Origin of the sequence: Streptomyces sp. NPDC007896, from assembly GCF_042959425.1 — a bacterium.
Taxonomy (GTDB): Bacteria; Actinomycetota; Actinomycetes; order Streptomycetales; family Streptomycetaceae; genus Streptomyces.
The window spans coordinates 112,446-168,184 of sequence record NZ_JBIBKX010000008.1 but is presented as its reverse complement, the minus strand read 5'-3'; the positions used below and the strand labels follow the sequence as shown (position 1 = coordinate 168,184).

Sequence of the window (55,739 nt, the reverse complement as noted above, 5' to 3'; positions counted from 1 at the left end):
GTCGTCCGTGCCCTCCGCGGTCCCGCGGAGGGCGAAAGGCACGTCGCCGATCGCCACCTCGTACAACGTGATGCCGATCCCCCACACGTCGGCGGCGGCTGTCAGCGGGCCACCGCGCGCCTGCTCCGGCGCGCGGTAGTGGAACGTGCCCAACCCGGCCGGGGCGCGCCCGGGCGGCCGCGCCACGCTGAGGTCGAGCACCTTCGCATGGCCGCAGTCCACCACCACGTTGGACGGTTTGAGGTCCAGGTGCAGCAGGCCCCGGCCATGCAGGTAGTGGACCGCGGAGCACAATTGCACGCCGAGGAGGGCCACGTCGGCGGCCGCCGGTCGCCGCCGCAGGCGGTGGACGAGAGGGGACAGCGTCTCCCCGGTCAGCGTCTCCAGGACGACCAGCGTCTCCGGCCACTCCAGGGTCTCGTACGCGCGGACCAGGTGCGGGTGGCTGAAGGCGCACAGCCACCGGCCCTCCCGCAGCAGCCGGGCCCGCGGCCGGGCCTCGTCGCGGCGGTCCGGACGTACGACCTTGACGACACACCGGCAGGCCCGCTCCTCGCTCCACGCGTCGTACAGGTCCAGCCAGCCCGTGCGCATGAGGTGCCGGAGGATCTCGTAGCCCGGTGCGGGACGGGTGCCCGGGGCCAGGGGCGGGGGAGCGGGTTCCCCCGCCGCGGGCGCCCGCACCTGAGTGCGCGTCCCGGTCACGACGCCACCGCCCCCGGCGGCGGGCCGCCCGCCCGTTCGGGGCCGGGCACGGCGTGCAATCGGTGGAGACCGGCGTAGGCACCGCCGCGCGCGAGCAGGTCGGCGTGGGTCCCGGTCTCCAGGACCCGCCCGTGGGCGAGCACCACGATCCGCGTGGCGTCGCGGACGGTGAGCAGGTTGTGCGAGATGACAACGGTGGTCCGCCCGGCCATCAGTCGGCGCAGCGGGTCCATGACACGCAGGCCCGACCGGGCGTCGAGGCCGGTGGTCGGTTCGTCCAGCAGCAGCACGGGTGCGTCCCTGATCATCGCGCGGGCGATCGCGAGGCGCTGGCGCTGACCGCCGGACAGCGTCCGGCCGCGCTGGCCGACCATCGTGTCGTAGCCGTCGGGCAGCAGCCGGATGAAGTCGTGGGCGTCGGCGGCGCGGGCCGCCGCGACGATCTCCGCATCCGTCGCGTCGGGTCGGCCGTAGGCGATGTTCTCCCGCACCGTGCCGTGGAAGACCAGCGTCTCCTGCAGGACCACCGCGAGGCTCTCCCGCACGTCGGACAGGGCCAGGTCGCGCAGGTCGGTCCCGTCGAGCCGGACCGTGCCCCGGTCGGGGTCGTAGAACCGCAACAGCAGCTTGGCTGCGGTGGACTTGCCCGCGCCGCTCGCGCCGACCAGCGCCAGGCTCTCGCCGGGGGAGACGTGGAACGACACCTCGGACAGCGCCGAGGCCGGCGTACCGGGGTAGCGGAAGGACACGCCGTCGAACTCGACCTCGCCCCGGGCCCGGCCGATCCGGTGAGCGTCGGCTGCCTCGACGACCTGGGGGCGCTGGTCCAGCAACTCGATGATCCGTTCCGCGGAGGCCGACGCTGCGTAGAAGGTGCTGCCGAGGCGGGACAGGTCGCGGATCGGGCTGTAGAGCTTGCCGATCAGGGCCAGGAAGACCAGCAGTCCGCCCAGTGTGAGCTGGCCCTGCGCCAGCTTCCAGGTGCCGAGGCCCATGACGGCGAGGCCACCGGACACCTCGATGAGCTCGACCACCGGCCGGTAGACGGCACGGATGCGCGCGGTGGTCATCGAGGCCTGGAACTTGCCGACGTTCTCGCGCTCGAAGCGGCGCTCCTCCCAGCCTTGCCGGTTGTACGCCTGGACCAGGGCCACGTTCCCCAGCGACTCCTCGGCGACGGCGCTCAGCGAGCCACTGCGCCGCCTGCGCTCCCGGGACGCCTCCCTCGCCAGCCGGGAGAAGTGCCGGGCGGCGCGCCAGAACAGCGGCACGATGACAAGTGAAAGGAGGGTCAGGTCCCAGCGCAGGTAGAACAGCAGCCCGAGGAAGACGCCCAGCCGGATCACGTTGTAGAGAACGTCCGCCACACCGGAGAGCAGGAACGTCTCGACGGCGTCGACGTCACCCGTGACGCGCGACAGTACGTCCCCGAGCCGCCGCCGCTCGAAGAACCCGAGCGAGAGCTGCTGGACGTGCCGGAACACGTCGGCGCGCAGGGTCAGCAGAAAGCGTTCGCCGACCCACGTGGCCGTCATGTCGTCGGCGAACCCCAGAACGCCGGAGGCGACGACCAGCCCCAGGTAGACCGGTGCGATCCAGAGGAACGGTCGCAGGTCCCGCGGGACGAGCACGTCGTCCACCACGATTTTGAAGAGCCACAGTTCGGCCGCGTCGACCAGGGGACCGGTGAGACTGAACAGCACGAGCGGCACGAGCCAGCGCCGCCGGCCGCGGGTGTAGGGCCAAAAGCGCCGGAAGACCTCGCGCGGCGGCACCGGCGGTGCGGCCGTCACCAGGGGCGCGGACTCCTCGCCCACCGACAGCAGCCGCTCCAGAACATGGCTCGGGACACGCTTCATCGCATGCGTCCGTCATCCGTCTGTCGTCCGTCTGTCGTCCGTCATCCCTTCGTCGACCATCGCTCGGACGACGAAGCGGACCGGCTCCGGTCGGTCCTCCGGAGGCCGGTCCGCTCCGGGTTTCACTCGTCGTGACCGGACCGGTGGTCCTCGAAGTCGGAGTGACGGCCGTGCCTGTTCATCGAGCGGTCGTCGTGACCCGAGTGGTCGTTCCTCCCATGGTCGTGGCCGTGGCCGTGGCCGTGGTCACCGTGTCTGGCAGGAAAGAGATCACTGAAGATAGCCATGGCATTCCTCCCATTGGGATGTGCCTTGTATCAGATACGGTCCCGGACATTGTTCGGATGGCTTTTTTATGTAAATAGTTGGTTTTGTCCTATTGGGCTTTCTGTGTCAGGACGCCGGTTGCGGCGTTGGCGTAGCGGCGGGCCAAGTGCGCGAAGGCGTCCCTGAGTTCGGTCGGCCCGACGACCTCGATGTCGGCGTCGAACCTGCCGAGGGTGGCTGCCAGGCCGGGCCACGACCAAGAGCCCAGGACGAGGCGGCAGCGGTCCGGGCCGAGTTCCTCGACGATCCCCTCACGGGTGTGGCGCAGGACGACGGCGGCGGGGAGGCCGAGGATCACCTCGCCTCGGCAGGGCCAGCCGCCGGAGCCGTCCGAGCCGCCGGAGCCGTCCGAGCCCCGGAACCTGCTGGTCACGAAGGCGGCCACGTTCCCACCGGGCAGTTCACGCGGGGTGAAACGGGGGCCCGTGGGGGTGCGCGGGCTGATCCTGTCGGCACGGAAGGTGCGCCAGTCGTCGCGGTCGAGGTCCCAGGCGACGAGGTACCAGCGCCCGCCCCAGGTGACGAGGTGGTGGGGCTGCACCCGGCGCGGCGGAGTGCCGGCGGGGTCGCCGTCGCCGGTTCCCGCCGGGGACGCGGGGGTGTAGTCGAAGCGCAGCACTTCGCGGGCGTGGACGGCGTCGCCGAGCGTCATGAGCACGCTGCTGTCGACCTGCGGGTTCGGCCGGGCCAGCGGCCGCTCGACGGCGGTGACCTGGAGGGTTTCGATGCGGCGGCGCAGCCGTGCGGGCATGACCTGTCGGACGGTGTTCAGCGCGCGCGCCGCGGCCTCCTCGATCCCGGCACCGGTGGTGGTGGCGATCTGGAGCGCGACGGCGAGGGCGACGGCCTGGTCGTCGTCGAACAGCAACGGGGGCAGTTGTGTGCCTGCGTCGAGCCGGTACCCCCCGTCAGGTCCTTTGGTGGCCACGATGGGGTAGCCGAGCTCGCGCAGGCGGTCGACGTCGCGGCGCACGGTGCGCGGGCTGACGTCCAACCGGCCGGCCAGCAGCGCCCCGGGCCAGTCCCGGCGTGCCTGGAGCAGCGAGAGCAGCGACAGCAGCCGCGCTGAGGTCTTCTGCATGACTCCCATGGTGCCCCGAGAAGCGGACACGAGCTGACCGCTTCTCCTGCGACTGTTCTTCCGTGCCGGACAGCAGCAACGAACAGCCGGACAGCAGCAACCAACAGAAGGACCCGATCACCGTGACCGCCACGAACACGCCCTCCACGCCCTCAACGTCCTCTACGCCCTCCACACCCTCTACGTCCTCCACACTCGACGACGAGCGGGCCGACCTGCTCGCCCAGCTCGCGACCGCGCGAGCCGCCCTGACCAACACGACGCGCGGGCTCAGCGACGAGCAGGCCGGCGAGCACCCGACGGTCAGCGCGCTGTGCCTGGGCGGGTTGATCAAGCACGTCGCGTCCATCGAGGAGGGATGGATGCGCTTCGCGGCCGACGGCCCGTCGGCCATGCGCTACGACCTGCCCGACGGTGTCACCTGGGCCGACCTGACGGCCGGTACCGCACGCGAGTTCCCGCAGTGGGCGATCGACCACCAGAACGACTTCCGGATGCTGCCCGGCGAGACGCTGGCCGCGATCGTCGAGCGCTACGAGCAGGTCGCCGCCCGGAGCGAGAAGGTCATCGCCTCCCTGTCCGACCTGTCCACGACGCACCCGCTGCCGGAGGCGCCCTGGAACGAGCCTGGAGCGGTGCGCAGCGTGCGCCGGGTGCTGATGCACGTCATCGCCGAGACCGCCCAGCACGCCGGACACGCGGACATTCTGCGCGAGACGCTCGACGGGCAGACGTCGACCTGACCGGTGACGGACCTCGACCGTGCGGCGGCTGCCCGCCGGCCGCCGTCCGGTCCCGACCGCGGGACCCGCACGGAATCGATCAAGACCTGCACGGAACCGAAGGGAACGTCGTCACCGTGAAGATGTGCGAACCGGGGCGGACCGGCATCGGTGTGACCCGATGACCGTTCTCGACACCCGGGCCCTCAACCGCGCGACGCTCGCCCGACAACTGCTGCTCGATCACGCCGACCTACCGGTCCTCGACGCCGTCGCGCACCTGTGCGGTCTCCAGGCACAGGAACCGCAGGAGCCGTTCGTCGGGCTCTGGTCCCGGCTGCGGGCGTTCGACCCGGCGGGGCTGTCGGACCTGCTGACCGGGCGGAGTGTGGTGCGGACCCATCTCATGCGCCGCACCGTCCATCTCCTCACCGCCGACGACGCCCTGGCCTGGCGGTCCCGCCACGACGCCATGCTGCGCCAACGGGTGCTCGGCACCTACCGCCGCGAACTCGACGGCGTGGACCTCGACGAACTCGCGGCGGCGGGCCGGGCGGTGATGGCCGACGGCGAGCCCCGCTCGATGACCGAGCTCGCGCGGGCGCTCGCCGAGCGCTGGCCGGCACCGGGACCACGGGCCCTGGGGGAGATGCTGATCGCCGCCCTCGTCCCGATGGCACAGCTGCCACCGCGCGGGCTGTGGCGCACGAAGGCGGGGGTGCGCAACGTGCCGCTCTCGTCCTGGCTGGGCCGCGAGATCGACCCGCCGACCCAGGATGGCTCCGATCCCGTGGGCCAGGCGCTGGTACGGCGCTATCTGGCCGCGTTCGGCCCCGCCGCCTCCGCCGACCTGCGCGCCTGGTGCGGCCTCGCCGGACTGCCGGCCGCCGTGGCCGCGGTACGCGAGGAGCTGGTCACCTTTCGCGACGAGCGAGGCCGGGAACTGCTGGACCTGCCCGACATGCCGCGCCCCGACCCCGACACACCCGCCCCGGTCCGGTTCCTGCCGGCATTCGACAACGCGCTCCTCGGCTACCACGACCGCGGCCGGATCGTCGACGACGACCACCGCGGGCTGTCGGTCGCAGGCGCCCGTGTCGTCCTGGTCGACGGCCGGGTCGCCGCGACCTGGAACGTCGAGGCAGGCACCGTGAACGTCACGCCACCGCGCCGGTTCTCCTCGGCCGAGCGCACCGCCGTCGCCGAACAGGGGCGGGAACTGGCGTCGTTCCTCTCCGACAGCGAGAGCCGTCGCGTACGGGTTGCCGCGGCTCCTGGCTGAGCGGTACACCTGGCTACCGCACGGCATCCAGTGCGGCGGCCAGTCGGGACACGACCTCCAGGCCCGGCATGGTGCGCAAGGAAGCGACGACCTGCCGACTTGCGAACTCGCGCTGGGCGGCGGTCACGGTCTGGTCGATGGCGCACTCGGCCTGTACGTAGACGAAGTTCAGGGCCGTCGCGAAAAGCATCGAGAACGACTGCGGACCCTTGATGGTGGCGCCGCCTCCGGCACTTCGATAGGCCCGCGCCAGCTGCCGGGCGGAATCGGTGTCCACATGGTTGCCGCCCGACCATACGTACACGGCGCGTGCGAACTCGCGTTCCGCCGAGGTGACCCCGGCGTTGTCCCAATCGAGGAGGACCGGCCCGTCCCGGCCGACCAGAACGTTCTGGGGCTGCAGGTCCAGATGCGACGTCACCAGATCGCCGGGGTCGGCCGGTGTCACCCAGTGCGCCAACTCTGCCGCGGAAGTGTCGATGAACCGGCCCAGCGCCTCCGCCCACGGCAGGCCGGCCTGACGAACCTGCTTGTGCAGGGCCTTCCACTCGACGTCCTGGGGGCACCGCTCGTACCAGGAATCCGGCGTCACGCTCGCGCCCTGTCCCGCCGTGTGGAGGAGTGCCATGGTCCGGCCGAACCAGTCCAGAATGCCCGGATCGGACGCGTCCGCCTTGGCGCCGTCGATCCAGTCGTACAGCTTCACGCAGGACCCGCCTGAAGGAGCGGTGACGTGGGAGACGTATGCACCGTGCCGATTGGGAAAGAGCCGCGGCGACGCGATGCCCAGGTCCTCCGCGGCCTGCCGTAACGCGGCCTCCTGGCTGACCTGTTCCTCGTCGCAGCCGAAGAGGAGCTCCTTCACCGCCCATGAGGAGCCGTTCCCGGAGAACCTCCAGATCTGACCCAAGGCGCCACGAGTGACAGGCGTCATCGCCCATGGCCCGGAGCCGAGTTGGTAGGTCTCCGCTATGAAATCGGCTGTGAAGTGCATTCAGGAACCTCTCCGGACGCTGATGACGAGGCTTCGCGGTCGGGCCGGTTGAGTCGACCTCACCCCAGCCCGAACGAGCTCAATCCAACAACAACTCTTGAGTGAGCCACGAGCACGCGACTGTACAAAGAGCGGGCCGCCTCTCCGCAGGCCGTCGCTCACCCCCGACCCGCCGCGTCACACCCTTCGCCGGACAGCACCCCTCTCGCATCCCTCGCAGGCATCTCGCGTCCCGCACAGGACCGGGCCGCTGCAGGACGACACTCGAGAAAGGAAATTCCGTGGCCACTGAGCAAGTACTGACCGGCTCCGCGCCGGCCGACGAGAGCGGCGAAGCCGCCGAGCCGAAGCGCCCCCGAGTCTCCCGGCTACCCTCCCTCACCGGCCTGCGGTTCCCCGCCGCGCTGGCCGTGTTCGCCCACCACGCCTTCCTCCCGATACCCCCGCTGCGGCTGCTGTCCGACGACCGTACCGAGTACCGCCTCGCCGACTGGACCTCGCAGGCCGGCGGCCTCGGCGTGTCGTTCTTCTTCGTACTCAGCGGCTTTGTACTGACCTGGTCGGCACGGCGCGGCGACACCACGACGGAGTTCTGGCGGCGCAGGTTCGTCAAGATCTACCCGAACTACGTGGTCGCCTGGGCGCTTGCCATGCTGCTGTTCGCCAGTTCCTACACCTCCACGCATGTCTCCATCGCCAACCTCTTCATGGTCCAGGTGTGGGTGCCCAGCTACTTCACCAACTTCAGTGTGGATTCACCGAGTTGGTCGCTGGCCGTGGAAGCCGTCTTCTACCTGAGCTTCCCCCTGCTGCTGAGCGTCTTCAGGCGTATCGACGCCCGTCACCTCAAGTACTGGATCACCGGAGCGATCGCCGCGGTGTGGGCCACCCCAGCGCTGGCGTACGCCCTGTTCCCGAAGACCCCACGGGTGCCCAGCGGCCAGGACCTCTCGGTCTCGCAGTACTGGTTCAGCTACGTGCTGCCCCCGGTCCGTATGGTCGACTTCGCCCTCGGCATTCTGGTGGCGCTCGCGGTGAAGCACGGGCGCTGGCGGAACATCGGCATGTTCTGGTCGAGCCTGCTGCTGGTCGGCGGGTACGTGCTGACCTTCCATGTGCCCTATCTCTACGGACAGCGCGCCGCGATGATCCTGCCGATCGCGCTACTGATCGCGGCCGCGGCCACCGCGGACATCGAGGGCCGCTTCACCTTGTTCCGCAGCCGCACGATGGTCTGGCTCGGCGAGATCTCCTTCGCCTTCTACCTCCTGCACTACACAGCACTGTCCACGCTCCGAAAGGCCCTCGGCACCCACCAGATGTACTCCACCGCGACAGGCGTGGCGATGCTGGTCGGCACGGCCGCCGTCACGGTCCTGCTGTCCTGGGCGCTCTACGCCCTGGTCGAGGCGCCACTCGTGCGCCGATTCAGCCGGCCACGCCGCGCCTGAGCTCTCGTCGCCCGGATGGCTGTACATGCTTCTGGCCCCTTCGACATATGGGTGTCGAAGGGGCCAGATTTGGTAGCGGGGGCAGGATTTGAACCATGCGACCTCTGGGTTATGAGCCCAGCGAGCTACCGAGCTGCTCCACCCCGCGTCGGTAGGACCACTCTACGCCAACGGACGGCCGTGTGAGCGCAATTGTTCCGGCGAGGAATCGGCACCGGTCCCACGCATCGATCTCCACGAGAACCAGGCTCGGGCTTGACCTTGACGTACGCGTCAGGGATTAGCGTCAGCTCACTCCGGCGGCGGACGTGCGCGGTGCCGCCGCCCCGACCCCGCCCAGGAGGCCGCACATGAGCGCAGCCCTGCCCCGCACCGCCCGCGAGGTCCGGCTCACCGCCGTCCCCGGGGGACTGCCCGCGCGGGAACACTTCGCCGTCGTCGAGACGCCGCTGCCCGAGCCGAAAGCAGGTCAAGTCCTCGTCAGGAACCGGCACTTCCTGGTCTTCCCCGGTCTGCGCACCTTGATCGGAGCGGAGGTCGACGGCCTGCCCCTGCCGCGACTGCGCACCGGGGACGTGCTGTTCGGTCCCGCCGTCGGCGAGGTCGTGGCCGCGCCGGCCGACAGCCCGTTGCGCCCGGGAGTTGCCGTCGCCCACATGCTCGGCTGGCGGGAGTACGCCCTGGTTTCCGCCGCCGAGTGCACCCCTTTGGACGGCGTGCTGCCCGATCCCGTGGCGTACCTCTCCCCGGGATCCGCGGCCTACGGAGCGCTGACCCGCCTCGCCGAAGTCCGGTCCGGTGACGTCGTCTTCGTCACCGGAGCGGCGGGAGCGGTGGGCTCCCTGGCCGGGCAGATCGCCCGACTGCTGGGCGCGGGAAGGGTGATCGGCAGCACCGGCTCGCCGGAGAAGGCCGAGCGGCTGGTCTGCGAGCTCGGCTACGACGCGGTCGTGCTGCGAGGCGCCGGGTCCGTCGCGGCCCAGCTCGGGCAGGCCGCACCCGAGGGCATTGACGTCCTGGTGGACACCGTCGCCGGCGAGCAACTGACCGCCGCACTCGCCGCGGCCCGGCAGGGCGCGCGTTTCGCCCTGGTCGGCACCCTGTCGGGACAGATGTCCGCGCACCGGGACGGCGGTAGCGCGCCGATGGAGATCGACGCCTTCCGCCTTGTCGTCAAGGGCGTGTCGCTGCGCGGATACAGCGGCGCGGACCACCCCGAGGTCGAGAAGGAATGGACCAGCCGCTTCGGTGACTGGCTGCGCTCTGGAGCGATCAGCTTCCCCCATACACGGATCGAGGGCATCGATCGCGCCCCTCAGGCGTTGCGGGAATTGATCGAAGGCAGACACTTCGGGGCCGTTGTCGTAGAACTGTAGTTGTAACGGTGTGGCACCCGTTCGCCGGCCGAGAGTGGGCGAAGCACGGGGGGCGGGGGAGTGAGGCAGGATGCGGATCGGGGACGCGGCAGCGGCGGCCGGTACCACGCCCAGGGCGCTTCGGTTCTATGAGCAGCGCGGACTCTTGCCCCCGCCCGTCCGTACGGCCTCCGGTCAGCGGGAATACGGGCCTGGAGAGATCGCACGAGTCCGCGTCATCCGGGAGTTGCTCGCCCTCGGGCTCACCATCGAGGACCTGCGCAGCTGCGCCGACCGCCTCGATCTGCTGGCCCAGGATCCGCCCCCGCGGTGTGGCTCCGTCGAACCCGGCGCCCCCGCCTCCGGCGTTGTCGGCCGCCGACTGGCCGCCCTCGACGCCGAGATCAACCGGCTGGCCACCCTGCGCGAGACCCTCGCACGCTGCGCCTCCGGCGAACCGCCGACTCCGAGCCCGGGACCGGGCCCGGCGGATCACCCGCGCGGCGAGAGCCGGATCACTACGCCGTCACCGCCGGTGCCGTCCGCATCGAATCCCACCTGACCAGGGAGCCCTTCCTCGTCGGACATGTCAGATCGGGTAGTGGGCGTGGCCGGTGGTCTGGGCGGTGATCCAGCGGATGTCGGTGAAGGCCTCGGCGCCCGCCTGCCCGCCGAAGCGGCCGTAGCCGGAGCTCTTCACACCGCCGAACGGGGCCTGCGGCTCGTCCGCGATCGACTGGTCGTTGATGTGGACGATGCCGGTACGCAGGCGGCGGGCGACCTCCAGACCGGTCGCCAGGTTCTCGGTGATCACGCCGGCGGTCAGACCGTACGGTGTGTCGTTGGCCAGCGTCACGGCCTCGTCGGCGCTGTCGACCACGTGGATCACCGTCGCCGGGCCGAAGATCTCGTCGTAGTAGATCCTCATCTCCTTGGTGACGCCGGTGAGTACGACCGGACGGATGAGCGTGCCGGGCTCCTCGACCTGCCCGGTGCCCGCGGCCAGCCGTGCTCCCTGGGCCACGGCGTCCGCGACGAGCGCGGCAACCCGGCGGGCCGCACCGGTGTTGACCACGGGACCGACCGCCGTGCCCGGGTCGGCCGGATCCCCGTACGGCAGGGCCTGGACTCGGGCGGCGAACCTGGCCGTGAACTCCTCGGCGACCGCGCGGTGCACGATGACACGGTCCACGCACATGCAGATCTGCCCGGCGTTCATGAAGGAGCCGAAGACGGCGGCGTCCACCGCGTAGTCGACGTCCGCGTCCTCCAGGACGAGCAGGGCGTTCTTGCCGCCGAGTTCGAGGACGGCGGGCTTGAGGTGTTGCGCGGCCTGGACGCCGATGACGCGCCCGACCTCCGTGGAACCGGTGAAGTTGACCATCCGTACCCGGTCGTCGGCGATCAGCGCGGACACCACCTCGGCGGCATCGGCGCGGTCGTTGGTGACGACGTTGAGTACTCCCGCGGGCAGCCCCGCCGCGTGCAGGACGTCCGAGATCAGCAGACCGCAGGCGATCGGTGCGTCCTCACTGGGCTTCATCACCACGGTGTTGCCCATCGCGATCGGCATCGCGACCGCGCGCATGCCGAGGATGACGGGCGCGTTCCACGGCGAGATCGCGGCGATCACGCCCTTGGGGACCCGTACCTGCGCCGAGTGGACGCCCTCGGAGTTCGTGGCGAGCGTCTGCCCGGTGGGCCCGCTCACGGCGGCCGCCGCCTCCAGGAGGATGTCGGAGGCCAGCTTGGCGTTGAAGCCGGCCCAGGGCGCCACGCCCCCGACCTCCGCCGCCATCAGTCTGACGACCTCCTCGACGCGCTCCTCCATCAGTTGCGCGGCGCGCAGGAAGATCCGTCGCCGCTCGGCGGGCTTGGTCGCGGCCCACGCCTCGAACGCGGCGTCGGCGGCTTCCACGGCTCGGCGTATGTCCTCGGGGGTTCCGGCGGCGACCTCGGCGCAGACGGCGCCGGTCCAGGGGTTGATGTCGGATGCCGTGCGGCCGGAGGAGGCGGGGACCTCCTGGCCGTTGATGATCAGGCCTCGGACGGTGGACATGGGGTCCTCCAGGGTGAGTGGAACGGGGCGAGTGAGTGGGAGGGGGGAGCGGGGGCCGGGACGGCCGGTGGCCGTCGGGTCACGCCTCTGCCGACGCGGTCGGGGCGGAGCGGTCCCGGCGCGTGCGCAGGGCGCGGTAGGTGAGGCCGACGAGGGCCGGGGCGACCAGCGGCGCGATCATGTAGTTCCAGAAGTGGTCGTACTGGCCGGACAGCAGCGCCGGGCCGAAGGCGCGCGCCGGGTTGATGCTCGCGCCGGTCACGGTGCCCAGAGTGGCGATGACCACGCCCACTCCGAGCCCGATGACCGCGGGGATCAGCCCCCGCAGCGAGGGTCGGGACATCACCAGCGTGACCGCGACGAACACCGCGGCGAGCGCGGCGCCCTCGACGACGAACAGCTCGACGGCGCCGGTACCGGGCGCGGGATGCACGGCGCCGTACCCGACCTGGCCGACCACCTTGCCCCACACCACCCAGGCGAGCGCGGTCCCGGCCAGGGACCCGGCGAGCTGCGCGGCGACGTACGGCAGGACGGCGCGGCCCGGGAAGAGCCCGCACGTCCACAGGAAGACGGTGACGCCGGGGTGGAGATGGCCGCCGGACGCGCGGCCGGGCGGTGAGTACATCAGCGCCGCGATCACGGCGGCCACGACGGTTCCCGCGACGACGAACAGCGTGTCCGGGTCACCGATCGCCAGGGACGAGCCGGGGAAGGCCAGCCAGCGGACCAGGCTGACCACGGCGAAGAGAAGCACCGTGGTCAGCGCGAACTCGTATGCGCTGTGCCGGATCAGGTCCGCGCGGCTCTGGGCGGAAGTGCTCATGGGAGTCCTCAGGGCAAGGGAGGGGGTCTTGGGGCGCGGCTCGGCTCAGGCCGTGCCGCGGGGAGGCCGGGGCCGAGTGCGGAACGTTCCGCGGTGCGCCCGACAGGCGACCTGTGCTCTTATCGCTAGTGCATTTTCGCTGAGTGAACTTCTGTTCATTTATTGAGTGCGGCGAGTCTGCGGGATCGGGTGACGGCTGTCAATGGCCCGCGACCCGGTAGCGTTCTCCGCACAGGTCCGGCCGCATGCGCCGACGAGCGGGGAAGCGCGGGAGGAGAGGCCATGGCACGGGGCGTCGCGGGGGCGGAAGCCGGGGCGTCGAAGCAGCCCACGGACACCGCGTCGCAGGCCGCCGGACCTGAAGCCGGCCGCGGGGAAGCCGTCGGCCCACTGGAACGCGGTCTGGACGTCCTGCGAGTCATGGCCGATTCCGCGGAGGCGGTTCGGCCGGGCGACCTCGTCCGCGCCACCGGCCTGGCCCGTTCGGCCGTGGACCGGATCGCGGCCACCTTGGTTCACCTCGGGTACCTGCGTGCCGAGGGCCGCGATCTCGTGCTTGCCCCGCGCCTCATGGAGTTCGGCAACGCCTACCTTGACGCGAGCGGCCTGTCCCGCGCGCTGCGCCCGAGCCTGGAGCGGCTCACCCGGACCCTGGACGAGTCGGTCTCGGCGATCGTCCTCGACGGCTGCGACGCGCGCATCGTCGGCACGGCCGTCCCGCCCGGCCGGGTGATCCCCCTCGGCTTCCGCGTCGGCGACCTGCTGCCCTCCGAGCGCTGCGCCGCCGGAGCCGTACTCGCCACCGGCTGGGACCCGCCGACGCACGAGGCCTGGCGGGCCCGGCGCGCGGCCGACCCCCTGGACGCCGGTTTCCCTGCCGTCCCCACGCGCCCCACGGCTCCCCGCCCCGAGCGGACGGAAGCCGACTTCGCGTCCTGGACCACGGCGGCGGCCGCGAACGGCTGGGCATTGGACGACCAACTGGTCGCCCCGGGGCTGGTCGCGCTGGCGGTTCCCGTGCGCGACCCCGACGGCCGGCCCGTGTGTGCGATCAGCGTGCTCGCGCACACCAGCCGCCACAGCGCCGACGACCTCCGTGCCCACGCCCTGACCGAGATGAACCGGGCCGCCCAGGACATCGCCGACGCGCTGTACGGCACCTCGTACCCCCTGCCCCCCGCGGCCCCGCCCGCTGCCGCCCCCGCCTACGCCGACGCCAAGCCCGAACTCGGGCCGTCCTTCCTCCAGGCGTTGGCCAGGGGCCTGGCCGTACTGACCGCGCTGGGCGGACAGCGCGGCGGACTCACCCTCGCCGAGGCCGCAGAGGCCGCCGGACTCTCGTATCAGAGCGCCCGGCGCAATCTGCTGTCGCTGAGTGAACTCTCCTACGTGGAACAGCACGGGCGCCGTTTCCTCCCGGGCCCGCGTGTCCTGGAGCTCGGATACGCACGACTGTCCACGCTGACCCTCGCCGACATCGCCCGGCCTCATCTGACCGATCTGGTGTCACAGGTACGGGAGTCCGCCTCGCTCGCGGTGCTCGACGGCGCCGAGGTGCGCTACGTCGCACGCGTGGCCACCGGGCAGATCACCAGCGCCCGCATCACCCCCGGAACCCGACTGCCCGCCTACGCCACTTCGATGGGACGCGTCCTGCTCGCGGACCTGCCGCGGGACCAGTGGCCGGAGCGCATCCGATCTCTCCGCCCGCAAGCCCTGACCCCGCACACGCTCACCTCGCCCGAGGCGCTCACCGCGGCCTTCGACCAAGTTGCCGACGACGGATTCGCCCTGGTCGAGCAGGAGTTGGAGGCGGGGCTGCGCTCCCTGGCCGTACCCGTCAAGGACCGGAGCGGGCGCGCCGTCGCCGCGCTGAACGTCGCGATGCACGCCGGCCCGGAGTCACCTGAGCACACCCGGGACGTCATGCTGCCCGCTCTGCGCGCGTGCGCCGCCCGTGTCGCAACCGACCTGGCCCTCGCGAGTGCCCACATTCCCGTGGAGACGGGCTGACACCCCGAAGACAGGAGCAGGTCACACGTCACCGCGTCCGTACGCGCTCACGTCCTCGCCGGCACCGGCCGCCGCAGCAGGTACACCGCCGCGGTCGAGACCAGGACGGCCATGCACACGATGAACACCAGTCCCGCGCCCTCCAGGCCGATCGGACCCGTCAGGAGCCCCACACCGATCACCGGCACCGAGATACCCGCGTAGGCCACCACGAACAGCGTCGAGATCACCGCCGCGCGCCGGTCCGCGGGAGACGCCCCGGCCAGCGCGGACAGCCCCCCGCGAAACGCCAGCCCCTGTCCGCCCCCGCCGACGAGCGCGCTCAGCACCAGCAGCGCCAGCAGGTCCCACCGCAGCGCGCCCGCGAGCAGCGCCAGCCCGGCGAGGAGTCCCGCGCAGCCCAGGGGCAGCGATCGCCCCACCCCGACCCGGCCGACGGCGAGCTGCCCGGCGGTCGAGGCGAAGAAGGCCAGCGCGACGACCAGTCCGCTCACCGCGTGGTTGCGCACGTTCAGCGACTGCGCGAGGAACGCCGGGCTGACCGACGTGAACACCCCGAACAGCGCGAACCCCGCGAACGAGGCGATCGCCGCCGGCCCGAACACCGCCCGCACCTGCGCGGGCAGGCCGGGCCGTTGCGGCCGTACGGTGCTCAGAGGCCGCCGCTCCCGCACGGTCTCCGGCAGCCACAGCAGGACGACGGCCGAGCAGGCCACCAGGGCGAGGTGCACGGCGAACGTGAGGTACAGCGGCCAGGCGGCGTACTGCGCGAGCACTCCGGAGAGCAGCGGGCCGCAACCGAGGCCGCCCATATTGGCGGCCGTCGCCACGAACGTGGCCCGGGAGGTGCCGCCGTACGGTGCCAACTCCATCACGTACGCCGTGGCAGCCCCGGTGAACAGACCGGCGGACAGTCCTGACAGCAGCCGCCCCGCATACAACCAGCCCAGTCCCGTGGCGCACAGGAAGCAGACGGCGCTGGCCGCGGAGAATCCCAGGCCCCACAGCAGCACCGGACGCCTGCCCACGGTGTCCGAGGCGTTCCCCGTCAGCAGCAGCACGCCGATGACCCCGAAGGCGTACACGGCGTACACGACGGTGACCGTCAGTTCGGAGAACCCGAACTTCTCCTGGTAGAGGCCGTAGAGGGGAGTCGGCAGCGTGGTGCCGGCCATGCACACGGCGAACACCGCCCCGCTGAGAAAACACTGGCGCCACCCTCGACGATCACCGTCCATGCCGCCGACGGTAACCCCGCACACGGCCCCGGCCCGGTCGGGCCGCGGCCGCGGCGCGTCTGTCACACCCACCTGCGGCGATTCGGAGGTGAGGGGCGGTGAGAGGCTCAGGGCTTCAGCGGAGTGCACAACAGGGCGGCGGGGCCCGCGGTGCTGCCCACGCGGGTGGTGAAGGCGATACCGGCGGCGTACTCGTCGGCGGAGCACTGGCCCTTGTACGCGCCGTAGGCGAAGTCGCCGCCCGCCATGTCGGCGGGCCGGTTGTCGGAGCGGTCGAACCAGACCGTCCGTCCGGTGGCCCCCAGCGGGGTGCGGCCGGGCGCGCACAGGGCCGCCGACACGCGGTCACCGCGGCGGCTGTAGCCGATGAGGAACTGCCCGGCGGGGCACTGGAGCTTGGTGTATCCACTGGCCCAGTCGCCGCCCGCGGGGACATGACGTTCGTCAGTGACGACCGTCTGGGTGTTGCCTGCGGCCCGCAGGTCGCTGACGGTGGTGTCGGTGCACAGGCCACGCCCGGAGGTGTGGCTGAGGCCGATCAGCCGCAGGCCGTCGGGGCAGGCGGCCTTGTAGGCCCCCGAATCCCAGTCGCCGCCGGCCCGTACCCGCAGAGACTGCACGTAGTCGCCGTGGTCGGTGGTGAGCATGCGCCAGACAGGGACCGGCGTGATGGACCCGGTGCGTGTGGGAGAGGTCATGAGGTGGCTCCAGGCGGTGCCGCGCCAGTCGCCCTGGTCGAGGATGCCGTACCGTCGCCCGGCGGTGTCATAGCGCAGCAGGGCCCAGTCGTCGTGGCCCTCCCAGCCGACCAGGGGCCAGTAGGCGAAGTCGGCGTCATGGTCGGCGAAGTAGTCGGTGATGTTGCCGAACCAGGTCCGGGCCGCGGTGCCCGTCTCATTGGCGCCTATGCCGAATTCGCTGATCCACACCGGCGCGGTGTAGTGCTGCCCTTCCGTGGTGACGAAGAAGGCCTGGTCGGCGAGGACCTGGTACAGCTGGTCGCGGGTCAGGTCCTGGTAGCGGGCGTCGTGGGTCTCGCCGATTCCGGTGGCGCCGCTGTGGTGGGGGCCGGTGTAGCCGTAGAAGTGGGCGGAGTAGACCAGCTTGTGGGCGTCCACGAGGGTGTGCGAGAGCGTGCGCACGGGGGCGAGGGTGGGTCGGTCGTGGGGCAGCCCGTCGACGGGTACGCCGGTCCAGTTGATGCCCTCGATGACGATGAGGAGGTTGGGGTTGACCTCGGTGAGGATGCGGTCGGCGGTTTGCTGAGCGGCGGCGTACCAGTCGTGGCCGTCGCCCATGCCCCAGTTGGGGTCGTCCAGTACGTCGCGGCGTACCTCGTTGTACAGGTCGGCGCCCACGACACGGGAGTCGGTGGCGTAGCGGCGGGCGATGAAGACCCAGTCGTCCGCCCACTGTTGGGTGGACTGGCTGCTGTTCCACCGTTCGTTGCCGTCGATGCCGCAGCACCAACGGGAGGTGTTCGTATGGTTGTTGAGGATGACCGCGAACCCGTCCTGGGTGAGGGCGGCCACGACGGCGTCGTAGATCTGCAGGGGTGTCCTGCCGCGCAGTTGCGGATTGGCGGCGACGGCCACGTCCGGGACGGGGGCTGTCGTGTGGATCATCTCGTTGGAGAACGGCAGCCGAATGCTGTTGATGCCGAGTTCGTGGAAGTCGGCGAGCAGTGCGGGCAACGGGGCACGGTCGAGGCCGAGTGGGATGCCGTAGGAGTCCTGGCCGGCGTGGTGGTTGGCGGGGTCGGTGATGCTGCCGCTTCCGGTCCAAGAACCCTGTGTGCCGTCCCAGTTGGCCGACTTCAGCCGGAACCGATTGCCCCGGGCGTCGACGATGTACCGGCCCTGGGTCGACAGCGGCGGCTGCCAGGTGTCGGCCGCCGAGGCGGTGGCCTGGGGGAGGGTCTTGGCGGCGACGGGCTCCGGGACGGCGGCGACCGCCGTCGCAGCCGTGGTCAGCAGCGCGAGAACCGCCGTTGCTGATGTCAGGTACTTGACAATTCTACTTGTGGTCGGCATCCGGTCCTCTGTGGGAGCGCTGGGGTGAAGCTGACGAGTCGGTGTCGCGAGGGACGGGCGCCTGTGTGAGTGGCGCCCTTCCAGAGTGACATCAAGGCCGGACCTGGTCACCGGTCTTGGCGGCGGCCGTCAGCCTACAATTGGCGGCGGCCGGCGGTGTGTGAATGGACTGCAGCCGGGTCTGTCCGATCCGTTCGGTGCGGCCGTGGAGGAAAAGGATCCGTTCGGTGCGGCCCCGGAGGAAAAGCAGGTGCGCGCTGCCTCTGCCCGTGCCAGGCTCCGCCGGTGAACCGTGAACAGATCTCCAGACTTGCCCATGCGGATCATCCGATTGCGGCCCCGCTCGACGACGACTCGGTGCGCCGACTGCTGGAACGCGGCATCCCGCGAGGCGGCGACCGTGTACTCGACCTCGGCTGCGGTGGCGGGGAGTGGCTCCTGCGCGCCCTGACCACGCATCCGCGACTGCGGGCCGAGGGCGTCGACATCTCCGAGAGTGCGCTGGCACATGCGCGGAGGACCGCGAGCATCCGCGGCCTGCAAGAGCGCCTCGTCCTCCATCGCGAGGATGCCGCGGACTTCGCTGCCCTCCACACGTTCGACCTGGTGATCAGCGTCGGCGCCACGCATGCCTTCGGCGGCCTGCTCGCCACCCTCGATGCGGCACGCAAGCACCTGGCTCCCGGCGGACGCGTCCTGGTCGGTGACGGATTCTGGTCACACGAGCCTTCCCCCGACGCCGTGGAGATGCTCGGCGACCTCGCCGACCTGCCGACCACCGTGGACCGCGTCATCTCTGACGGATGGACACCCGTCGACGGGCACATCAGCACGCGCCGGGAGCTCGACGACTACGAATGGGCATGGACGGGTTCACTGGCCTCATGGGCCTTGGACCACCCCGACGATCCGGACAGTTCCCAGGCGCTGACGGCAGCCACGACCCACCGCACCGAATGGCTTCGTGTCTACCGGGACGCCTTTGGCTTCGTCTGCCTGATCCTGCGCCCGACGTCCGACTGAAGCCGCCCTCGCCGGGCCGGTGAACCCCCGTGCCCCTGCATCACCGTCCATGCCGGTCATCGCTCGGCCAACCCTTAGCCGCACATTGTCCCCATGATCACCGTGCGCCTCCGCCCCAACGTCGGTGCCTCCGAGCAGAGTGATCCAGCAGGTCGGTCCGCGTGTGGACCGATCTGCATGCCGGAGAGCTGACGGAACCTCAAGAAGGGGTGTTTCATGACAGGGTTGACTCGCCGCAGACTCCTGGGTTCGGCAGCCGGTGTACTGGGCGGCGCCGCGGCACTCTCCCTCCTTCCACCGAGCGTCCAGAAGGCCGTCGCGGCCGGGCCGCGGGAACATGGCTCGCTCCGCGACATCGAGCACGTCGTCATGCTGATGCAGGAGAACCGGTCCTTCGACCACTACTTCGGCACGCTGTCCGGGGTCCGTGGCTTCGCCGACCCCGACGCGCCGGCTCTCGACACCGGCCGGTCGGTCTTCTACCAGCCCGACGCCGTGAACCCGAAGGGGTATCTGCTCCCCTTCCACCTCGACACCCACACGTCCAGCGCCCAGACGATCCCGTCCACCAGCCATGCCTGGTCGGTGCAGCACGAGGCGTGGAACGGCGGGAAGATGGACCGCTGGCTGCCGGCCCACCGCAAGGCGGACGGCGTCAACGGCCCGTACGTGATGGGCTACTACACCCGGGAGGACATTCCCTTCCAGTTCGCCCTCGCCGAGACGTTCACCGTCTGCGACAACTACTTCTGCTCGGTGCTCGGGCCGACCTGGCCCAACCGGCTGTACTGGATGACGGGCACGATCGACCCGGGCGGTACACAGGGCGGGCCGATCATCGCGAACACGGTCCCGGCGCCGTACCGGTGGACGACGTACGCGGAACGGCTCCAGGCGGCCGGGATCAGCTGGAAGGTGTACCAGCAGGACGACGACTACGACTGCAACATGCTGGAGCAGTTCGCGAACTTCCGCGCGGCCCTGCCGGGGTCCGACCTGTACGAGCGCGGCCTGCGTCCGCAGCCGGAGGGCACGTTCGAGGACGACGCGCGCAACGACCGGCTGCCGACCGTCTCCTGGATCATGCCGACGAGCTTCCAGTCCGAGCACCCGGACTACCTGCCCGCTGCGGGAGCCGATTTCGTCGCGTCGAAGATCGAGGCGATCGCCTCCAACCCGAAGGTCTGGGGCAAGACCGCGTTCATCCTGAACTACGACGAGAACGACGGCCTGTTCGACCATGTGCCGCCGCCGACGCCTCCGGCCGGAACCGCTGACGAGTTCGTCCAGGGACTGCCCATCGGAGGCGGCTTCCGAGTGCCCGCGATCATCGTCTCGCCCTGGACGGTCGGTGGCTGGGTGGCCTCGGAGGCCTTCGACCACACCTCGGCCCTGCGGTTCCTGGAACAGTTCACCGGCGTCGAGGAGCCGAACATCAGCGCCTGGCGCCGCGCGGCCTTCGGCGACTTCACCTCGCCCTTCCGCTTCACACAGCCACAGCCGCTGCCGCCGCTCCTGCCCGACGACACGGCGCAGCGACTGGAGAAGGCGAAGGAGCAAGTGGCGACACTGCCCGCACCCACCCTTCCGGGTGCCGACCAGTGGTTCCCGCACCAGGAGACGGGAGACCGGCCGCACGTCTGACGGCGGGCGCGTCCCCGGCCCGGAGCAGGGTGGTGACGGCGGCCGTGCAATGCGCGGGCTCCGGGGTCAGCCCTGCCCGGAGGCGCGGCCGCCGGCACCTCAGCGGCCGCGCACATACGTCGTCAGAGTTCGAGATGTGGTCGAGCGCCGCGTTCACCGTCGGCGCGGTGCCGCCGAGTTCCAGAATCGTGAGCGTCTCGGTTCCCACGTCGTCATCGGCCCACTGCGCGATCATCCGGGCCACCGTCGCCGAGCAGTTCACGGTCGGGACCACGACGATGTGGTTCCGGGTGGCCGCACGCCCGTCCACCCGGCGGTGTCCGAGAAAGTGGTCCCGTGCAGGGGCGGGGGCTGCACCGGTCGGTTGCGTGCGCGTCGGCGACGCATGCGCAACCGGCTCTTCCCACCGGCCTGCTCCCAGGTTGTGTGCATGGACGTGCGCGCCCGCGGGGAGGTCGGCCAGAGCCACGCCGATGACTTCGCCGTATGTGTGGACCGGAGCGTCCTTCGGAATGTCGTGCGGCGCCACCTTGTACCCGGCGGCGATGTCCTCGACCGCAGGTGTCGTGCCGTCGGCGATCTCGACGGGAGTTCCCCTCGGTACATCTCCGAGGAGAAAAAGACGGTTATCGATGGTGAATCATCCGGAATATGAATGACCGTGAGTTTTGAGGCCGTAGCGCGGTACTGCATCCGACGTGCTTGATGACACAGGTCTGCGCCAAGGACTTCGAGAAGGCCAACCCGGGCGTCACGGTGAAGATCTCCCAGTACGGCGTCACGGACTACTTCACCAAGCTCACCGCCGGCTTCGTGGCCGGCAAGGCTCCCGACGCGTTCCAGAACAGCGTCCAGTTCTTCCCGCAGTACGCCGACCAGCATCAACTGCTCCCGCTGGACGACTACATCAAGAGGGACAACTTCGACCTGTCGCGCTTCTCCGTCGGAGTCGACTCGTGGAAGTACACCGACGGCAAGCAGTACGGCCTGCCTCTGGACTGGGCGGCCACCGGCCTCTACTACAACACCGACATGCTCTCCAAGGCCGGTTACACCGCCAAGGACGTCCAGAACCTGGACTGGAATCTCGACAACGGAGGCACGATCGGCAAGATGATCGCCCATCTGACCCTCGACACCAAAGGCCGACGCGGTGATCAGCCCGGATTCGACAAGGCGAACATCAAGACATACGGCTTTGGTCAGATGGCTGCCAAGGACTTCCTCGGCCAGACCACCTGGAGCTCCTTCGTCTCCACGATGGGCTGGCGGCTCGGCAACAAGCCCGACTGGCCGACCGAGTTGAACTACAACGATCCGCGACTGGTGAAGACCATGGACTGGATCCGCACCCTGGTGGCGAAGGGATACGCACCCAGGATCGGTCAGTTCACCAGCAGCGTGTCCGACGTCGATCTGCTCTCCTCAGGCAAGGTCGCGATGGAGACGGGCGGATCATGGGGGGCGTCCACCTTCACCAAGATCCCCAACATCAAGGTCGGGATCGGTCCCACGGTCCTCGGCTCCGACGGCAAGACCCGCGCCGTCTTCAGCAATTCCAACGGGAACACGATCTGGGCGGGCACGAAGAACCCCGACCTGGCCTGGAAGTGGGTCTCCTACATGGGATCCGAGGCCTGCCAGACCAAGGCGTCGGCGACCGGCACCCTCTTCCCGTCGATCCCCGCCTCGATGGATTCCTCCGCCAAGGCACTGAAGGCGCAGGGCGTCGATCTCTCGGTCTTCACCGACATGCTCAAGAAGAAGGAGCTCTACCCCTCGCCGGACTTCCGCAACGGCGCGGCCCTGCAGGACGCGATCGAGCCTCTGATCGAGGCCTACTTCGCCGGGCAGAAGGACGACAGTGTCTTCGCCGACATGCAGGCCAAGACCAAGAGCATCCTGAACGAGAAGTAACCGCCACCTCTTCGGCGCACCGCGGCTGGACGGCCATCTGTCGTTCTGTTCCTTGCACCCGTACGACCATCACCTCGTCCTCGGAGGCTCGGCGGGCCTGTAGGCGTGCGAGGTCTCCTCCTGATGCACATCAGGACCAGGTCCACACATGGTTGGTGCTGCCCGCGCATCCGAAGCCCTGGACCGGCTGACCGTCCTTCCCGGAATAGGCGGCCTCCGCGTCCAGGCAGAAGCCGTCAGGGATGCTGACCAGTGTCCGGCCGCCGGACGGACCGGAGGCTCCGAGGCGCCATCGCTGGGCGCTCAGCCCGTTGCAGTTCCTGGCGCGGATCTTCTGGCCGTTCTGGCCGATGGTGCCGAGGTCGGCGTCCAGGCAGCGGTGTTTGTCCTGATTGACGACGATGTACTGGGAGCTCTGAGCGGGCACGCGATGCAGAGCCCACTTCTGGACAGCCGTGCCATTGCACGCCCACACCTGGACGTCCAGACCGTCCCCGCCCGGGGCCCCGGTGTGGGCGTCGAGACATCGCGCGACCGAGGCGGCGTCGACGCTCTCTGCCACGGTCAGCGAACCGACCCGCAGCGGCCCGCGTGCCATGCCGTACAGCAGCTTCTTGGTCTCCGCGCAGGCCTTCCCGTTCACGGCGATCCCGGCCTCGGCCTGGAAGGTCTTGAGCGCGGTGACCGTCGCCGTCTCGAACTGCCCGTCGACCGTGACGTGCAATCCGTAGCCGGTGAGCAGCAGTTGCAGGGCCTTGACGCAGTCGCCGTGGGCTCCCGAGGCGATCTCGGCGGCGCACGCGGCGGACCGGAGGTCCAGCGTCGTGGACTTCCGCGTGTCCGCCGGAGTCGACGGCTTGTCCGTCGCCCGGTCCGTCGTCGGCGGTGTGGAGGCGGGCGCGTTCTTCGGGCCGCTGGGCGTCGGGGTCGGGATTCCGGTCACGGCCGGGGTCGTCCTCGACCGCGGGGCGGCCGTCGTCCGGCCGTCGCCTTGTTGCAGCAGCGTCACGGTGACGCCCGCGGCGCCAGGACAGCCGCCGCTGCGGCCCCCGCTGTCATCCGTCCGCGCTTCCTGAATGCGGCAGGGGCGGCTGTCGCGCCGGGTGCGGGGGACTCGACGGGCGGGGCGGAGGACGCGGCGGTGGGAAGGACCTCGGACCGCTCGCCGTGGACGGGCGCACGCTTGGACGGGCGTTTGCGTGCGGCTTGTGAGGGACTGCCGGTCGGCGCCGCCGACTGGTGCCCGATCGCGGTCCTGAACACCGTCTCGGGTAACGGACGTTGCTCGGGATCCTTGCCCAGACAGGTTCGGATGAACGCGGCCAGTTCCGTATCGACGTCCGCCACCTTGTCGAGGACTTCTTCCCGAGGCGATTCGAAGGTCACCCGGTGCAGGACGTCGACGCCCGTGCCCTCGCCGAACGGCGCCTGCTGATCATCGGGGAGCAGTGCGGGTGCCGACTTGCGGCCTGCGGGGTACCAGACGTGCTTCGAGGAGGCGGTCGCCGACCTCCCGGCGGGTGTGCGTGGCTACCAGATCCTCTCGGCCGTAGTGCACCACGGTCCGTCGAACCAGCAGGCGCTGGGTACTCATCTGGCAATCGACAGAACGGTTCTCACGTATCTGCTCGACACGCTCGTCGAAGCCGGCCTGGTTGAGCGCGTACCTGATCCGGCCGATCGGAGGGTGCGCAAGGTGGTGGCCACCGATGCCGGTACGCGGTTGCTGGCCTCCTTCGAAGAGCGCGTGGCAGAGATCGAGGCCGACCTGTTGTCCGGACTGTCGGAAGTGGAGGCCCAGTTCCTGGTGACACTGGTCAGACGCCTGTCCATGGAGATTCATCGGGCCCAGCCCGGGATCAACCCTTGCGATGCCATGGACCGTTGGCCTGTGAGGACATCCGATCACGGCGAGACTCTGACCCACGAGCCGCCCACCCTGCACCTCTCTCCGGAGCGGGTCCCCCACTCCGGCGCGCCCCGACGAGCCGCGCTCGGGCCGATCGACGCGGAGGTCATGCGTGGATGGGTCGGCGGCGACCGCCCAGCGTTGGTCGATTCCACCAGCGCCAGGGGGGCGGGCCGCTTCGAGCCGCACGCGTCTCGGCGGACAGGGAGTGAGATGTACTTCGGTCAGATGGTGTCGGTCGGGAGTTCGCCCGTGAAGGCGGCGGCCATACGGAGCCAGGGGGCGGCTTCGTCGTGGCGTGCCTGACGTTCCAGGGTGCGTCCGAGCATCAGGTGGGCGTAGTGCTCGACCGGGTCGCGGTCGATGATCTCGCGCAACTGTTCCTCGGCTCGCCGCAGTTGCGCGGAGTGGTAGTACGCGCGGGCCAGCAGCAATCGGGGGCCGGTCTGTTCGGGGACTTCCTCGACCACGGCGGCGAGCAGCTTGGCGGCCCCGGCGTACTCCTTGGCCTCGAAGCGCGCTTGGGCCCGCTCCCAGCGCTCGACAGTGGTCTCCTCGTGGGGGACACCGACACCCTTGTCGAAGAGGTGCCGGGCGGTTGCCCAGCGGTCGGCCGCGACGTCGCCGTTCGGCTGGTAGTCGTTGAGGTTGTCGGTCATGACGCTTCCCTTCCTGGAGTCGTGTGCGGCAGCCGTCCGGCGTTCTGGAAGCCGGACGGCCGCTGCTGAAGTCCTCTACGGCGCGCAGGACTTCGGCCTGGTGTTCATGACGAGCGGGCTCTCGCCCAGTCCGAGGACTCAGCCGGTCGACCCCGCGGACATGCGCTCGGCGTCGCGGGCGGCGACCAGTGAGGTATGTGTCGGAGCGTCGGGTACGTCGGCGGGTCGGTTCTTGGCGAATTCCTTGCGCAGGACGGGGATGACTTCTTCGCCGAGGAGGTCGAGCTGTTCCAGCACGGTTTTGAGGGGTATGCCGATGCCGTCGACGTTGAAGAGTTGGCGTTGGTAGTGGCCGAAGTGCTCGCGGAAGGTGAGCGTCTTGTCGATGACCTGCTGGGGGCTGCCGACGGTCAGTGGCGTCTCGTCCATGTACCGCTCCAGCGACGGACCGCCGCCCATCTGGGGTGAGTGGTCGAAGTAGGGGCGGAACTCGCGTATGGCGTCCTGGGAGTTGTGGTGCATGTAGATGTGGCCGCCGACGCCGACGATGGCTTGTTCGGGGGTGCCGTGGCCGTAGTGGGCGTAGCGCTCGCGGTAGAGGTTGATGAGTTTCTGGAAGTGTTCTTTGGGCCAGAAGATGTTGTTGGCGAAGAAGCCGTCGCCGTAGTAGGCGGCTTGTTCGGCGATTTCGGGGGAGCGGATGGAGCCGTGCCAGACGAAGGGGGGTGTGTCGTCCAGGGGGCGGGGGGTGGAAGTGAAGGATTGCAGGGGTGTGCGGAACTTGCCTTCCCAGTCGACGGTTTCCTGGCGCCAGAGGCGGTGGAGGAGGGCGTAGTTCTCGATGGCGAGGTTGATGCCCTGGCGGATGTCCCTGCCGAACCAGGGGTAGACAGGGCCGGTGTTGCCGCGGCCCATCATGAGGTCCACGCGCCCGTCGGCGAGGTGCTGGAGCATGGCGTAGTCCTCGGCGATCTTCACCGGGTCGTTGGTGGTGATCAGTGTGGTGGCCGTGGAGAGGATGATGCGGTCGGTGCGTGCGGCGATCCAGCCCAGCATGGTGGTGGGGGAGGAGGGCACGAACGGCCGGTTGTGGTGCTCGCCGGTCGCGAAGACGTCCAGGCCGACCTCCTCGGCCTTCTGCGCGATGGTCACCATCGCCTTGATCCGCTCGTGCTCGGTCGGTGTCCGGCCGGTGGTCGGATCGGTGGTCACGTCACCGACGGTGAAGATCCCGAACTGCATCGCACCCATCTCCGTATGGTTGATGTATCAACTCACCCTGTGAACGTGACGCCGGGCGCCGGTATTCCGGCTGTCCGCGCTGCAGTCCCCGCCCTCGGAGGTGTACTGATCTCGCACCGCGAGGCAGTGGCGGTTGATGGGCCGATCCCGGCCATGCGAAGGCGGCCTTGCGAATGTGTGGCCTTGCGAAAATGTGTGGCCTTGCGAATGTGTGGCCTACGCGCCGACCGCCCGGCGAACCGTTCCGGGGCCCGTGGATCACTGACCATCCCGGCGACTTCGTGGTGGACCCGGATGCGGCCGACGCCCCTGTGCTGACGTCGATCGGTCAGTCCGACTGCTTCTCCATGTGCTCCAGCACGCGGTTCGAGATCTGGGTGAGCGTGCTGAGCTCTTCTGGGGTCAAGGCTTCGATGAAGAGTCGACGGACGTGCTCGACATGGAGGGGAGCGGCGGCTTCGATCGCCGCGTAGCCGGCCGGGGTGGCGACGATGAACGCTCCGCGTCCGTCGTCGGGGCATTCCTCCCTGACCACGAGTCCACGCTTCGCCATCCGCGTGATCTGATGGGACATGCGGCTCTTCTCCCACTCCACCAGCTTGGCCAGATCCAGGAAGCGCAGCCGTCCGCCGCCCTCTTCGGTGAGATTGGCGAGCACGATGTAGTCCGCGGCCGACATCTTGGAGTCGGTCTGCACCCGGCGAGACAGTCGGCCGATCAGCTTCTCCTGCATACGGATGAAACTGTCCCAAGCGGCCTTCTGCTCGGGGTCGAGCCAGCGCGGTGTCTCGTTCATGAGTGCAGTGTAACGAGATTGTTGACATCTCATCTACCTATGTTGAGGCAGTACGCGGGCCGGAGTGCGGGAAGTTGCAGCGGCAGGCTCTGTTCCTTTTCCGGCGGCGGAAGAGTGCAGGCATCTGGTTGACACATCAAACGCCTAGGTTAATGTAGGTGATGCATCATCTAACTGGTCTGAGTGGGTCGTAGCCGGGCGTGACCGGCCCAACACCACACGTATGCCAGACAAGGCATCGCTGACCGCATTCCCGGCATCGAGATATTCGGCGTTCTGCCTATGTCCGCAGACACGGACACTCGGAGAGGGACCCCATGAGCACGGTAGTCAAGGTCGGACTTCAGGCGTTGCTGACCTTTGAGGAGAGCGTTCTCGTGCTGATCGACCATCAGCCGTTCCATTTCGCCAACGTGAACAGCCATGAGGCGACGATGATTGTCAACAATGTCATCGGCCTTGCCGAGACCGCCAAGGAATTCGGTGTCCCGACGATTCTGACGACCATGGCGGAGGAGCGCGGCGGCTGTCTCATCCAGGGATTGCAGGATGTGTTCCTGGAGCAGAAGCCGATCGACAGGACGTTCATCAACACCTGGCAGGACGAGCGTGTTGTGGAGGCCGTCAAGGCGACCGGGCGCAAGAAGCTGATCTTCGCCGGTCTCTGGACCGAGATCGGTGTGGCGATGCCGGCGATACAGGCCGTGGGTGAGGGTTTCGAGGTGTATATCGTCACCGACGCTTCGGGCGGTGTGTCGAAGGAGGCCCATGACATTGCCGTCCGGCGCATGGTCCAGGCGGGCGTTGTTCCGATCGCATGGTCGGCCCTGACGGGTGAGCTCGAGCACGACTGGGCTCGGGAGGGAACCGTGCCGGCGGTGGCCTAGGTCAGGCGGAGTACGGCGGTGTCGCCTTCGGGTGGGAGGTGCAGCCTCTCGCCTCGCCGAAGGGTTCTTCGCGCTGCCCGTGGAGCGTGATTCGCGACCGACGACTGATCTGCCTCATGCCTGGCACGACGTGCCGACGCCCCCGGAGGTTCTCCCGTCGGAACAGCTTCACCCGCGGCGGCGGCCGCGACATGCCGGTCCATCGGGGCGGCTGCGGGTGGGATCGTGACACAGCCCGAGGTAACAGCACGCTGCTTTCGACGCGATCTGCTCCGCCTGATGCGGATGCTCGGCTCACTGAGCGCACCCGAACGTACGGCCAAGCTGCCCCGGCAAGGGAGCACGTCCTATGTGGCTTCGGAACGCGGTAACGCAGCAGGGGCGCTTTGTCGGTTGCGTTCGAGCGCCGCGCTCACCTGCGGGTGACGGCGGTGCGGCGGAGAGGATTCGTCGACGACAGCACGATAGGCGTCGAGTACTTCCCGGCCCGCGTCCTCAGCGGGCGTCTTGGTCAGCACATCGACCGCCTCGGCCGCGAGCAGTGGGCTCGTACCGGGCCGCCCTACCATGATCGCGGCGCGCGCGACCAACTCGGGATCACCGAGCCGCCCCACGGCCCGCAGCGCTTGCGTGGCGACACCGTCGTCGGAGTCGGTCACCAACAGAGCCAAGCGTTTTGTGGGCCTGCGCGCTGTCGATCTCGCCGACGCTGGCGGCTGCGTTCGTACGGATCTTCGGCCGCGGTCCGACGTACGTGCCCAGGGCTGCCTCACAAGCTGCGTTCACGGCCTCCGGTCCCAGTTATTCGAACGCCTGCGCCAAGCCGGGTGGCCAGTCGGTCGCGGGAAGCATCTGCAGCACGGTGTCCTCGATGGGTGTGGGCACAGTTCCCGCTAGGAGTACATGAGGAACTGTTCGTCACCTGTCTGGCACGGCCGGTTGAAGAAGGTTCCCGGCTCGGGCCGCTCAGGAGGGGAGCAGACATGGGTCAGGCACAGAGCGTGCCCCAACTCGTGCGCCACGATCTGCTGGAAGTCGACCGGGGTGATAGTGCCCGGCTCTTCCCCGATGGCTACGGGGCCGTCCTTGACGAACAGGTCTTCGACCGGCTGGGCGAGCTCGAACGAGATCTTCGCCTGTGCCCAGGGGCCACTGATGCTGTGCGGGGTGCCCTCGGTGAACAGCTCCGTGATGTCGGCTGCCGTCCGGACGGTCTGGGTGGTGTTGATGCTGCCGACGAGCCCTGAACGCCGCGACTTTGACCACGATGGTGTCGCTGATCCGGGCCACCCGCTCGCCCGTCGGCTCATGCCGTTGTCGCCCGACGGGAAGGCCGTCGAGTTCGACGATGCCCCGTCGGGCTTGAAGGCCGTGGGTGCTGAGGTCGGCTCCGGTGTCGGCGTCCGTGACAGTGACCGTGACCTCGTAGTGGTCACCGATGTTCAGCCGGAGGGATGTCGTCGCCGTTTCGGACTCACCGTCGAGGGTGACGGCGTGCCGGGTGACCTGGCCGGGCCGCACAGACAGTTCGGCTGTCCCGGTGCCGTCCTGGCCGGCCTGGGCGGTCAGCCGGTATACGCCAGGACTCAGGCCGCCGAGGCGGAAGCGTCGGGTGCCAGGGTCGATGGTGATGGCGATGGGCCCATCCTGACTGTCCAGCATCACGACGCCCCGTTTGACCGGGCGTCCGACGCCGTCTTCCAGCCGCAGATCCACCGCCCCGCGCTCGTTGTCGGTGTCCACGCGTGGCAAGTCGCGCAGCTGCAACCACAGCTGTAGCAGCGCGGTGGCGACCTCACTCTCCGCGACGAGGGCGGCCTCGCGGGGGCCCAGGGTTCGGTGAGGCTCACCTCGACCTGGGCGGCCTGCTGCGCCGTGGGCGAGGTCGTGAGCACGCGGACTCGGGCCCCTGGGTGCGGTGCGGCCGGTTCGGGTGGTGGTGATGACTGCGGTGGTTCGGTTGGCATCTGGGGGCTCACTCCCGCTCCTCGGCATTGCCGAGTGGTTGCACTGCGGTGAGCATGGCTGCGAGCGGGGGCATGGACGGCGAGGATAAGTTGATGCATCAACTGGATGGGGTTAGTGTGGTGGCCTGGCCGGCCGGGCTTCCGTGCAGTTGAGCGGGATCAGGTCCAAGAGGAGGACGTATGGCGGTCCGCGGCGCAAATGAGATCAAGGCCTACGAGGGGCAGTCGATCACCGTCACCTTCGAGGCGGGGCGCTGCCTGCACGCCGCCGAATGCGTCCATTGCCTGCCGGAAGTCTTCGACACGGCCAAGCGCCCGTGGATCCAGCCGGACGGTGCCGCCGCCGACCGCCTGGCCGAAGTGGTGCGGCGCTGCCCCTCGGGCGCGCTGCGGTACGAACTCACCGACGGCGGGACAGAGATTCCGGACCGGCCCACGCGCCTCACCCGTAACGCTGCCGGGCAGCTGACCGTGCGCGGCGAGTTGAGCGTGGACACCGCAGAAGGCCCGCGCGCCGAGACCAGAGCGATCCTGTGCGCCTGCGGACGGAGCGGCCGCCAGCCGTACTGCGATCACTCGGGGCCGTGCGGTGAGTGATGCCGTCGTGCCCGCCCCGCACAAGTAGTTGCCCTTGACAGCTTGGAGCCGAAGCAGATGTCTCTCTCAGTGCAGTTCTCCGAGTACGGCAGCACCGATGTGCTGAGTGTTGTGGATGTGCCGTCGCCCACCCCGGGCCCCGGCCAGGTACGGCTCGCGGTGCGGGCCGCGGGTGTCAATCCGATCGACTGGAAGATCCTCCATGGCTATATGAGCCAGGTGATGCCTCTCGATCTTCCGGCGGGTCTCGGGTCCGACGTGGCCGGCGTGGTCGACCAGGTCGGAGACGGGGTGACCGCTTTCGAGGTGGGTGACGAGGTGCTGGGGGCGTCCATCACCCCTTCCTACGCTCAGTCCGCGCTCGCCGACCCTGCCGTGCTGGTCGCCAAGCCGGCTTCCGTCCCCTGGGAGGTGGCGGGGAGCCTGGCCGGTCCGGGCATCACCGCCTGGGAGGTGCTCAACAAGCTCGAGATCGCCAAGGGGGAGACGCTGCTGGTTCATGCTGCCGCCGGCGGGGTGGGCACGTTCGCCGTGCAGCTGGCGGTGGCCCGTGGCGCGCGGGTGATCGGCACCGCGAGCGAGTCCAACCACGAACAGTTGCGCTCACTCGGCGCGGAACCTGTCACGTACGGAGAGGGGCTCGTCGACCGCGTACGGGCCATCGCTCCCCAGGGCGTCGACGCGGTCCTCGACGCCTCCGGCCGCGGTGAGATCCCGGACTCGATCGAACTCGCGGGGGGCCCGGCGCGCGTCCTCACCCTCGTGGCGTTCGACGCCGCGGACACCGGCATCCAGGTCCACATGAGCGTGCCGGGAGAGAGCGGTGCCCAAGCCCTTCGGGACATTCTGAACCTCATGAAGGAGGGACGGCTGCGGGTTCCGATCTGGCGTACCTTCCCCTTGGAGGAGGCGGCGGACGCGCTGCAGGTCAGCCAGGCGGGGCACCTGGGCGGCAAGATCGTCCTGCTGCCCGCATAGGGACACGCTCCCCGGCACAGCCACCCAGAACCCAACGGCCGCCCCGTCCACGTACCCGAGCCCCCGCACCGCCAGGTGGCTCCGGCGTGCCGACGGTGATTGCGATGTCCTTGTTTCCGGCCTGCGTTTCACAGCGGAACACCGCCACCCGCGTCAACGCCACGGACCCCGCCTTCGACGCTGCCGGGACTCGACGATCGCCCGGGTGCGCGGGGAGTCAGGAGGGACGCGGTTCGAAGCCCCTTGCGCAGGCGTCGGTCGGGTCGGATACCCGACCTCCGCCGGAGCCCGAGGCGCGCCCGACGGCAAGTCAGGCACGCAGGCCCTTGAGCCCGTCGTAGGCCGCCATCACGACCTCGAGGCCCCGGTAGTCGTCCCCGGGCTCGCGCATCTGGTTCGGCACGTACGACACCGCCATGCGCGCGTCGGGTTCGATCATGACCGTCGCGCCGCCCCAGCCGCTCCAGCCGTAGGTGTTGCAGAACAGGCCGTACCCCATGCCGTAGCGCATCGGCATACCCAGGAGGCGGTCCTCGCCGCGGAACTGTTCCTCCCACGCGAGGTCGCAGCCCGCCTGCGACAGCAGCCGCACCCCACGCACCGCTCCGCCGCACGCCATCACCGACTGCACGAGCGCGACCGAGCGGGCATTGCCGAATCCGCTCGCTGCCGGGATCTCCGCGCGCCGCCAAGCGACGCTGTTCCCGTCACGGACCCGTATCCCACCTCCGGCGGTAGGGGTCGCGGTCTTGCCGGGCGCGCTCGAGACGTAGTCCTCGTCGCGCGACAGTGGCGGGATCGAGAGCGCGACCCGGTGGTCGTGCTCGGCGGACAGTCCGATGTGGAAGTCCGCGCCCAGCGGCCCGGCCACCTCGTCGGCGAAGAACTCTCCCAGGGTGCGGCCGGTGATCCGGCGCACGACCTCGCCGACGAGGAACCCCTGGGTGAGCGAGTGGTATCCGGCAGCGGTGCCCGGCTCCCACCACGGAGCCTGCGCGGCGAGCCGCGCCGTGGCGGACGGCCAGTCGTAGAGATCCTCGGCCGTCGTCGGCCCGTCCCATTCGGGCAGGCCCGCGGTGTGCGCCAGCAGGTGCCGCACCAGTACCCCGTCCTTGCCCGCCGCGGCGAACTCCGGCCAGTACCGGGCGACGGGCGCGGTCAGGTCGAGTTCGCCGCGGTCGGCAAGGACGAGGGCACACAGCGCCGTCATCGTCTTGGTGACCGACCAGACGCCCGCGATCGTGTCGCGCTGCCAGGGGACCGTGCGGTCCGTGTCGGTGAATCCACCCCAGACGTCCACCACCGGCTCACCGTCCACGAAGACCGCCACCGAGGCGCCCACGTCCCCGGCGTCCAGCAACTCGGCGAGTGCGCCGGGTACTGCGGAGAACAGATCGTCGTACGAACCCTGAAGCTCGGCCATGCGCGGAACTTAGCCCGCCCCCCACCACCGCGGTCAACCGAATATCCGCTACGACGCCGCAGCGGTGGGTTTGTCTTTACGGGCGTCGAGTTCACCCGTCGCCATCCGCTGCTCCCGGTCGCGTCGGCCATGAGCGTGGTGAGGTGGCGGCGGGGCCGCCCGCCGGGTCAGTCGTGGATGCGGAGGCCGGCGAGTCGGCTGACCATGGCCGGGTCACGGTGGTCGAAGAACAGCGACTTGCCGGTGTCCAGGTCGGCGATGGACGCCATCTGGTCGTCGGTGAGCTCGAAGTCGAAGACGTCGATGTTCTCCGCCATACGGTCGGCGCGGACCGACTTGGGGATCGCGACAATGCCGCGCTGGGACAGCCAGCGGAGCACGACCTGTGCCACGGACTTGGCGTGCTTGGCGGCGATCTCGCTCAGGAGTGGGTGCGTGAAGAGGTTGTTGCGGCCTTCGGCGAACCCGCCCCACGACTGGATCTGGACCCCGTGCTCGCGCATGACCTCTTGGTCGGTGGCGCGCTGGAAGAACGGGTGGGTCTCGATCTGGTTGACCGCGGGCGTGACGTCGTTGTTGACGATGAGGTCGACTAGTCGGTCGGGCTGGAAGTTGGCGACGCCGATCGCCTTGATGCGGCCTTTGCCGGCCAGCTTCTCCATGGCCCGCCAGGAGCCGTGGACGTCGCCGAAGGGCTGGTGGATCAGGTACAGGTCGAGGTGGTCAAGGCCGAGCTTGCGCAGCGAAGTCTCGAAGGCGCGCTCGGTGTTCTCCTCACCGGCGTCCTGGATCCACACCTTGGTGGTGACGAACAGGTCCTCGCGCGGGATGCCGCTGTTCTTGATGGCTCGGCCGACGGCCTCCTCGTTGAGGTAGGCGGCGGCGGTGTCGAGCAGTCGATAGCCGACGGCGAGGGCGTCGGTAACCGCCTGCTCGGTGTGCTCCGGCGGGATCTGGAAGACGCCGAAACCGAGGATCGGCATTTCGACGCCGTTGTTGAGGATGACGGACTGCATGGGATTTCCTTTCGGGAACAGCTGAGGTCGGGAACAGCTGAGGCCATCGGTGGACCGTGCCGCTCCGGCGCTCTGGCCGTCGCGGGCCGTCTGCCGGAGCGGCGGAGCGCCGGAGCGGGCACGGTCTGGTTCAGGGGCGGATGAGAACCTTCAGAGCCTCTCGATCGGCCATGGCGCGGTAGCCGTCGGGGACTTCGTCGAGACCGATGCTGCGGTCGAAGAGGCGCCCGGCGGCGAGCGTGCCGTCGAGGACGTCCGGCAGGAGTTCCTCGATGTAGGCGCGGGCCGGGGAGACACCACCGGTCAGGGTGATGTTCCGCATGATCATGGCGGGACCGATGGGGCCCAGTTCGTACTGGGGCACACCGAGGCGGCTGATGGCGCCGCCGTCGGTGACGGAACCGAAGGCCGCCTGCAGGGCCTGCTCGGTGCCGACGGCTTCGATGACGCGGTCGACTCCGCGGCTGCCGGTCAGGTCGCGGACACGCGCGATGCCTTCCGCGCCGCGTTCGGACACGACGTCCGTGGCACCGAAGTCCCGTCCCAGGTCGGTGCGGGCGGTGTGCCGGCCCATCAGGACGATCTGCTCGGCGCCCAGTCGCTTCGCGGCCAGCACCGCCGACAGCCCGACGGCTCCGTCGCCTATCACCAGGACGGAGTCCCCGCGAGTGACACCGGCGGTGACGGCGCCGTGATGGCCGGTGCCCAGCACGTCGGAGAGGGACAGCAGGGAGGGCAGCAGCTCGGAGTCCTCGCCGACGGGCAGCTTGACCAGCGTGCCGGTGGCCTGGGGTACGCGGACGGCCTCGCCCTGCCCGCCGTCGACGCCGTTCCAGCCGTAGCGGCCGCCGTTGCGGCACGAGGAGTGCAGGCCCTTGCTGCAGTAGTCGCAGGTGTTGTCGCAGTACGTGAACGGGGCGACCACCATGTCACCGCGTTTCACACCGGTCACCTCGGAGCCGGTCTCCTCGACGACGCCGAGGAACTCATGGCCCATGGGCCGCCCCTGTTCGCCGGCGGGCATGGACTTGTAAGGCCACAGGTCACTGCCGCAGACGCAGGACAGGACGACTCGTACGACGGCGTCGGTGGAGTGCTGGATGACCGGGTCGGGCGCGTTCTCCACGCGCACGTCACCAGCGCCGTACATGAAGGTTGCTCGCATGAGGGATCTGTCCTTACTGGGTGTGTCGTAGACGGGGTGTGTTGTAGCCGGAGTGCGTAGTGGACGGAGTGCGTAGTGGACGGGGTGCGTAGTGGCCACGTGTGTCGTCGGTCGGTCAGGCCCGCACTGCTCGGAGGCCGGTCACGTACGGGGAGCGGGCCTCAGGCTCAGGGTGGCCAGGACAGTCACCCCCACCATCGCCGCGGCGATCAGCAGACTGGTGTGCAGCCCGTCGACGAACCCGGCCCGGTCGGCGACCAGCGCCCCGAAGGCGGCGACCGCCAGGGCGCCGCCGAGCTGGCGGGCGGCGTTCAGCACACCGCCGGCGACACCGGCCCGCTCGGCGGGCACGCTCTCCAGCAGCAGCGCCACCAGCGCGGTCACGGCCATCGCGCCGCCGGCTCCGACGGGCATCATCAGCACCACCGACTGCCACACCGGCGCTCCTGCGGGCACGGCGACCATGGCCAGCAGGCCCGCGACCATCAGCAACTGACCGGTGACCACCGGCATCCGCGCACCGAACCGCATCGACATGCGGGCGGCCACCGGGCTGATGAAGGAGGTGAGCACGGTCATCGGCAGGAAGGCCACGCCGGTGGCGAGCGCGCTCAGCCCGTGCACCTGCTGGAGGTACAGCCCCAGCAGGAAGATCATCCCGTAGAAGCCGATGTTCAGGGCGAACCCGATGCCGACCGAGAGTGACATCGTGCGCGAGCGCAGCAGCGGCAGCGGTGTCATCGGATGCCGGCCGCGGGCCTGCGCGATGACGTAGCCGACACCCGCCACGCCCGCCACGGCGAAGGCGACCAGGACCCGCGCGGCGCCGAACCCGTCGGCACCGGCCTCGATGGCCGCGTACGTCAGCCCGCCCACGGCGGCGACGGCCGCGACCTGGCCGGTCCAGTCGAAGGGCACCGACTGGCGCGGGGAGGGCTGGGCGCGCTTGAGGAGCGCGAGGGCCACCGCGCCGACGGGCAGGTTGACGAAGAAGATCATCCGCCAGTCGATCACGGTGAGCAGACCGCCGGCCACGGGCCCGGCCGCCGAGCCGACCGAGCCGCTCACACCCCACAGGGCGATGGCCCGCGCCCGCGCCCCCGGGTCGGGGAAGACTTCCCGCAGCAGGGCGAGGGAGGACGGTACGACCATCGCGGCCCCGACTCCCTGCACCAGCCGCGCCGCCACCAGAACGCCCAGATTCGGCGCCATCCCGCACACCGCGGACGCCACCACGAACAGGCCCAGGCCCCCGGCGAACGCCTGGCGGGCCCCGATGCGGTCACTGATCGCACCGGCGGACAGCAGGAACGCGGCGAAGGTGAGGGTGTAGCCGTCGACCACCCACTGCAGCCCGGTCATCCCGCTGTCGAAGCCGCGCCCGATCGAGGGCAGCGCGACGTTCACGATCATCGCGTCGACCATGATCGTGAAGAAGCCGAGCAGCACGGCGGCCAGCGCCATGCGCCCACCGGACCTGCTGTGCGGTGGCAGGCCGACAGCGGTGGTCTGGAGAGGTGTGGGCGAGGCGGGCGTGGACACCGGACGATCTCCTGCACTGGGACGGGCGAGGTGCTGACGGAAATCGAGCCTCGCGCCTCCGCGGCGCCAGTGGCAGGCCGGGCTGTGCCGGGGACCGGCGTTCGGGGGTAGTGACAGGGCCCCCCACACGCCTGCCACACAGGTCAGCGCGGTGTGACACTGACCGTATGGCATCCGCGCAGAGCAGCAGCAGCGGCGGCGGTATGGAGCTGGGCCAGTTCCTGCGCGCGCGCCGCACCCAGACCCGCCCCGACCAGGTCGGCCTCACCGTGGGTCCCGGACTGCGCCGCACCCCCGGCCTGCGCCGCGAGGAGCTGGCCACGCTCGCAGGCATGAGCATCGACTACTACGTCCGCATGGAGCGCGGCAAGGAGACCCGCCCCAGCCCCGCCGTGCTCGACGCCCTCGCCCGTGCCCTGCGCCTCGACGACGCCGAGCACCAGCACCTGCGCGAGCTCGCCGCCCGGGCCGCCCGCTATTCCCCCGAACCCCCACCGCCGCCCAGCAGGACCGTGCGCCCGCATCTGAAGCTGGTCCTGGAGACGCTCCGGCCGAGCCCCGCCTACATCATCAGCCGCAGCATGGATCTGCTCGCCTGGAACCCCGGCGGCCTCGCCCTGTACGCGGGCCTCGCCGACTGGCCCGCCCAACAGCGCAACCTGGCCCGCTACTTCTTCCTCCACCCCACCGCGCGCACCCTCTTCCCCGACTGGGACGAGCTGGTCCGCGGCTGCGTCGCACGGCTGCGCAGCCTGGCCGGCACCGCCCCCGACGCCCCCGACCTCACCCACCTCGTGGGTGAACTCCTTCTCAAGAGCCCCGACTTCGCCAAACTGTGGGAGCGTTACGACGTCGTCGGACGCAAGAAGATCCAGAAGACCTTCCACCACCCCCAGGTCGGCATCTTCACCCTCAGTGGCCAGAGCATGAGCCTCGAAGGCACCCCGGGCCAACGCCTCGGCCTCTACACCGCCGAACCCGGCACCCCCGACCACGACGCCATGCTCCTGCTCGACGCGATCGTCCCCGAGCCCGCCAGGCACCCGGACACGAAGGCGAAGCCGCAACCTCACTCACAGCCCTGACCCAGACCTCCGCGGCGGTCCGGTCAGTCAGGAAGGGTCACCGGGCGTTGGCCAGCAACCGCTCCGACAGTGTCCACAGCCGTCGTGCGTTCTCCGGGTCGACGGCGTAGCGGGCGACACCTTGCAGCGTGCCGGAGCGACGGTCGACGGCCTCGGTCTCGTTGCAGTCGACGAAGTAGCGGCCGCCGACGCCTTCGAGGAGCGGGGAGGTGGCGAGGAGCACCGAGGTGGCGGCGCCCTGCTCGACGGTCTTGATGAGGTGGGCGGGAACCCTTCCGCTCCCGCGGCCACCGGTGTGGCGCTGGAGGTTGGTGTAGATCGCGCCCGGCATCAGAGCGTTGGTGGTGATGTTGTCGCCCGCCCAACGACGGGTCGCCTCCACCGCGAAGAGGACACCCGCGGTCTTGGACTGACCGTAGGCGAGCCACGGATCGTAGGGGCGGAAAGCGAAGTTGACGTCGTCGAACACCACCGGGGACTGCTGATGACCGGTGGAGCTGACCACGACGACGCGAGCGGCGCCGTCGGCGGCCAACGCGCCGTGCAGGCCGGTGGTGAGAGCGAAGTGGCCGAGATGGTTGGTGGCGAACTGCCACTCCCAGCCCTGTTCGGTGTACTCCTCGGGACAGGCCATGACGCCCGCGTTGTTCACCAGCACATGCAGCGGGCCCTCCCAGGCGGTGGTGAAGGCGGTGACGGACGCGGGATCGGCCAGGTTCAGGTGCGCGACACGCACTTCCTGGTTGCCGGTCGACCCGGTGATGTCCTTGGCGACGCGTTCACCCGCCGCCATGTCCCGGACGGCGAGGGTCACTTCCGCACCGGTACCGGCCAGGGCGTGGGCCGTTGCCGCCCCCAGGCCGGAGGAGGCGCCGGTGACCACGGCACGGCGGCCGGCGAGGTCGATTCTCTGCGCGACCTCGGTGGCCGTGCTGGAGAAACCGAACGGGGTCGTGATGGCACTCACGGGTGGACTCCTTGCTGTGCGCTGAGGTTGCTGGGTGCTCAACTCGCCGCGTGCTGAACGGGTGCTGAACTCGCCACGTGCTGTATGTGTGTCGAACTCGCCACGTGCTGTACGTGTGTCGAAGTCGCCTTGCGCTGATCCGCGCGCGGTCTTCCGCGGTCAGGGCTTGAGCAGTCGGTCCTGCTCCACCGGCGGAGTTCCGTCCGGCCAGGGCAGGGCCTTGCCGAAGCGGATCAGCTCGCCGTAGAGGGCGGGATCGAGGTGCTCGGTGAAGACCAGGTCGAGCACCGCACGAGCGGCCTCGGAAGGTGACTGGGCCTGGCTGAAGTCGCTGAACCAGGGCCGGGAGGTGGCGGTGTCGACCATGCCGGGGCACACGGAGGCGATGAGAGTGCCGTCGGCGAGGTCGTGCTCGCGGCGTTCGGCCGCGACCGCCCGGACGGCGGCGACCTGGGCCACCTTCGAGGGCACGTTCAGCCAACGTGGCCAGCCCGCCTCCTCGGCGGTCTTGTTGTGGACGGCGCTGCGCCAGGACTCGACCGCGTACTCGATCTGGTCGAGGCTCGCGCCGTCGAACAGGTGGTGCAGTCGCGGATCGAGGTGGCCAAGGGTGCCCAGGCTGCTGGCCACGACGATCAGTCGGCCGCCCGGACGCAGGACGGGGCCGAACGAGCGCAGGATCGCGTGGGTGGCGGTGTTGGAGACATCGATGAACTCGTCGGCGCGCTCGGCCTGGGACTCCTCGGGCAGCAGCCGGGCGACGGCGTTGGAGAGCACGACATCGACACCGCCGTGCCGTGCCCGGAGTTCGTCGGCGAGCCGGGCGATGGCCTCGGTGTCGGTGACGTCCAGGACCCGGCCCTCGACATGACTGCGTGTGCCGGGCAGTTCCGACACTTCACGGGCGGCGTCCGAGACGCGCCGGTGGCTGCGGCCGGTGAGCAGCACGAGGTCGTCGGGGCCCATACGGGCCGCCAGGCCTTCGGCGAGCGCACGTCCGAGTCCCTGGTTGGCGCCCGTGACGAGGGCGATTCGCGAAGCGTTCATGCATGCCACGCTAGAAACGCGGCGGCCATGAGTCCAACGAGATTCACGCACAGCTAGTATGCGAAATCATCATGGGTCAATGATCACGGATTTGGAAGCGTCATGGACTTCACGGATGTGTCACTGACCGCGCTGCGCGTCTTCCGCGCCGTGGCCGAACAGGGGACTTTCACCGCGGCCGCGGCGTCGCTGGGCTACACCCAGTCGGCGGTGTCCCGGCAGATCGCCGCGATCGAACGCGTGGCAGGAGCGGAGTTGCTGGAGCGACGGCGCGACGGAGTACGGCTGACCGCGGCCGGCCTCGTCGTCATGCGCCGTGCGACGACCGTGCTCGACGAGATCGACGCGACCGCGCGCGAACTGTCCGGCCTGCCGGGGCAGACCGGGACGGTCCGGCTGGGATGGTTCCCCAGTGCCGGGGCCGTCCTGCTGCCACAGGCCCTGGTCGCGCTGCGCCGCACGGACCCCGGCCTGCACATCGTCAGCCGCGAAGGAAGCACTCCGGCGCTCGTCCGTGCCCTGCGGGCCGGCAGCCTGGATCTCGCCCTCCTGGCGTCGGCGCCGCCGTTCCGCCCGCCGGACGCCGAGTCGCCTGCGCTGGTGCTGCGCACGCTCACCGAACGCGCGCTGTGTCTGGCTCTGCCCGCCACCCACCCGCTCGCCCGCGGCGACTTCGTCGACGTGGCCGATCTGCGCGGGCAGCGCTGGATCGCCGGCTCCTCCTCCGGTGAGGACCGGCTGATGGGAGTGTGGCCCGGTCTGGACGAACGGCCCGAGATCGCCCACACCGCCCGCGACTGGCTGGCCAAGCTTCACCTCGTCGCCGCCGGGTGCGGGCTGACCACCGTGCCGCCCGCACTCACTCAAGCCGCACCGCCGGGGGTACGCATCCTTCCCGTGCGTGGTGGGCCGCAGGAGCAGCGGCGTCTGTTCCTGGCTCGTCTTCCCCACCCGCCGAGCGAACCGGTCACGCGTGTGGCAGCCGCCCTCCGTGTCGCGGCCCTCGGCGGCGACCCACCGGGCTCAGACCTGTGATGATCCCGGTTCCCCCATGTCACAGCCGGCTCGGGGCGACACGGACGTTGACGTTCTTCATCAGTGGCTGATCGCTTTGCGTGCTGTAATCGGCCGCGCCGATCAGGGCGTTCATCTCGGGCATGTACCCCGCCGCGCAACCGCGGGGCATGTCGTAGCTCAACGCCCGGTACCCGGTGAGGGAGCGCTTGCTGCCGTCCTTGGAGGTGGCAGTGATGTCGACCAGGCTGCCGGGAGTGATGCCGCGGGAGCGCATGTCGGCGCGGTTCATGAGGACGAGCGTGCGCAGGTTCTTGATGCCCCGGTAGCGGTCGTCGTCGGAGTAGATGGTCGTGTTCCACTGGTCGTGGGAACGCATCGTCTGCAGCACCAACATGTCGTCCTTGGGCACGACATCCGGCAGTACGGCGGCGGAGAACTCGGCCCGGCCGGACGGGGTGAGGAAGACGAGTTCGCGGGCCGGTTGCTTGATCCGGAACCCCAGCGGCAGCCGGACGCGGCGGTTGAAGTCCTCGAAGCCGTCCAGGACTTGGGCCATGGTGTCCCGGATACGGTCGTAGTCCTCGATGTACTGCTCCCACGGGACGGCGCTGTCGGGAAGAGTCGCCCGCGCCATGCCGGCGATGATGGCGGGTTCGGACAGCAGATGGGGCGACGCCGGGCGCTTCATGCCCAGCGACAGGTGCACCATGCTCATGGAGTCCTCGACGGACGTGGCCTGCGGCCCACGGCGCTGGTGGTCCTTCTCCGTCCGTCCGAGACACGGCAGGATGAGTGCCTTCCTGCCGTGGATCACGTGGCTGCGGTTGAGCTTCGTGCTGACCTGGACCGTCAGTTCGCAGCGCCGAAGTCCTTCGGCGGTGTACGTGGTATCGGGCGCGGCCATCGCGAAGTTGCCGCCCATTCCGACGAACACCTTGACCGTGCCCCGGTGCATCCCCTCGACCACGCCGACCGTGTCCAGCCCGTGCGCACGCGGAGGATCGATGCCGCAGACGTCGGCGAGCCGGTCGAGGAACTCGGGCGTGGGCCGGTGGTCGATGCCGCAGGTACGGTTCCCCTGCACGTTGCTGTGCCCGCGCACAGGTGACGGTCCGGCGCCCTCGCGCCCCAGGTTCCCGCGCAGCAGCAGGAGATTGACGATCTCCCGAACGGTGTCCACACCGTGCTCGTGCTGGGACACCCCCAGACACCAGCTGATCAGGGTCCGGTCGGACCGCGAATACACCTCGGCGGCCTTGAGGATGTCAGCGCGCGTCAGCCCGGACTGGCGCTCCAGCTCCTGCCACGGTGTCGCCTCGCACAGGGCCCGGTACTCCTCGAATCCCTGGGTGTGGCGGTCGATGAACTCGCGGTCGAGTGCCTTCGGGTCCGAGACCGACTCCTCGATCACCGCCTTGGCCATGCCACGCAGGAGCGCCATGTCGCCGCCCGCGCGGACCTGGAGGTTGAGCGTGCTCGTGCGCGTCGACTTGAACAGGGCCATGTCGACGAACTCGTGCGGGACGATGGTCCGGGTGGCGGCCGCCTCGATCAGTGGATTGACGTGCACGATCTGGGCACCCCGCCGGTATGCCTCGGCGAGCGCGGTCAGCATGCGCGGAGCGTTGGAGGCCGCGTTGACGCCCATGATGAACAGGGCGTCGGCGCTCTCCCAGTCCGCGAGGTCGGCCGTGCCCTTTCCGGTGCCGAGCGACGCCTGCAGGGCGCGTCCGGACGCCTCGTGGCACATGTTGGAGCAGTCGGGCAGATTGTTGGTGCCGTACTCACGGGCCATCAACTGGTACAGGAACGTCGCCTCGTTGCCCAGGCGTCCCGAGGTGTAGAAGGCGGCTTCGTTCGGGTCGTCGAGGGCCCGCAGCTCGCTTCCGACGAGCTCGAACGCGTCCTTCCAGGTGATGGGCTCGTAATGGTCCGTCTCCTCGTTGTAGACCACGGGCTCCGTCAGCCTGCCCGTGTCCTCCAGCTCGAAGTCGGTCCATGTCGCCAGCTCCGAGACGCAGTGCGCGGCGAACAGCTCACGGCCCGCACGCTTGGGCGTCATCTCCCAGGTGACGTGCTTGATGCCGTTCTCACAGATGTCGAGCCTGAGACCCTTGGTGTCGTCGGGCCACGCGCAGCCCGGGCAGTCGAACCCCCCGCTCTCGTGGTTCATCTTGAAAATGGCGCGTGGCCCGTCGATCAGCGCGCGCTCCCGCACGAGGACGTGCGTGACACTCTTGGCGGCACCCCAGCCGGCGGCCGGATGATGGTAGGCCCGCTGCGACGGCTGCTTCTCGGTAGTGGGGCCCTCGCCTCCAGCCGGCGTCCCCGCGCCGTGCGGGGATTCGTTTTCCGCTACCGCCTTGTCGGCATCCGAGGTAGTCATGCTGCTCAACCCTTCGTATCTGCTGCCGAAGGAGTATGTGGAAACGCTACAACCATCCTGTGGCTCCCTCAAACGGGCCACGGACTCGAACGGACCCCACGGTCGTCATGCTGAGCCCGCCGGTCAGCGGGAGGGCCGGAGCCGGTCCAGGAACTCCTGGGGAGTGAGGGCGGGACCTCCCTCGGGCTTCACGACAGGAATGACCTCGTCGTCGTACCGGACCACGGGTGTTCCCACCACACCGAAGGAAGCGAAGTTCCCGATCACCTCTCCGGCCCAGGTGAGATACGTGCCGTCCGTGACCTTCATGTCGAATTCGGCGTTCCTCAGTCCGTTCACCTTGTCGGCGAGGGACAGCAAGACCGAGACGTCGGAGAATTGATCGTCGACAGGGGGAAATGGCTGGGAGGCGAAAAGCGCCGCCAAGTAGTCGACGAACTTTCGCTGTCCCGCGTCGCTCGCCGCGGCCAGCGCGCTCAGACCGCGCTGAGAACCGCTGCCGCCGACCGTGTCGTCGATCGTCCCCGCGAAATGAAACTTCGCCACGAACTTGCCGTCGTCGGCCGCTCGGCGAATCGTGCCGAGAAGACTGTCCGCCATGCGGTGACTGGCCCGGTCGCGCAACTCGACGAACACTTCGAGTACGTGGGGCGCATCCAGATCGCCGTAATACAACGTGGTGCCGTCCGCGCCGGTCGAATGTGCGGGATTCATGGCACGAGTTCGGAACGGACGGGGGAGCGGAGCGTGGCGACCGACGGTCCGATGAAGGTGCTCGAGCAGCACATAGGCGCGCTGCTCCGCGGCTGCCAGCCGGGCGGGGTCGACATCCGCCGCGTACAGTTCCCCGGCGGCGGCGTCGTCCGCCTCGCGCAGCTCCACCACTGCCACGGCCAGCTGTGTCTGAACGGCGGAGTGCGGTACGGCGGCGGAGTCGGCCAATGCCTGTTCGGCACGTTCGGATGCTTCGCCGCACGCGGCCAGCGCTCGTTCCACACGTGCTGCCGGACGCCCGTGGACCACCAGCAACGCACAAGCCAGACCGATGAGGATGCCGAGGACACTGCCCAGGGTCCGGTCGTGGACGAGCGTTCCCACAGGGGCCGGGGATGCCAGGTCACTCATCAGCAGTGCGAGCGGCGTGAGGAAGACGACGCCGAGACCGTAGTTCCGGGCCACGGTGTACTCCAGCAGGAATTCGAAGACCACGATCAGGGCGACGAGAGCCGTCGGCGCCGGGTGGGTGGCCAGTACACCGAACGCGATCAAGAGCCCGGCTGCCGTGCCCAAGGCGCGTTGGAGGGCACGCTGCAAGGTGGAGCGGACGTTGACGGAATGCAGGACGGCGGCTGCGGAGAGTGCGGCCCAGTAGCCGTGTCCGAAGCTCAGGAACGCGGCCAGGCCACCTGCCAGGCCGGTGCCGAGAGCCATCCGGAACGCGGGGACGACAAGTACCGCGACATGGCCCGGGCTGCCGGCACCGGTCCCCACGGTCAGTTCGGCGGCGCGCCGGGCCGCGGGACCGGCTTCGTCCGGATGGCCGGTTGCCGTATCGGAGGACAGGACGGACGGGGACATCGGGTGTGGCGGAGGGGATGGGAGACGGCGGTACCTGACGGTCAGGTGCCGAGCCTGTACACGCAGGTACCGCGCTGTCGGGGCGTCGGGCGTCTGTCGGCATGCGGAGGCGATCAGGACCGACCAGGCGAGGTCGGTCAGGAAGACACATGTCCCGCTCCGCTCGCCGCGCCGCTGACCGGTTGTCAGGGGGCTCAGGCCGAGCGACTGATACGCCCAAAGGACGGCGGCGGTTGCCCGGTGCCGTGTGTGCCCGGTTCCATCGGCTCCTTCGTCCGGTTCCAGCAGGCCGGCGAGTTCGCGGAGGGCCACGGCCACCGCGAGCCGCTGCGGGCGGTCCGGGTGCACGACCCAGCCCAACAGCGCCAGTACCCAGGCCGTGGCCGCGCCCGTTGCGGCGAGTCCCGTCTGGGCGAGCACGTCGGTGAGCCCGTCGGCAGGGCCGTTGGCCGCCACGGCGAACGAGAAGAGCATCAGCACGGCACCAAGGCCACTGAGCCGTGTCGCGTCGCACAGGAACTTGGCCAGGCCGGCCGTGACCGCCATCGCGGCAATCACCACGGCAGTGCCGAAACCTCCCGCTCGCGGATCGGTGAGTGCGGCGAGCGCCGCACCAAGGCCGACGCACATCGTCATGGCCACCGCGGCTACGGCGAGGACGCGGGCGCGACGGCGGTAGGGCAGGTTGCGCCCGAACGTGGTGGTGAACGCGCCCAGCATGGGAAAGACCGCGAGCGCGGTTCGTCCGGAGAGCACCAGCTGCAGTGCGGGCAGTGCCATCGCCAGCGCCGCGCGCAGAGCGAAGAGGAGCGCTCCATCCACTGCGTGCAGGGTGAGCGCGCCGCGCGGCGACAGTACGCGCGTCAACTTGGTGCGGTGATGGTGGGACATGCCCACTTCTTCGAGATCAGTGAACGAGTATTCCTGCGAAGAGGTTGATGGCGGTAGCCAGAATGCTGGTGCCGAAGACGTACGACAGCAATGTGTGCCGGAGCACCATCGAGCGGATCAGCGAACTGGAGACGTCGGTGTCGGAGACCTGGTAGGTCATACCGAGGTTGTAACTGAAGTAGAAGAAGTCCCTGTACGCCGGCGGCTGGTCGGCGTTGAAATCGATCCCGCCCCCGGAATCCACGTAGTAGAGGTACGCGTAGCGGGTGGCGTACATCAGATGCAGTGCCGCCCAGGCCATGAATACGCCGAGCAGCGCCGTCGCGGCATGGCCGGTGTCGGAGTTGCCGAGCAGGAATACCACGATGCCGACCAGACCGCACAGAGCGACCGTGACGACGACGATTTCCTCGGCGACGGGGCGCAGGTCCTCGCGTCGAGCGTTGCGGCGGGTCGCGGCGGCGTCCATCGGCCACAGCACGATCCAGCCGATCACGACGAAGAATGTCTGGGTCGCGGCGATACCCGCGAGAATGGCCAGCGGTGTGTCGCTGGACAATCCGACGGCCACGCCGACCGCCGCTCCGACGGCCACCGCTGCGGCAAGCCGTGGGACTGCGGAAAGCGACAAACGGATGTTCACGCTCACAAACCACAACGGTAGTGCCTCGTCGCTGCTCGGCACGGCAGGAGCGGGACCAGGGGGCGACGGGTATCTCTCCCGCGGCCGGGCGTACGGGTATCCACGCGCGTCATGATCGTGTCACGAGCTCCTGAGGGACCGGAACTCCTTTCTTGAGAAACCACAGACCCTCGATGTGTCCTTTTCCGTCGAAGACGACGCGGAAATCTCCGGGCTGCCTGGCCATGTGCAGTGGTATGTCGACCACCGTCCGATCGCCGGATACGACCTGCCGGGGCTCTCCGTGCGAATGGTAGCGCCCGAAACCGAGCTGGTTCTGGTATTCCTTCCAGGCGTTCGCGAGAACCGCGGGATTTCCTTCTTGTCGAATCGACTCGTCGAAGCGCGCTGAGACGGCGACGAAGTTTCCCTTCACGACCTGGTCGAGGGTTGTGAGAGCGAGCCGTTCGAAAGGGGTCCGGCTGGGGGCCGATGCCGGGGTCACGACCGCCGTGTCGACGGGATCGGGCACCGCGTTGGATACGGACCCGCTGACCAGCACCAGCGCGCTGGAAGCCACGGTGACGGCGAAACTGAACTTGCTGAGTCTGCTGACCATGGATCCTCCCAAGGGGTGTCCGTGCCGCGATCACGGAGTGATCATGCGGCCTCTGACCTGACGGTTGTGACGGCGGCGCATTACCTCGAAGGGGAGTACCGTGGCCCCGCAGCAAGCGGCCACGCCTACCCAGATCGGCAGCACGAAAACGAGCGTGAACGAGCTGACGATCCAGCCCGTAGTGAACGTCACGTCGGCCCATAGTGGAAAAAGCGCGAGCCGGGTGGAAAAAAGAGTGATAGGTCGTCTTGGGCTGCGCGACGCGGCGTACTGCACATAGGTGATGCTGGACAATGCTCCGACGATGACGGCGGCCGTGATGGTGATGATCTGCATGAGAATCTCCTAGCCTGAGAAATTCTGCATCCAGAAAAGTTCACCGAGGGGCTTCGCGTCATGTCACGGAACGGCGTGACTTGAAATCAGGACCCGATCTTGATAAATGCGGCCGACGGAACGGACGGCTGATCGACACGGGTGAGCTCGTACACCAGGCGCGCCGCGCCGGCCTTCGCCGACTCGGCGGGCTGCGGAGCGCCCGACGGGAGCCCCCAACTGTCCTGCGCGGCCACTATCAGCAGAGAGCAGACTGTCGCCCTCTCCGAAACGCGGTGCGGCGAGCTCGCGACTATGCTCACAAACAGCGGAATCGCCCATCGTCACCCAGCTGTTCCACCTGCACAACGGGAGCAGGAATGACCAGTGAAGCCGGGCCGATCAGCGCCGAAGCCCGTCGGGCGCTCGAACAGGAGCTTGCGGATCTGCACGCCGAACGCAACGCGGTCGCGTCAACCCTGGGCGACACGGACTCGGCGGGAGACACGGCCGACCAGGCCGACGAGTTGCAGCGTGCCACTCAGTTGGACCGCGTCGACGCCCGTATCACCGAGATCACCGTGCGGCTGGACGGGGCGGCAGAGGCTGGTCCGCCCCGCACCGATGTGGTCGGTCTGGGAAGCACCGTCACCGTACGGTTCGCGGACGGCGCCGAGGAGACGGTCCAGATCGGTGACGTGGCCGAGCCGTTGGACCAGACGTTGGTCACCACCGACAGTCCTTTCGGCCGCGCGCTGCTCGGTCACCGTGTCGGTGACTCCGTCAGCTACGAGGCGCCCGACGGACGGACGACCGTGACGGTGCTGTGTCTGGGCGCCCCGTAGGACCCGTATCGCCGTCTCCTGGGGCAACTCCCCGTCCGCTCCGGGTGCCGTGCGGTCACGAGCCGAGTGCCACCACGGCCTCGTCGGCGTACACGAGGAACGTCATGCTCTGGCGGAAGTACAACTCGATCTCGTTCGCGTCATGCGCGGTGTAGCCGATCGCGAGGTCCTCACCGAGCCGCAGTTCGAAGTCCCCACCCCGGGTGGACAGCAGAAAGGCGCCGTCGACCGCGGGCGCCCAGATCGGTGGGGCGTCCAGCATCCGGCTGAGATGCTCCGTGATCGGATAGCCGTGGTCGGACGTCTCGCTCACCAGGGTGTACGCGTCGGCGCCCAGCAGCAGCGAATACGGGCCGGCGACTCCGGCCAGGCGCAGGGTCGTCAGCGCTCGGCTGACGGCATCCGGGTAATCACGTGTCTCCGCCGGCAGGCCGTGCACCGGATGGGAGGTGCGCCTGCGCAGTCCGTCGATGCCCGCTGCCTCGTACCCCTCGAAGACGGCCCGGTCCTCGGTGAACGCCATGGCGCGCGCCGCGTCCTTGACCGGTTGCCAGTCGGAGTCGTTCGAGCCGCGCTCGACGTCGTCCACCGCGTCGCGGCCGACCTTGAAGGGGACGCGCAGTTCGACCAAGGGCTGTGCTTGGCGCAGGAGAGCGGTGACGCCCGCTCCGGGCGCTTCGATGGGGGTGAGATGGCCGGTGCCGACCGAGGCAAGCGCGGGACCGTCGGGTCCGGTGACGTCCACGACACGACGGCCCCCCACGTTGCGCTGGAACGTACGGCGGGCTTCCTCCTCGATCTGTGCCCAAGCCTCGGGCGTGATCGGCGCGAGTTCGCGGTGCAGGTTGTTCATACCGTTGGGCGTGGACACGTGATCAGGCTCCTTTGAGACTGCCGATACCCAGGGAGCCCTCGGCCGCCGAAGCGCCGGTCGCCGAAGCGCCGGTCGCCGAAGCGCCGGTGGGCGCGGCGGGTGGGTCGTCGAGGAAATCGGCGCTCGGTACGTAGAACAGACAGCCGGTGACCGCCGTGGAAAAGTCGAGGATTCGGTCGTGGGTATGGGGGTGGTCACCGAGGAACATGTTCCTCAGCATCTGTTCGGTCACCTCGGGAGTGCGCGCATAGCCGATGAAGTAGGTGCCGAACTCCCTTTGCCCGATGCTGCCGAACGGCATGTTGTCACGGACGATCTTCCGTTCGTTTCCGTCCGCGTCGGTGATGGTGTTCAGTGCGACATGAGAGTCCGCGGGCTTGATGTCGTCCGGCATTTCGACGTTCGCCAGCTTCGTGCGGCCGATGACTTTTTCCTGTTCCTGCGTGGGCAACGCGTTCCAGGCGGCAAGGTCGTGCACGTACTTCTGGACGATCACGTAGCTGCCGCCCGCGAAATCGGGGTCCTCGTCGGCGATGAACACCGCGTCGGACGCGACTTCGCCCTCGGGGTTCTCGCTGCCGTCGACGAAGCCGAGGAGGTCGCGCTCGTCGAAGTACTTGAAACCGTGCACCTCGTCCACCACGGCGACCGCTCCATAGAGGCGTTCGCCGATCAACTGGGCCAGTTCGAAACAGAGGTCCATGTGGTGGGCTCGCAGATGGAAGAGCAGGTCACCAGGGGTGGACGGGGCTCGGTGCCGGGAGCCCGTCAACGCGACGAACGGATGCAGATCGCGTGGGCGGGGTCCTTCGAAGAGACGGTCCCAGGCGGCGGAGCCGATGCCGACGACGCAACTCAGTCCCGCATCCGGAGCGCGGAAACTGACCGATCGTCGCAACCCGGCCACATCCTGGAACAGGTCGCGAACAGCGGGCTCGCCGCCAGGTGCCATGGTGCACACGAGGAACAGGGCGGCTTTGGCGGGCGGGGCGATCACGAACTGCGACTCAACCACGGAGCCTGCCTCCTACTTGTCGTGGCTATGGCGCTACGCACGGCAGGATAACGTGAGGAAACAGAATAAATACTAGGATTGGGTCACGGTGATGTCGACCGGTGCCGGTACACAGGCACCGCCTGCGCGAATCGCACCCGACCCCTGGTGGTCGAGGATTGGCACCCCGTCCATTGCGCCTTCTTCACCAGGGAAACCTGGCGATACGAGGGAAATCTGGCGATCCGTAAAAAGGGTTGTGGCGGACAGGACTTCGAGAACCGGTCTGCGCCATGGGGCCGAGGTTGCCTTCAAGGGTCGTCCGGGTGATCAGAGGGCGGTCCCAGAGGGCGAGGAGTTCGTTGGCGAGGGCCACGATCGGGAGCGGGTGGCGGGTGCCGTGGATCTCGATGGAGGCGGCCGACAGGCTACGCGGGACGGCTCCGGCGTCGAGCAGGACACGCCAGTCCTCCGGCCCGAGCTCCAAGAACTCGAGGCCGGTCAGCTTGGCGATCTCCAGGGGGTCGGCGAGCGTACCGGGGTAGGCGGTGAGAGTCCGTAGGCGGGGCAGTCCGATGACGAGGGCGAGACTGAGCGGCTCTCCCTCCCACACGCCGATGGACAGGAGCTCCAGCCCGGGATGGACGGCGGCCTCGACACTGCTCAGGCTTCCGATGGTGACCCTGGCGACGGCCGGTGGCTGGTCACCGCGAGGGCCCCGCTGCCCTTCGCCGCGTCCGTGCATCACCAGGTCGGTCAGGGAGTCGGCGAGCAGGTCGCCGCCGACGTCCTGTTCATGGTCGAGCATGATGATCTGTCCTGCGTGTCCGCGCGGGCCCGGCGTCAGGTCCACCGGGATGCGGTCGCCACCGCCGTTGTCACCGAAGACGATCCAGCCGGGGGAGCCGACCAGCCCTTGCACCGCGGCGTCGGGCGGGGTGACGACGGGCTTCATCGCCGCGAACTTCCAGGGGCACGGACGGGACGGTGTGTCGGCGACGTACAAGTCACCCAGGGAAAAGAGCTCGCAGCCGACCGCATCGGAGACGCGCTCCGCCGCCTCGTAGTCGTCGTTCCAGTCCCCCACCGTGCCCGGGTCACGCGGTAGAGCACCTTCAGCTCGTCGGGCAACACGAAGCCGAGGCGCGCTTCCGCGGCGGCGATCTCCGTCTCGGTGGCGCCGATGGCATCGGGGATCCGCTCGCGGAGCGTCCGCTCCAGCGACGCCAGATCCACCGACGGGGCGGCCACCGCTCCGGGGACCGGTTCGGGAAGGCGGCGCCAGGGCTCCGGGACGGCATCCTCGACCAGGATGAGCGAACCCGGATGCGGATTACCGATACCGGGCTCCGCGGCGCGGCTGGGATTGAGCAGGTGGAGTACGGCACTCCCGTCGGGCGAGATCTCCGCCGCGAACGAGATGTCGTCGACACCCGCGTCCGCGAGTGCGCCGCGCACCCGTTCCACCGCGTCGAACTCGTCCTGCATGTCCTCCATCTGGAGGGCTCGTCCGGGCTGCGGGCGCCGCCGCGACATGGGCAGGCTCCACCCGTGCCGGCCGATCTGTCCCGGCACGGGAGTTGCGCCGCGCCACTCGCAGGATCGCCGAGGGACACCTGGACACCCGGCTCGCCATCAACGGCTCCGACGAACTCGCCGACCTTTCCCACACCTTCAACGAGACCGCGGCCGCGTTGGAGGGGTCCGTGGCCGAACTGCGCCGCATGGAGCGACGAGGACGCGGCCGGGCTGACCCCGGACACCGCCATGGCCGTACGGCTCATCAGCGAGGAAACCGTGAAGCCGGCCCGCCTGGTGGACGACCTGATGGAGATCTCCCGCTTCGACGCGGGCGCGGCGGCCCTGCAACTGGACGACATCGACCTCGCCGAGTCCCTCCGCCGCACCCTAGCCGCCCGCGCCTGGCTGGACACGGCGGACACCCTGACCGGGACAGCGCGCGCCCAACTGATCTGCTCAAGCGAGACCTGCCCGTCCATTACGGGGGCCGACTGATGCTGTGAGGCTCATCGGTGGCTCAGCACGTTGACCACCCGCCCGTTGGGATCACGAACGAAGAACCGGCGCACCCCCCACTCTTCGTCCTGCAAGGGGTGCACGATCTCCGCGCCGTTCACGCGCATGACCTCATAGGCCGCGTCCACGTCATCCACCTCCACGCTCATGTCGGGCGTGACCGGTGCTGTCCTGTCACTGGTCATCAAGCTGACCTGTGCCGCCGGGTGGGACGGCGAGGCGAGCGTGACGATCCAGCCGTGGTTCATGACCTCTTCGAAGCCCAGCAGGCCGTAGAACTCCCGGCTCTCCCGCACGACTTCCGACTGGACGTTGGGCACGACGCGGCGAACGGCCATCGACGACTCCAAGTGAGAGCGAATCTGTCCCTACGTCTCACCGTACGATGGCGTCGTGGTCGGCCGTCACCGCCCCAGTGCCGCCATGTGGAGCGCGGCGTCGTCAGCCGCCTCGTCGGGAGTCCGGCCGTTCTGACGGGCGACGATGTACGCGGCGTACCACTCCGACCAGTGGTGCTCCGGAGCGCTCGCCTCGTAGGGTCCGTGGTGTTCCTCGGTCTCACGCAGGAGTTCTGCCAGTGTGGGGATGTCCATGGCGAAGCCTCCTCGGCGGGACTCGTCACCGTCCCGGTAGTCGCACCTGGACCTCTTGCAGCACCCACCCATTGCCGTCCGGATCGCTGAACGAGGCGAATGAGGCGTAGCTGCGGCCCTCTGGATCGGGGCCATCCGCCTGATCCTGCACGCCCGCGTCATAGACGTTGTGGTAGATCTCGCTCACCTCGACGTCTCTGCTGATCAGGTCGGCACAGGCCTGCTCCAAGTCGGTGACCACAAGGTAGTTGTGGGCGGAGCCCGGCGCCGCGGGGGTGATCCCGCGGCCGAAGTGGATCGAGCAATCCGACCCTGGTGGCGTGAGCTGCACGAGTCGGAATCTCGGACTGGCCTCGAAGTCCGCATCGAGCCGCCACCCCAGGCTTCGATAGAAGTGCAGGGCGCGACTGACGTCGGTGACCGGGATGACGGCGACCTCGAGCCTCATGCTCATGGTCGGCTCCTTGACGACGTCCGTTGCGCCGTCCTGCTCTCTCTGCTGGGTGCTCATGGCGATCTCCCATGACGGCCGGCCGGTTCGGCTGTGACCTCTGATAGGCCGCCACCGGCGGGAACCCGAGCACCGGCTCCGGGTCACCCATGGACCGACTACGCGGTAGTTGTCGTACGACCGATGATATTGGCGATGACGTCCGACGGCGCGCCGAGCACCTGGTCACGTCACACGGTCAGTCGTGCAGGGAGGCCGACGAAGGTCCGCCGTTGACATTATGCAGGCAAGTGCCTGCATAATGGAGTGTGAGCCTCGAAGGTAGAGCGATGGACCTGGTCTTCAAAGCGCTGGCCGACCCCACCCGGCGACTCCTGCTCGACCGTCTGCGCGAGCACAACGGCCAGACGCTGAGCGAGCTGTGCGAGCGGTTGGACATGACGCGCCAGTCGGCGACACAGCATCTCGACATCCTGGGGCAGGCCAACCTCGTGACCGTCGTGCGACGGGGACGGGAGCGGCTTCACTACCTCAACCCGACACCGATCCACGAGATGGAGGAGCGCTGGATCTCGGGGTTCGACAAGCCCCGTCTGCAGGCGATCAGTGCCATCAAGAACCAGGCAGAGGAGTACGCCATGAACGACGGACCCACGTCCGTGCCGACCTACGTCTATGTCACCTACATCCGCGCAAGCGCGGAGCAGGTGTGGCAAGCCCTGACGGACGCGGACCTGACAGCGCGCTACTGGGGACACGCCAACGTCTCGGACTGGCAACCGGGTTCGGCCTGGGAGCATCGACGCGTCGACGGCTCAGGCGCCGTCGATGTCGTCGGTCAAGTGATCAAGGCCGAGCCTCCGACGCACTTGGTCATCACCTTCGAGGACGCCCCCGACGCCGAAACGCCGAGGGAACCTTCGGTCGTCACCTTTTTCGTCGAACCACACGAGGACATCGTCCGCCTCACCGTGACCCACGAGAACCTCCCCAACCAGGAGATGCTCAACGGCATCTCGCGCGGATGGCCGGCCGTGTTGGCGAACCTCAAGTCGTTGCTCGAGACCGGCGATGTCCTCCCGCAGGCGCCATGGGAGATGTCTCCCGGGCACGCCTGAGACGGCACTCGCCACAGCCCTTCCCGTACTCGCCCTCGCGCACGTCCGCAGAATCCCACGCACGACCGCAGAGAGAAGTCGACATGATGGACACCACCCCGCTGCGGGACGCCTACAGCGCGCTGCTGGACGCTGCTGTCACCGTGGCTGACTCCAGCGACACGAGCCCCGTCCCGCCGACCGGCGAATGGAACGCCGAGCAGATCCTGGCGCACGTCGCCCTCGTCAATGCCGCCACCATCGCCGCAGTCTCCTGCGTCGCCGCGGGATCGAACACGACGTACGACAACCGCGTGGCGCTCGACCCCTGGACCATCGAACGCCTCATCGCGCTCGCCGGCGGCAACACAGGGCTTCGAGACCGCATCCGTCTCCAAGGGGACGCCCTCTGCGCACTCGGCGGACCGATGCTGAGCGACGCCGAACTCGACACACCGGTGCCGACCCGTCTCCTGTCCAAGGCCACCGTCCTGGCCGATCAGCCGATGCCGCTGAGAGACCTCATCACCGGCCTCGCGGAAGTGGAGCTGCCCGGCCACACCAAACAGCTCCTGGCCCTCCTGAGCTGCTGAAACTCGTCACCGGCGGGGCGGACCACCTCCGTAACCTAGGAAAGCCATCGCGTAAGTAGGACTGAAGCTTTCTGAAACAAAAGCTAACTGGAACTTCTCATTCTGGTCGGCGATGGTGGAGCCATGTCCGCACGCGTCGCCTCTCCCCGCTTCCTCGCCCTGGTCGGCACCGTCGTGCTGTGGGCGTCGGCCTTTCCCGCCATCCGGGTCGGCATCGACGGCCTGGGAGTGGCGGCGCTGTCGTTCCTGCGGCTCCTGGTCGCCGCCGTCGCGCTGCTGGCCGTGGCACCCTTCGCGAAGGTACGGCTGCCGCGACGCGGCGACCTTACGCTGATCACCCTGTGCGGGGTCACGGGCATGACCGCGTACCAGGTCCTGCTCAACTGGGGCGAAGTGCACGTGGAGGCCGGGACCGCGAGCCTGCTCATCGCGATCGCCCCCGTCTTCAGTGTGCTGCTGGGAAGTCTGTTCCTCGGTGAGCGGCTCACCCACAACATCGGCGTCGGCAGCGTCGTCGCGCTCGTGGGCGCGGCCGTCGTCAGCCTGGCCGAGGGCACCGGCGGGTTCTCCGTCTCGGCCCTCGTCATCCTGGCGGCCGCCGTGGTCCAAGGGGTCTACCACTTCGCGAGCAAGCCCCTGCTGCGCCACTACACCGGTCTGGAGGTCGCCACCTACGCGATGGTCGCGGGTACGGTCTTCGCGCTGCCCCTGATCCCCGCCACCTGGCACGCGACCCTCCACGCCCCGCCCGCCGCACTCGCCTCCGCCGCCTACCTGGGCCTCCTGCCCTCCGCCCTCGGCTTCGTCATCTGGGCCTACGCGGTTGCCCGGCTGCCGCTCGCCGTCTCCACCGCGGCCCTGTACCTGGTGCCGCCGGTGGCGCTGATCGTCTCCTTCGTCTGGCTGGGGGAGGTGCCCCGTCCCATCGCACTGGCCGGTGGAGCGATCAGTGTCGCGGGAGTGATCCTGATCAGCCGGCACAAGCAGAACCACAACCCCGCCAACGCCCCGGCCCAGG

Annotated in this window: 50 protein-coding genes, 1 tRNA gene and 4 pseudogenes (2 of these 55 cut by a window edge); 23 read left to right on the top strand and 32 right to left on the bottom strand. The window is 69.2% G+C overall.

What is annotated here, in order from left to right; all coding sequences use genetic code 11:
• The 3 genes from ACFZDJ_RS26015 to ACFZDJ_RS26005 form a co-directional block, all read right to left on the bottom strand.
• Positions 1 to 705, bottom strand: the 5' portion of a protein-coding gene (locus tag ACFZDJ_RS26015) for a protein kinase (RefSeq protein ID WP_391061998.1). The gene continues 240 nt to the left of window position 1, outside the view; the window shows 705 of its 945 coding nt (coding positions 1-705); its start codon is at positions 703 to 705; the stop codon falls past the left edge of the window.
• A complete protein-coding gene (locus tag ACFZDJ_RS26010) occupies positions 702 to 2,564 on the bottom strand; it encodes an ABC transporter transmembrane domain-containing protein (RefSeq protein ID WP_391061995.1) in 1,863 nt (620 codons plus the stop codon). Before ACFZDJ_RS26010 ends, ACFZDJ_RS26015 begins: the two co-directional genes overlap by 4 nt.
• Positions 2,565 to 2,940: 376 nt before the next feature.
• Positions 2,941 to 3,972 (bottom strand): WYL domain-containing protein, encoded by a 1,032-nt coding sequence (locus ACFZDJ_RS26005; protein WP_391061993.1) that lies wholly within the window; start codon positions 3,970 to 3,972, stop codon positions 2,941 to 2,943.
• A 215-nt stretch (positions 3,973 to 4,187) separates the two neighbouring features.
• On the opposite strand from ACFZDJ_RS26005, the gene ACFZDJ_RS26000 reads away from it, so the two are divergent.
• Together ACFZDJ_RS26000 and ACFZDJ_RS25995 are read left to right on the top strand one after the other, a co-directional pair.
• Positions 4,188 to 4,715, top strand: coding sequence for a DUF664 domain-containing protein (locus ACFZDJ_RS26000; protein WP_391062505.1), 528 nt, complete (start codon positions 4,188 to 4,190; stop codon positions 4,713 to 4,715).
• 160 nt (positions 4,716 to 4,875) lie between these two features.
• Positions 4,876 to 5,976: a DNA glycosylase AlkZ-like family protein gene (locus ACFZDJ_RS25995; protein WP_391061990.1), complete on the top strand. Its 1,101-nt coding sequence runs from the start codon at positions 4,876 to 4,878 to the stop codon at positions 5,974 to 5,976.
• A gap of 13 nt (positions 5,977 to 5,989) precedes the next feature.
• Here the strand turns inward: ACFZDJ_RS25995 and ACFZDJ_RS25990 are convergent, their stop codons facing one another.
• Positions 5,990 to 6,970 carry a phosphotransferase gene (locus ACFZDJ_RS25990; protein ID WP_391061988.1) on the bottom strand — a complete coding sequence of 327 codons (981 nt, stop codon included), beginning with the start codon at positions 6,968 to 6,970 and terminating at the stop codon, positions 5,990 to 5,992.
• Between the two features lie 281 nt (positions 6,971 to 7,251).
• On the opposite strand from ACFZDJ_RS25990, the gene ACFZDJ_RS25985 reads away from it, so the two are divergent.
• Entirely contained in the window at positions 7,252 to 8,421 is a 1,170-nt protein-coding gene (locus ACFZDJ_RS25985; RefSeq protein WP_391061985.1) for an acyltransferase family protein, read from the top strand.
• Positions 8,422 to 8,491: 70 nt separating this feature from the next.
• Here the strand turns inward: ACFZDJ_RS25985 and ACFZDJ_RS25980 are convergent.
• A tRNA-Met gene (locus ACFZDJ_RS25980) sits at positions 8,492 to 8,569 on the bottom strand.
• Positions 8,570 to 8,771: 202 nt separating this feature from the next.
• On the opposite strand from ACFZDJ_RS25980, the gene ACFZDJ_RS25975 reads away from it, so the two are divergent.
• Both ACFZDJ_RS25975 and ACFZDJ_RS25970 read left to right on the top strand, forming a co-directional pair.
• Positions 8,772 to 9,797 carry a zinc-binding dehydrogenase gene (locus ACFZDJ_RS25975; RefSeq protein WP_391061982.1) on the top strand — a complete coding sequence of 342 codons (1,026 nt, stop codon included), beginning with the start codon at positions 8,772 to 8,774 and terminating at the stop codon, positions 9,795 to 9,797.
• Between the two features lie 70 nt (positions 9,798 to 9,867).
• Positions 9,868 to 10,338 carry a MerR family transcriptional regulator gene (locus ACFZDJ_RS25970; protein WP_391061980.1) on the top strand — a complete coding sequence of 157 codons (471 nt, stop codon included), beginning with the start codon at positions 9,868 to 9,870 and terminating at the stop codon, positions 10,336 to 10,338.
• Between the two features lie 27 nt (positions 10,339 to 10,365).
• Here the strand turns inward: ACFZDJ_RS25970 and ACFZDJ_RS25965 are convergent, their stop codons facing one another.
• Entirely contained in the window at positions 10,366 to 11,835 is a 1,470-nt protein-coding gene (locus ACFZDJ_RS25965) for an aldehyde dehydrogenase family protein (RefSeq protein WP_391061977.1), read from the bottom strand.
• Between the two features lie 79 nt (positions 11,836 to 11,914).
• Positions 11,915 to 12,661 (bottom strand): MIP/aquaporin family protein, encoded by a 747-nt coding sequence (locus ACFZDJ_RS25960; protein ID WP_168515043.1) that lies wholly within the window; start codon positions 12,659 to 12,661, stop codon positions 11,915 to 11,917.
• 282 nt (positions 12,662 to 12,943) lie between these two features.
• On the opposite strand from ACFZDJ_RS25960, the gene ACFZDJ_RS25955 reads away from it, so the two are divergent.
• Positions 12,944 to 14,674, top strand: coding sequence for an IclR family transcriptional regulator C-terminal domain-containing protein (locus tag ACFZDJ_RS25955; protein ID WP_391061974.1), 1,731 nt, complete (start codon positions 12,944 to 12,946; stop codon positions 14,672 to 14,674).
• A gap of 47 nt (positions 14,675 to 14,721) precedes the next feature.
• On the opposite strand, the gene ACFZDJ_RS25950 is transcribed toward ACFZDJ_RS25955, so the two are convergent.
• The gene (locus ACFZDJ_RS25950; RefSeq protein ID WP_391061971.1) at positions 14,722 to 15,912 is read right to left on the bottom strand and encodes an MFS transporter; all 1,191 of its coding nucleotides are present in this window, start codon (positions 15,910 to 15,912) and stop codon (positions 14,722 to 14,724) included.
• A gap of 107 nt (positions 15,913 to 16,019) precedes the next feature.
• Positions 16,020 to 17,945: a cellulase family glycosylhydrolase gene (locus ACFZDJ_RS25945; RefSeq protein ID WP_391061968.1), complete on the bottom strand. Its 1,926-nt coding sequence runs from the start codon at positions 17,943 to 17,945 to the stop codon at positions 16,020 to 16,022.
• Positions 17,946 to 18,230: 285 nt separating this feature from the next.
• Here ACFZDJ_RS25945 and ACFZDJ_RS25940 point away from each other — a divergent pair, with 285 nt between their 5' ends.
• Together ACFZDJ_RS25940 and ACFZDJ_RS25935 are read left to right on the top strand one after the other, a co-directional pair.
• Positions 18,231 to 18,968 (top strand): methyltransferase, encoded by a 738-nt coding sequence (locus tag ACFZDJ_RS25940; RefSeq protein ID WP_391061966.1) that lies wholly within the window; start codon positions 18,231 to 18,233, stop codon positions 18,966 to 18,968.
• Positions 18,969 to 19,184: 216 nt separating this feature from the next.
• Entirely contained in the window at positions 19,185 to 20,612 is a 1,428-nt protein-coding gene (locus ACFZDJ_RS25935) for an alkaline phosphatase family protein (RefSeq protein ID WP_391061963.1), read from the top strand.
• A gap of 223 nt (positions 20,613 to 20,835) precedes the next feature.
• Here the strand turns inward: ACFZDJ_RS25935 and ACFZDJ_RS25930 are convergent.
• Positions 20,836 to 21,141 (bottom strand): annotated as a pseudogene (locus tag ACFZDJ_RS25930) (UxaA family hydrolase); the annotation flags it as partial.
• On the opposite strand from ACFZDJ_RS25930, the gene ACFZDJ_RS25925 reads away from it, so the two are divergent.
• Both ACFZDJ_RS25925 and ACFZDJ_RS25920 read left to right on the top strand, forming a co-directional pair.
• Entirely contained in the window at positions 21,043 to 21,267 is a 225-nt protein-coding gene (locus ACFZDJ_RS25925) for a hypothetical protein (protein ID WP_391062546.1), read from the top strand. The pseudogene ACFZDJ_RS25930 and the gene ACFZDJ_RS25925 overlap by 99 nt on opposite strands.
• A gap of 50 nt (positions 21,268 to 21,317) precedes the next feature.
• Positions 21,318 to 22,529, top strand: a complete 1,212-nt coding sequence (locus ACFZDJ_RS25920) for an extracellular solute-binding protein (protein WP_391061959.1) — start codon at positions 21,318 to 21,320, stop codon at positions 22,527 to 22,529.
• A gap of 130 nt (positions 22,530 to 22,659) precedes the next feature.
• Here ACFZDJ_RS25920 and ACFZDJ_RS25915 read toward each other — a convergent pair whose 3' ends face one another.
• Positions 22,660 to 23,472: an RICIN domain-containing protein gene (locus ACFZDJ_RS25915; protein ID WP_391061956.1), complete on the bottom strand. Its 813-nt coding sequence runs from the start codon at positions 23,470 to 23,472 to the stop codon at positions 22,660 to 22,662.
• A gap of 579 nt (positions 23,473 to 24,051) precedes the next feature.
• Between ACFZDJ_RS25915 and ACFZDJ_RS25910 the strand changes: the two genes are divergently transcribed.
• Positions 24,052 to 24,744: a MarR family transcriptional regulator gene (locus ACFZDJ_RS25910; protein WP_391061953.1), complete on the top strand. Its 693-nt coding sequence runs from the start codon at positions 24,052 to 24,054 to the stop codon at positions 24,742 to 24,744.
• On the opposite strand, the gene ACFZDJ_RS25905 is transcribed toward ACFZDJ_RS25910, so the two are convergent.
• The 3 genes from ACFZDJ_RS25905 to ACFZDJ_RS25895 form a co-directional block, all read right to left on the bottom strand.
• Positions 24,663 to 25,097 (bottom strand): tetratricopeptide repeat protein, encoded by a 435-nt coding sequence (locus ACFZDJ_RS25905; RefSeq protein WP_390940294.1) that lies wholly within the window; start codon positions 25,095 to 25,097, stop codon positions 24,663 to 24,665. The genes ACFZDJ_RS25910 and ACFZDJ_RS25905 overlap by 82 nt on opposite strands.
• 138 nt (positions 25,098 to 25,235) lie before the next feature.
• The gene (locus ACFZDJ_RS25900; protein WP_391062502.1) at positions 25,236 to 26,339 is read right to left on the bottom strand and encodes a CE1758 family FMN-dependent luciferase-like monooxygenase; all 1,104 of its coding nucleotides are present in this window, start codon (positions 26,337 to 26,339) and stop codon (positions 25,236 to 25,238) included.
• A gap of 328 nt (positions 26,340 to 26,667) precedes the next feature.
• A complete protein-coding gene (locus ACFZDJ_RS25895) occupies positions 26,668 to 27,135 on the bottom strand; it encodes a MarR family transcriptional regulator (protein WP_391061950.1) in 468 nt (155 codons plus the stop codon).
• Positions 27,136 to 27,452: 317 nt separating this feature from the next.
• Here ACFZDJ_RS25895 and ACFZDJ_RS25890 point away from each other — a divergent pair.
• Positions 27,453 to 28,096, top strand: a pseudogene (locus ACFZDJ_RS25890) (hydrolase); the annotation flags it as partial.
• Positions 28,097 to 28,369: 273 nt separating this feature from the next.
• Here ACFZDJ_RS25890 and ACFZDJ_RS25885 read toward each other — a convergent pair.
• Positions 28,370 to 28,681: a hypothetical protein gene (locus ACFZDJ_RS25885; protein ID WP_390940289.1), complete on the bottom strand. Its 312-nt coding sequence runs from the start codon at positions 28,679 to 28,681 to the stop codon at positions 28,370 to 28,372.
• Positions 28,682 to 29,198: 517 nt separating this feature from the next.
• Here ACFZDJ_RS25885 and ACFZDJ_RS25880 point away from each other — a divergent pair.
• The 3 genes from ACFZDJ_RS25880 to ACFZDJ_RS25870 all read left to right on the top strand — a co-directional run bounded on the left by ACFZDJ_RS25880 (position 29,199) and on the right by ACFZDJ_RS25870 (position 31,564).
• On the top strand, positions 29,199 to 29,801 hold the full coding sequence (locus ACFZDJ_RS25880; RefSeq protein WP_391061948.1) for a hypothetical protein: 603 nt from the start codon (positions 29,199 to 29,201) through the stop codon (positions 29,799 to 29,801).
• A gap of 368 nt (positions 29,802 to 30,169) precedes the next feature.
• Complete coding sequence (locus ACFZDJ_RS25875) at positions 30,170 to 30,586, top strand: (4Fe-4S)-binding protein (RefSeq protein ID WP_391061945.1); 417 nt, start codon at positions 30,170 to 30,172, stop codon at positions 30,584 to 30,586.
• 57 nt (positions 30,587 to 30,643) lie between these two features.
• Complete coding sequence (locus ACFZDJ_RS25870; RefSeq protein WP_391061942.1) at positions 30,644 to 31,564, top strand: zinc-binding dehydrogenase; 921 nt, start codon at positions 30,644 to 30,646, stop codon at positions 31,562 to 31,564.
• Between the two features lie 310 nt (positions 31,565 to 31,874).
• Here the strand turns inward: ACFZDJ_RS25870 and ACFZDJ_RS25865 are convergent, their stop codons facing one another.
• The 4 genes from ACFZDJ_RS25865 to ACFZDJ_RS25850 all read right to left on the bottom strand — a co-directional run bounded on the left by ACFZDJ_RS25865 (position 31,875) and on the right by ACFZDJ_RS25850 (position 36,710).
• Positions 31,875 to 32,987, bottom strand: a complete 1,113-nt coding sequence (locus ACFZDJ_RS25865; RefSeq protein ID WP_391061939.1) for a serine hydrolase — start codon at positions 32,985 to 32,987, stop codon at positions 31,875 to 31,877.
• Positions 32,988 to 33,154: 167 nt separating this feature from the next.
• On the bottom strand, positions 33,155 to 34,003 hold the full coding sequence (locus tag ACFZDJ_RS25860) for an aldo/keto reductase (protein WP_391061936.1): 849 nt from the start codon (positions 34,001 to 34,003) through the stop codon (positions 33,155 to 33,157).
• 130 nt (positions 34,004 to 34,133) lie between these two features.
• Positions 34,134 to 35,168, bottom strand: coding sequence for a zinc-binding dehydrogenase (locus tag ACFZDJ_RS25855; RefSeq protein ID WP_391061933.1), 1,035 nt, complete (start codon positions 35,166 to 35,168; stop codon positions 34,134 to 34,136).
• A 141-nt stretch (positions 35,169 to 35,309) separates the two neighbouring features.
• Positions 35,310 to 36,710 (bottom strand): MFS transporter, encoded by a 1,401-nt coding sequence (locus ACFZDJ_RS25850; protein WP_391061930.1) that lies wholly within the window; start codon positions 36,708 to 36,710, stop codon positions 35,310 to 35,312.
• Between the two features lie 167 nt (positions 36,711 to 36,877).
• Here ACFZDJ_RS25850 and ACFZDJ_RS25845 point away from each other — a divergent pair, with 167 nt between their 5' ends.
• Positions 36,878 to 37,795, top strand: coding sequence for a helix-turn-helix domain-containing protein (locus ACFZDJ_RS25845; RefSeq protein ID WP_390937632.1), 918 nt, complete (start codon positions 36,878 to 36,880; stop codon positions 37,793 to 37,795).
• 37 nt (positions 37,796 to 37,832) lie between these two features.
• On the opposite strand, the gene ACFZDJ_RS25840 is transcribed toward ACFZDJ_RS25845, so the two are convergent.
• Both ACFZDJ_RS25840 and ACFZDJ_RS25835 read right to left on the bottom strand, forming a co-directional pair.
• Positions 37,833 to 38,762: an SDR family NAD(P)-dependent oxidoreductase gene (locus ACFZDJ_RS25840; RefSeq protein WP_391061927.1), complete on the bottom strand. Its 930-nt coding sequence runs from the start codon at positions 38,760 to 38,762 to the stop codon at positions 37,833 to 37,835.
• A 159-nt stretch (positions 38,763 to 38,921) separates the two neighbouring features.
• Entirely contained in the window at positions 38,922 to 39,809 is an 888-nt protein-coding gene (locus ACFZDJ_RS25835; RefSeq protein WP_390937628.1) for an SDR family NAD(P)-dependent oxidoreductase, read from the bottom strand.
• Positions 39,810 to 39,911: 102 nt separating this feature from the next.
• Here ACFZDJ_RS25835 and ACFZDJ_RS25830 point away from each other — a divergent pair, with 102 nt between their 5' ends.
• On the top strand, positions 39,912 to 40,844 hold the full coding sequence (locus ACFZDJ_RS25830) for a LysR substrate-binding domain-containing protein (RefSeq protein ID WP_391061924.1): 933 nt from the start codon (positions 39,912 to 39,914) through the stop codon (positions 40,842 to 40,844).
• Positions 40,845 to 40,863: 19 nt separating this feature from the next.
• Here the strand turns inward: ACFZDJ_RS25830 and ACFZDJ_RS25825 are convergent, their stop codons facing one another.
• The 5 genes from ACFZDJ_RS25825 to ACFZDJ_RS25805 form a co-directional block, all read right to left on the bottom strand.
• Entirely contained in the window at positions 40,864 to 43,212 is a 2,349-nt protein-coding gene (locus tag ACFZDJ_RS25825) for an FdhF/YdeP family oxidoreductase (protein WP_390937624.1), read from the bottom strand.
• 123 nt (positions 43,213 to 43,335) lie between these two features.
• Complete coding sequence (locus ACFZDJ_RS25820; protein WP_391061921.1) at positions 43,336 to 45,681, bottom strand: FUSC family protein; 2,346 nt, start codon at positions 45,679 to 45,681, stop codon at positions 43,336 to 43,338.
• A 16-nt stretch (positions 45,682 to 45,697) separates the two neighbouring features.
• On the bottom strand, positions 45,698 to 46,324 hold the full coding sequence (locus ACFZDJ_RS25815; RefSeq protein WP_391062500.1) for a DUF1345 domain-containing protein: 627 nt from the start codon (positions 46,322 to 46,324) through the stop codon (positions 45,698 to 45,700).
• A 109-nt stretch (positions 46,325 to 46,433) separates the two neighbouring features.
• Entirely contained in the window at positions 46,434 to 46,922 is a 489-nt protein-coding gene (locus tag ACFZDJ_RS25810) for a hypothetical protein (RefSeq protein ID WP_390937620.1), read from the bottom strand.
• A 30-nt stretch (positions 46,923 to 46,952) separates the two neighbouring features.
• Positions 46,953 to 47,258: a hypothetical protein gene (locus ACFZDJ_RS25805; RefSeq protein WP_390937618.1), complete on the bottom strand. Its 306-nt coding sequence runs from the start codon at positions 47,256 to 47,258 to the stop codon at positions 46,953 to 46,955.
• Positions 47,259 to 47,617: 359 nt separating this feature from the next.
• Here ACFZDJ_RS25805 and ACFZDJ_RS25800 point away from each other — a divergent pair, with 359 nt between their 5' ends.
• Entirely contained in the window at positions 47,618 to 48,082 is a 465-nt protein-coding gene (locus tag ACFZDJ_RS25800) for a GreA/GreB family elongation factor (protein ID WP_390937616.1), read from the top strand.
• A 55-nt stretch (positions 48,083 to 48,137) separates the two neighbouring features.
• On the opposite strand, the gene ACFZDJ_RS25795 is transcribed toward ACFZDJ_RS25800, so the two are convergent.
• From ACFZDJ_RS25795 to ACFZDJ_RS25785, 3 genes and pseudogenes are all read right to left on the bottom strand, one after another.
• Positions 48,138 to 48,935 carry a family 1 encapsulin nanocompartment shell protein gene (locus ACFZDJ_RS25795; RefSeq protein WP_391062497.1) on the bottom strand — a complete coding sequence of 266 codons (798 nt, stop codon included), beginning with the start codon at positions 48,933 to 48,935 and terminating at the stop codon, positions 48,138 to 48,140.
• A 22-nt stretch (positions 48,936 to 48,957) separates the two neighbouring features.
• Positions 48,958 to 49,971 carry a Dyp-type peroxidase gene (locus ACFZDJ_RS25790; protein WP_391061918.1) on the bottom strand — a complete coding sequence of 338 codons (1,014 nt, stop codon included), beginning with the start codon at positions 49,969 to 49,971 and terminating at the stop codon, positions 48,958 to 48,960.
• 184 nt (positions 49,972 to 50,155) lie between these two features.
• Positions 50,156 to 51,486: pseudogene (locus ACFZDJ_RS25785) on the bottom strand (SMI1/KNR4 family protein).
• Here ACFZDJ_RS25785 and ACFZDJ_RS25780 point away from each other — a divergent pair.
• Positions 51,396 to 51,590: pseudogene (locus ACFZDJ_RS25780) on the top strand (hypothetical protein); the annotation flags it as partial. The pseudogenes ACFZDJ_RS25785 and ACFZDJ_RS25780 overlap by 91 nt on opposite strands.
• A 127-nt stretch (positions 51,591 to 51,717) precedes the next feature.
• Positions 51,718 to 51,966: a hypothetical protein gene (locus ACFZDJ_RS25775; protein WP_391062544.1), complete on the top strand. Its 249-nt coding sequence runs from the start codon at positions 51,718 to 51,720 to the stop codon at positions 51,964 to 51,966.
• A gap of 11 nt (positions 51,967 to 51,977) precedes the next feature.
• On the opposite strand, the gene ACFZDJ_RS25770 is transcribed toward ACFZDJ_RS25775, so the two are convergent.
• The 3 genes from ACFZDJ_RS25770 to ACFZDJ_RS25760 form a co-directional block, all read right to left on the bottom strand.
• Entirely contained in the window at positions 51,978 to 52,325 is a 348-nt protein-coding gene (locus ACFZDJ_RS25770; protein WP_390937609.1) for a VOC family protein, read from the bottom strand.
• A gap of 66 nt (positions 52,326 to 52,391) precedes the next feature.
• Positions 52,392 to 52,580 carry a bleomycin resistance protein gene (locus tag ACFZDJ_RS25765; protein ID WP_391061916.1) on the bottom strand — a complete coding sequence of 63 codons (189 nt, stop codon included), beginning with the start codon at positions 52,578 to 52,580 and terminating at the stop codon, positions 52,392 to 52,394.
• Between the two features lie 25 nt (positions 52,581 to 52,605).
• Positions 52,606 to 53,091, bottom strand: a complete 486-nt coding sequence (locus ACFZDJ_RS25760) for a VOC family protein (protein WP_390937606.1) — start codon at positions 53,089 to 53,091, stop codon at positions 52,606 to 52,608.
• Between the two features lie 269 nt (positions 53,092 to 53,360).
• Between ACFZDJ_RS25760 and ACFZDJ_RS25755 the strand changes: the two genes are divergently transcribed.
• The 3 genes from ACFZDJ_RS25755 to ACFZDJ_RS25745 all read left to right on the top strand — a co-directional run.
• A complete protein-coding gene (locus tag ACFZDJ_RS25755) occupies positions 53,361 to 54,149 on the top strand; it encodes a metalloregulator ArsR/SmtB family transcription factor (protein WP_390937604.1) in 789 nt (262 codons plus the stop codon).
• 83 nt (positions 54,150 to 54,232) lie between these two features.
• Positions 54,233 to 54,721, top strand: a complete 489-nt coding sequence (locus ACFZDJ_RS25750) for a hypothetical protein (protein ID WP_390937602.1) — start codon at positions 54,233 to 54,235, stop codon at positions 54,719 to 54,721.
• Between the two features lie 123 nt (positions 54,722 to 54,844).
• Positions 54,845 to 55,739: the 5' portion of an EamA family transporter gene (locus ACFZDJ_RS25745; protein ID WP_391061914.1), read on the top strand. It continues 35 nt past the right edge of the window; only the first 895 of its 930 coding nucleotides appear in the window; the start codon lies at positions 54,845 to 54,847; its stop codon lies off the right edge, out of view.

Coding starts and splice junctions, on each gene's coding strand:
- ACFZDJ_RS25830 (WP_391061924.1), top strand. CDS start 39,912: ATGGACTTCACGGATGTGTCACTGACCGCGCTGCGCGTCTTCCGCGCC.
- ACFZDJ_RS25820 (WP_391061921.1), bottom strand. CDS start 45,681: ATGTCCCACCATCACCGCACCAAGTTGACGCGCGTACTGTCGCCGCGC.
- ACFZDJ_RS25795 (WP_391062497.1), bottom strand. CDS start 48,935: ATGAACAACCTGCACCGCGAACTCGCGCCGATCACGCCCGAGGCTTGG.
- ACFZDJ_RS25755 (WP_390937604.1), top strand. CDS start 53,361: ATGGACCTGGTCTTCAAAGCGCTGGCCGACCCCACCCGGCGACTCCTG.
- ACFZDJ_RS25955 (WP_391061974.1), top strand. CDS start 12,944: ATGGCACGGGGCGTCGCGGGGGCGGAAGCCGGGGCGTCGAAGCAGCCC.
- ACFZDJ_RS25870 (WP_391061942.1), top strand. CDS start 30,644: ATGTCTCTCTCAGTGCAGTTCTCCGAGTACGGCAGCACCGATGTGCTG.
- ACFZDJ_RS26010 (WP_391061995.1), bottom strand. CDS start 2,564: ATGAAGCGTGTCCCGAGCCATGTTCTGGAGCGGCTGCTGTCGGTGGGC.
- ACFZDJ_RS25750 (WP_390937602.1), top strand. CDS start 54,233: ATGATGGACACCACCCCGCTGCGGGACGCCTACAGCGCGCTGCTGGAC.
- ACFZDJ_RS25800 (WP_390937616.1), top strand. CDS start 47,618: ATGACCAGTGAAGCCGGGCCGATCAGCGCCGAAGCCCGTCGGGCGCTC.
- ACFZDJ_RS25965 (WP_391061977.1), bottom strand. CDS start 11,835: ATGTCCACCGTCCGAGGCCTGATCATCAACGGCCAGGAGGTCCCCGCC.
- ACFZDJ_RS25845 (WP_390937632.1), top strand. CDS start 36,878: ATGGCATCCGCGCAGAGCAGCAGCAGCGGCGGCGGTATGGAGCTGGGC.
- ACFZDJ_RS25905 (WP_390940294.1), bottom strand. CDS start 25,097: ATGACCGACAACCTCAACGACTACCAGCCGAACGGCGACGTCGCGGCC.
- ACFZDJ_RS25995 (WP_391061990.1), top strand. CDS start 4,876: ATGACCGTTCTCGACACCCGGGCCCTCAACCGCGCGACGCTCGCCCGA.
- ACFZDJ_RS25895 (WP_391061950.1), bottom strand. CDS start 27,135: ATGAACGAGACACCGCGCTGGCTCGACCCCGAGCAGAAGGCCGCTTGG.
- ACFZDJ_RS26005 (WP_391061993.1), bottom strand. CDS start 3,972: ATGCAGAAGACCTCAGCGCGGCTGCTGTCGCTGCTCTCGCTGCTCCAG.
- ACFZDJ_RS25810 (WP_390937620.1), bottom strand. CDS start 46,922: ATGGTCAGCAGACTCAGCAAGTTCAGTTTCGCCGTCACCGTGGCTTCC.
- ACFZDJ_RS25990 (WP_391061988.1), bottom strand. CDS start 6,970: ATGCACTTCACAGCCGATTTCATAGCGGAGACCTACCAACTCGGCTCC.
- ACFZDJ_RS25975 (WP_391061982.1), top strand. CDS start 8,772: ATGAGCGCAGCCCTGCCCCGCACCGCCCGCGAGGTCCGGCTCACCGCC.
- ACFZDJ_RS25760 (WP_390937606.1), bottom strand. CDS start 53,091: ATGAGCACCCAGCAGAGAGAGCAGGACGGCGCAACGGACGTCGTCAAG.
- ACFZDJ_RS25920 (WP_391061959.1), top strand. CDS start 21,318: ATGACACAGGTCTGCGCCAAGGACTTCGAGAAGGCCAACCCGGGCGTC.
- ACFZDJ_RS25855 (WP_391061933.1), bottom strand. CDS start 35,168: ATGCGAGCAACCTTCATGTACGGCGCTGGTGACGTGCGCGTGGAGAAC.
- ACFZDJ_RS25935 (WP_391061963.1), top strand. CDS start 19,185: ATGACAGGGTTGACTCGCCGCAGACTCCTGGGTTCGGCAGCCGGTGTA.
- ACFZDJ_RS25805 (WP_390937618.1), bottom strand. CDS start 47,258: ATGCAGATCATCACCATCACGGCCGCCGTCATCGTCGGAGCATTGTCC.
- ACFZDJ_RS25835 (WP_390937628.1), bottom strand. CDS start 39,809: ATGAACGCTTCGCGAATCGCCCTCGTCACGGGCGCCAACCAGGGACTC.
- ACFZDJ_RS25865 (WP_391061939.1), bottom strand. CDS start 32,987: ATGGCCGAGCTTCAGGGTTCGTACGACGATCTGTTCTCCGCAGTACCC.
- ACFZDJ_RS25875 (WP_391061945.1), top strand. CDS start 30,170: ATGGCGGTCCGCGGCGCAAATGAGATCAAGGCCTACGAGGGGCAGTCG.
- ACFZDJ_RS25775 (WP_391062544.1), top strand. CDS start 51,718: ATGGCCGTACGGCTCATCAGCGAGGAAACCGTGAAGCCGGCCCGCCTG.
- ACFZDJ_RS25960 (WP_168515043.1), bottom strand. CDS start 12,661: ATGAGCACTTCCGCCCAGAGCCGCGCGGACCTGATCCGGCACAGCGCA.
- ACFZDJ_RS25765 (WP_391061916.1), bottom strand. CDS start 52,580: ATGGACATCCCCACACTGGCAGAACTCCTGCGTGAGACCGAGGAACAC.
- ACFZDJ_RS25950 (WP_391061971.1), bottom strand. CDS start 15,912: ATGGACGGTGATCGTCGAGGGTGGCGCCAGTGTTTTCTCAGCGGGGCG.
- ACFZDJ_RS25860 (WP_391061936.1), bottom strand. CDS start 34,003: ATGCAGTCCGTCATCCTCAACAACGGCGTCGAAATGCCGATCCTCGGT.
- ACFZDJ_RS25825 (WP_390937624.1), bottom strand. CDS start 43,212: ATGACTACCTCGGATGCCGACAAGGCGGTAGCGGAAAACGAATCCCCG.
- ACFZDJ_RS25945 (WP_391061968.1), bottom strand. CDS start 17,945: ATGCCGACCACAAGTAGAATTGTCAAGTACCTGACATCAGCAACGGCG.
- ACFZDJ_RS25925 (WP_391062546.1), top strand. CDS start 21,043: ATGGACGTGCGCGCCCGCGGGGAGGTCGGCCAGAGCCACGCCGATGAC.
- ACFZDJ_RS25900 (WP_391062502.1), bottom strand. CDS start 26,339: ATGCAGTTCGGGATCTTCACCGTCGGTGACGTGACCACCGATCCGACC.
- ACFZDJ_RS25970 (WP_391061980.1), top strand. CDS start 9,868: ATGCGGATCGGGGACGCGGCAGCGGCGGCCGGTACCACGCCCAGGGCG.
- ACFZDJ_RS25770 (WP_390937609.1), bottom strand. CDS start 52,325: ATGGCCGTTCGCCGCGTCGTGCCCAACGTCCAGTCGGAAGTCGTGCGG.